Annotated in this window: 33 protein-coding genes (1 of these 33 running past the window's edge); 29 read left to right on the forward strand and 4 right to left on the reverse strand. The window is 68.7% G+C overall.

The genetic code is table 11. The features are described 5' to 3' along the window. Together AC1DTF_RS06220 and AC1DTF_RS06225 are read right to left on the reverse strand one after the other, a co-directional pair. Window positions 1-27,848 (reverse strand): non-ribosomal peptide synthase/polyketide synthase (locus AC1DTF_RS06220; protein ID WP_477473448.1); only part of this gene is annotated, 27,848 nt, incomplete at its 3' end. A 30-nt stretch (window positions 27,849-27,878) separates the two neighbouring features. Then, complete coding sequence (locus tag AC1DTF_RS06225; RefSeq protein ID WP_057167573.1) at window positions 27,879-28,103, reverse strand: MbtH family protein; 225 nt, start codon at window positions 28,101-28,103, stop codon at window positions 27,879-27,881. 554 nt (window positions 28,104-28,657) lie between these two features. Here AC1DTF_RS06225 and AC1DTF_RS06230 point away from each other — a divergent pair. The 9 genes from AC1DTF_RS06230 (at window position 28,658) to AC1DTF_RS06270 (ending at window position 36,944) form a co-directional block, all read left to right on the forward strand. After that, window positions 28,658-29,101 carry a DUF3887 domain-containing protein gene (locus AC1DTF_RS06230; RefSeq protein ID WP_477473449.1) on the forward strand — a complete coding sequence of 148 codons (444 nt, stop codon included), beginning with the start codon at window positions 28,658-28,660 and terminating at the stop codon, window positions 29,099-29,101. Between the two features lie 158 nt (window positions 29,102-29,259). Further along, complete coding sequence (locus AC1DTF_RS06235; protein ID WP_057167575.1) at window positions 29,260-30,363, forward strand: homogentisate 1,2-dioxygenase; 1,104 nt, start codon at window positions 29,260-29,262, stop codon at window positions 30,361-30,363. A gap of 2 nt (window positions 30,364-30,365) precedes the next feature. After that, on the forward strand, window positions 30,366-31,565 hold the full coding sequence (locus AC1DTF_RS06240; RefSeq protein WP_057167576.1) for an alpha/beta hydrolase: 1,200 nt from the start codon (window positions 30,366-30,368) through the stop codon (window positions 31,563-31,565). Between the two features lie 98 nt (window positions 31,566-31,663). Next, window positions 31,664-32,866, forward strand: a complete 1,203-nt coding sequence (locus AC1DTF_RS06245) for a CaiB/BaiF CoA transferase family protein (RefSeq protein ID WP_477473495.1) — start codon at window positions 31,664-31,666, stop codon at window positions 32,864-32,866. Then, complete coding sequence (locus tag AC1DTF_RS06250) at window positions 32,863-33,765, forward strand: hydroxymethylglutaryl-CoA lyase (RefSeq protein WP_477473450.1); 903 nt, start codon at window positions 32,863-32,865, stop codon at window positions 33,763-33,765. The genes AC1DTF_RS06245 and AC1DTF_RS06250 overlap by 4 nt, the downstream gene beginning before the upstream one ends. 1 nt (window position 33,766) lies before the next feature. Continuing rightward, window positions 33,767-34,381 carry a TetR/AcrR family transcriptional regulator gene (locus AC1DTF_RS06255; protein WP_057167578.1) on the forward strand — a complete coding sequence of 205 codons (615 nt, stop codon included), beginning with the start codon at window positions 33,767-33,769 and terminating at the stop codon, window positions 34,379-34,381. A 36-nt stretch (window positions 34,382-34,417) separates the two neighbouring features. Beyond that, a complete protein-coding gene (locus AC1DTF_RS06260) occupies window positions 34,418-35,656 on the forward strand; it encodes an acyl-CoA dehydrogenase family protein (protein ID WP_057167579.1) in 1,239 nt (412 codons plus the stop codon). Beyond that, window positions 35,653-36,609, forward strand: coding sequence for a phosphotransferase family protein (locus AC1DTF_RS06265; protein ID WP_477473451.1), 957 nt, complete (start codon window positions 35,653-35,655; stop codon window positions 36,607-36,609). The genes AC1DTF_RS06260 and AC1DTF_RS06265 overlap by 4 nt, the downstream gene beginning before the upstream one ends. After that, on the forward strand, window positions 36,606-36,944 hold the full coding sequence (locus AC1DTF_RS06270) for a DUF6285 domain-containing protein (RefSeq protein ID WP_477473452.1): 339 nt from the start codon (window positions 36,606-36,608) through the stop codon (window positions 36,942-36,944). Before AC1DTF_RS06265 ends, AC1DTF_RS06270 begins: the two co-directional genes overlap by 4 nt. Before the next feature lie 17 nt (window positions 36,945-36,961). On the opposite strand, the gene AC1DTF_RS06275 is transcribed toward AC1DTF_RS06270, so the two are convergent. Then, entirely contained in the window at window positions 36,962-37,576 is a 615-nt protein-coding gene (locus tag AC1DTF_RS06275) for a class I SAM-dependent methyltransferase (protein ID WP_477473453.1), read from the reverse strand. 86 nt (window positions 37,577-37,662) lie between these two features. Here AC1DTF_RS06275 and AC1DTF_RS06280 point away from each other — a divergent pair, with 86 nt between their 5' ends. The 18 genes from AC1DTF_RS06280 (at window position 37,663) to AC1DTF_RS06365 (ending at window position 55,396) form a co-directional block, all read left to right on the forward strand. Then, on the forward strand, window positions 37,663-38,034 hold the full coding sequence (locus tag AC1DTF_RS06280; RefSeq protein WP_057167583.1) for a nuclear transport factor 2 family protein: 372 nt from the start codon (window positions 37,663-37,665) through the stop codon (window positions 38,032-38,034). Between the two features lie 9 nt (window positions 38,035-38,043). Next, window positions 38,044-38,556, forward strand: coding sequence for a YceI family protein (locus tag AC1DTF_RS06285; protein ID WP_477473454.1), 513 nt, complete (start codon window positions 38,044-38,046; stop codon window positions 38,554-38,556). A gap of 10 nt (window positions 38,557-38,566) precedes the next feature. Further along, window positions 38,567-38,965: an Rv3143 family two-component system response regulator gene (locus tag AC1DTF_RS06290; protein WP_200962143.1), complete on the forward strand. Its 399-nt coding sequence runs from the start codon at window positions 38,567-38,569 to the stop codon at window positions 38,963-38,965. A 184-nt stretch (window positions 38,966-39,149) separates the two neighbouring features. Next, a complete protein-coding gene (locus AC1DTF_RS06295) occupies window positions 39,150-39,524 on the forward strand; it encodes an NADH-quinone oxidoreductase subunit A (protein WP_057167586.1) in 375 nt (124 codons plus the stop codon). After that, complete coding sequence (locus tag AC1DTF_RS06300; protein ID WP_057167587.1) at window positions 39,515-40,072, forward strand: NuoB/complex I 20 kDa subunit family protein; 558 nt, start codon at window positions 39,515-39,517, stop codon at window positions 40,070-40,072. Before AC1DTF_RS06295 ends, AC1DTF_RS06300 begins: the two co-directional genes overlap by 10 nt. A gap of 31 nt (window positions 40,073-40,103) precedes the next feature. Next, the gene (locus tag AC1DTF_RS06305; RefSeq protein WP_057167588.1) at window positions 40,104-40,796 is read left to right on the forward strand and encodes an NADH-quinone oxidoreductase subunit C; all 693 of its coding nucleotides are present in this window, start codon (window positions 40,104-40,106) and stop codon (window positions 40,794-40,796) included. After that, a complete protein-coding gene (gene nuoD / locus AC1DTF_RS06310; protein ID WP_477473455.1) occupies window positions 40,796-42,124 on the forward strand; it encodes an NADH dehydrogenase (quinone) subunit D in 1,329 nt (442 codons plus the stop codon). The genes AC1DTF_RS06305 and nuoD overlap by 1 nt, the downstream gene beginning before the upstream one ends. After that, window positions 42,121-42,966: an NADH-quinone oxidoreductase subunit NuoE gene (nuoE, locus tag AC1DTF_RS06315; RefSeq protein ID WP_477473456.1), complete on the forward strand. Its 846-nt coding sequence runs from the start codon at window positions 42,121-42,123 to the stop codon at window positions 42,964-42,966. The genes nuoD and nuoE overlap by 4 nt, the downstream gene beginning before the upstream one ends. After that, window positions 42,963-44,255 (forward strand): NADH-quinone oxidoreductase subunit NuoF, encoded by a 1,293-nt coding sequence (nuoF, locus tag AC1DTF_RS06320; protein ID WP_477473457.1) that lies wholly within the window; start codon window positions 42,963-42,965, stop codon window positions 44,253-44,255. The genes nuoE and nuoF overlap by 4 nt, the downstream gene beginning before the upstream one ends. Window positions 44,256-44,352: 97 nt before the next feature. Continuing rightward, window positions 44,353-46,725 carry an NADH-quinone oxidoreductase subunit G gene (locus tag AC1DTF_RS06325; RefSeq protein WP_477473458.1) on the forward strand — a complete coding sequence of 791 codons (2,373 nt, stop codon included), beginning with the start codon at window positions 44,353-44,355 and terminating at the stop codon, window positions 46,723-46,725. Window positions 46,726-46,754: 29 nt separating this feature from the next. Further along, entirely contained in the window at window positions 46,755-48,020 is a 1,266-nt protein-coding gene (gene nuoH / locus AC1DTF_RS06330; protein WP_477473459.1) for an NADH-quinone oxidoreductase subunit NuoH, read from the forward strand. Then, window positions 48,004-48,540 carry an NADH-quinone oxidoreductase subunit NuoI gene (gene nuoI, locus AC1DTF_RS06335; RefSeq protein ID WP_057167594.1) on the forward strand — a complete coding sequence of 179 codons (537 nt, stop codon included), beginning with the start codon at window positions 48,004-48,006 and terminating at the stop codon, window positions 48,538-48,540. The genes nuoH and nuoI overlap by 17 nt, the downstream gene beginning before the upstream one ends. Continuing rightward, window positions 48,540-49,304 (forward strand): NADH-quinone oxidoreductase subunit J, encoded by a 765-nt coding sequence (locus AC1DTF_RS06340; RefSeq protein WP_057167595.1) that lies wholly within the window; start codon window positions 48,540-48,542, stop codon window positions 49,302-49,304. The genes nuoI and AC1DTF_RS06340 overlap by 1 nt, the downstream gene beginning before the upstream one ends. Then, window positions 49,301-49,600 carry an NADH-quinone oxidoreductase subunit NuoK gene (gene nuoK / locus AC1DTF_RS06345; RefSeq protein ID WP_057167596.1) on the forward strand — a complete coding sequence of 100 codons (300 nt, stop codon included), beginning with the start codon at window positions 49,301-49,303 and terminating at the stop codon, window positions 49,598-49,600. Before AC1DTF_RS06340 ends, nuoK begins: the two co-directional genes overlap by 4 nt. After that, entirely contained in the window at window positions 49,600-51,480 is a 1,881-nt protein-coding gene (gene nuoL, locus AC1DTF_RS06350) for an NADH-quinone oxidoreductase subunit L (protein ID WP_477473460.1), read from the forward strand. Before nuoK ends, nuoL begins: the two co-directional genes overlap by 1 nt. Next, complete coding sequence (locus tag AC1DTF_RS06355; RefSeq protein ID WP_082614157.1) at window positions 51,477-53,063, forward strand: NADH-quinone oxidoreductase subunit M; 1,587 nt, start codon at window positions 51,477-51,479, stop codon at window positions 53,061-53,063. The genes nuoL and AC1DTF_RS06355 overlap by 4 nt, the downstream gene beginning before the upstream one ends. Then, a complete protein-coding gene (gene nuoN, locus AC1DTF_RS06360) occupies window positions 53,060-54,622 on the forward strand; it encodes an NADH-quinone oxidoreductase subunit NuoN (RefSeq protein ID WP_477473461.1) in 1,563 nt (520 codons plus the stop codon). Before AC1DTF_RS06355 ends, nuoN begins: the two co-directional genes overlap by 4 nt. Before the next feature lie 9 nt (window positions 54,623-54,631). After that, on the forward strand, window positions 54,632-55,396 hold the full coding sequence (locus tag AC1DTF_RS06365) for an enoyl-CoA hydratase (RefSeq protein WP_477473462.1): 765 nt from the start codon (window positions 54,632-54,634) through the stop codon (window positions 55,394-55,396). 73 nt (window positions 55,397-55,469) lie between these two features. Here the strand turns inward: AC1DTF_RS06365 and AC1DTF_RS06370 are convergent, their stop codons facing one another. Then, entirely contained in the window at window positions 55,470-56,066 is a 597-nt protein-coding gene (locus tag AC1DTF_RS06370) for a TetR/AcrR family transcriptional regulator C-terminal ligand-binding domain-containing protein (protein WP_477473463.1), read from the reverse strand. 43 nt (window positions 56,067-56,109) lie between these two features. On the opposite strand from AC1DTF_RS06370, the gene AC1DTF_RS06375 reads away from it, so the two are divergent. Both AC1DTF_RS06375 and AC1DTF_RS06380 read left to right on the forward strand, forming a co-directional pair. Next, window positions 56,110-57,240: a phosphotransferase family protein gene (locus AC1DTF_RS06375; RefSeq protein WP_477473464.1), complete on the forward strand. Its 1,131-nt coding sequence runs from the start codon at window positions 56,110-56,112 to the stop codon at window positions 57,238-57,240. Between the two features lie 12 nt (window positions 57,241-57,252). Continuing rightward, window positions 57,253-57,671, forward strand: the beginning of a protein-coding gene (locus AC1DTF_RS06380; protein WP_477473496.1) for an Rv3169 family protein. 685 nt of this gene lie beyond the right edge of the window; only the first 419 of its 1,104 coding nucleotides appear in the window; the start codon lies at window positions 57,253-57,255; its stop codon lies off the right edge, out of view.

The following is a 57,671-nucleotide window of genomic DNA, read 5'->3' on the forward strand; positions in this document are numbered from 1 at the left end:
ACGTCCCTGCGCCCCTGCGGGTCCTGGGCGGGGCCGAGCAGTGTCGGGGTGTCGAACCCGGCCAGCACCTCGCCCCAGGCGGCGCGGGCGGCGCTGACGTCCCGCGTCGCCAGCCAGTTGACGAAGCTCCGGTACGGCACCGCGGCCGGGAGTCGCTGGCCGTGGTAGGCGGCGAAGATCTCGTGCAGCAGGATCGGCAGCGACCAGCCGTCCATCACGATGTGGTGGTTGGTCAGGATCAGCCGGTGCCGCTGGTCGCCGGTACGGATCAGCGCGACACGCACCGGCGGTTGGTGCGCGAGGTCGCAGACCGCGACACGTTCGGCGGCCCGCAGCCGCCGGATCTCGGCGTCGTCCGCGGTGTCGACGAGCTGCCAGGCGATCTCGGGATCGGCGGGGACGATCTGCACGGGTTCGTCCAGACCGGCTGTGAATCGGGCGGCCAGGTGCGGATGCCGCGCCATGACGGTCCGGACCGCGGCGCGCAGCCGCTCGGCGTCCAGAGCGCCGGTGATGGTCAGATCGAGTTGCACCGCATACAGATCCGCGTCGACGTCGGCGGCATCGGCATGGAACAGCAGGCCCTGCTGCAGCGGCGTCAGGGGCAGGATGTCGGCGATCCGGTGTTGCTCCTGGAGCTCGTCGATCTGGGTCTGGCTCAGGCGTGCGGGTGCGATATCCGACGGTGTGAGCCCACCTCCGCCGTTGCGGACGTGCGCGCAGATGCCCTGCAGCGCCTCGAACCACAGCCGGCTCAACCGGCCGACCTGCTCGTCGTCGAGGATCGAGGGGGCCCACGTCCAGTTGGCATGCAGCTGCGGCCCGTTCGCCCCGTCCACCGTGGCGGCGTTGAGTTCCACGGTGTGCATGAGCGGCATCGGGACCGCGGCACTGGCGGCCGTCGCGTCCGAGGAGCCGTCGGTGGCGATTCGCCACAGTTCGCCGGGCAGTTCCACCCCGCCGCCGAGGCGGCCCAGATAGTTGAAACCGATCGGCGGCTCCGCGCCGTCGAGGTCGACGTCGTCGTTGAGGTAGCGCAACAGTCCGTAGCTCAGCCCGTCGGGGTGTGCCCGCAGCTGTTCCTTGGCATTCTTGAGCAGCGCACCCAGACCGTCGTCACCGGAAACGACCCGCGACCAGGGCAGGTCACCGAGATCGAGGGACACCGGGTACTTGGTGGTGAACCAGCCGACGGTGCGGCTTAAATCGATATCGACGGACAGTTCCTCGTGGCGGCCGTGTCCTTCGACGTCGATGGCGATGGTGGAGTCCCCGACGAATTCCGCTGCGGCCAGCGCGAATCCGAGCAGCAGGATGTCGTGGATGCCGGCGTGGAACGCGGCCGGTGCGTCGCGCAGCAGGGTTTCCACGATGTCCGCGTCATCCAGCGATACCGACAGCCGGCCTGCGGTCTCATAGGTGTCGGCAGCGGTGGGCAGCGCGGCGGGGGCCGACGCGACCCGCCGCCAGGTGTCGGCGTCGGCGAGCACGCCGGCGCTGTGCGCGTGCTCGGCGAGCAGCTCCGACCATCGGGCGAACGAGGTTCCGCTGACCGGCAGGGCGGCGGGCTGCCCGTGGTGGTGCCGGCCCCAGGCAACGTTGAGGTCTTCCAGCAGGATTCGCCACGACACCCCGTCCACGGCGAGGTGGTGCACGATCAGCACCAGCTGGCCGGTGCGGCGCGCCCACAGCGCACGCAGCATCGCCCCGTGCCGCGGGTCGAGCTGCGATCGTGCCGCGAGGACCGCGGCCTCGGACACCTCGTCCACCACGTGCAGGCAGTTCGCGGCGGGCACCGCGCCGGGCTCGGGGACCCGCAGGGCGTCGCCGTCGGCGCGCAGCCGCAGCATGGCGTGCCGGTCCAGCAGTGCCTGCAGCAGCACCACGACATCGGCCTCGGTGGCAGCCGGCGGCGCCTGCAGCACGACGGTCTGGTTGAACTCGTCGGTCGGTCCGTCGACATCGCCCAGCCACCGCATGATCGGGGTCGCGACGACCGGGCCCACACCGGGGTCGGTCACGGCCTCGCCGTCGGCGACGCCGACCACCAGCGCCAGCCGGGCCACCGTCTGCTCGACGAAGATGTCGCGCGGACGGCAGGTCAGCCCGGCCGCCCGGGCGCGGGCCACCGCCTGCATCGACATGATGCTGTCGCCGCCCAACTCGAAGAACGAATCGTCCACCCCGACGCGGTCCAGTCCGAGGACTTCGGCGTAGATGCCGGCCAGCAGTTCCTCGACGGCGGTGCCGGGTGCCCGGTACCGGTCGGGCTGGTCATAGGTGGGCGCGGGCAGTGCCCGCTTGTCCAGTTTGCCGTTGGGTGTCAGCGGCAGCGTGTCGATGGGGATCACCGCGGCCGGCACCATGTACCCGGGCAGCTGGGTGGTCAGCGCGGCCCGGGCCGCACCCGGATCGGTGCAGCCGGTGACGTATCCGACGAGCCGCTTGTCCCCCGGCCGGTCCTCGCGGGCGACGACGACCGCCTGGTCGACCCCGTCGACCGCGGCCAGCGCCGTCTGCACATCGCCGAGTTCGATTCGGAAACCCCGGATCTTGACCTGTTCGTCGGCCCGGCCCAGATACTGCAGCTGTCCGTCGGCACCCCAGCGCACCAGGTCGCCGGTCCGGTACATCCGTTGTCCGGCACCGGCGAACGGGCATGCCACGAAACGGGTTCCGGTCAGCTCACCCCGTTTGACGTAGCCGGCCGCGACACCGGTTCCGGCGATGTACAACTCACCGACCACGCCGATCGGTACGGGGCGCAGCCATTCGTCGAGGACGAAGGACGCCGCGCCGGGCACCGGGGCGCCGATGGGCACCGCGCGCGTCGCCGTCTCCGATGCCGCCCGCAGCGGGGCGCTGACCGTCGCATAGATGGTGCCCTCGGTGGGCCCGTAGGCGTTGATCATCGTGACGCGGGGCGCCCAGCGATCGACGAGTTCGGCCGGGCAGGCCTCACYGGCCACCACCAGTGTCGTGACGTCCAGCCCGTCCGGTGACAACATCAGTGCCGCCGAGGGGGTTTGAGTCAGCACGGTGACGTGTTCGGCCACCAGCAGGGCGTGCAGATCCTCCGGGGAGCGGGCCACCCATTCGGGGACGATGACCAGCCGTCCGCCGCGCAGCAGCGCGCCGAAGATCTCCCACACCGACACGTCGAAGGCCAGCGAATGCCACTGGCTCCACACGCCCACCGGGGCCAGGCCGTCCCCGGCGGCGCCGAGCAGCCCGATGGCATTGCGGTGCGTGACGGCGACGCCCTTGGGCACACCGGTGGTGCCCGAGGTGTAGATCAGGTATGCGATGTCCGCGGCCGACGGACCGGGCAGCGCCGTGGCGGGCTGCGCGAGCAAGGCGGGGTCGTCGAGGTCGAGCACGGTGATGTCCGGTCCGGCCAGATCCGCGGTGGCCAGCACCGCCACCGGAGTGGCATCGCCGAGCACGAAGTCGATCCGGGCAGCAGGCAGCGCCGGGTCGATCGGCAGATAGGCCGCACCGGTCTTGAGTACCGCGAGGATCGCGGTGATCGCCTCGGCCGAGCGGTGGAACAGCAGCGCGACCGTCCGGCCGGGGGCCGCACCGCGGTCGGACAGCTGATGCGCCAACCGATTCGACAGGGCATCGAGTTCGGCGTAGGTCCAGCAGCGGCCCTCGTCGGTGAGCGCGACCGCATCCGGGGTGCGGGCGGCCTGCGCGCTGAACGACTCCGACAACGAGACCGGCGCATCCGGCGCACCGTCGAGTGCCGCGCGGTGCCCGAGTTCGTCGAGGCGCGCGCGCTCGGGCTCGTCGAGCAGGCTCACCGCCGACAGCGGGCGGTCCGGGTCGGCGGTGGCGGCGGTCAGCATGCGCTCCAGCCGCCCGATCAGGGTTTCGACGGTGCCGGCGTCGAACACATCGGTGCGGAACTCCACCTCGCCGCCGATACCGGCGGGCGCTCCGGTGTCGGTCCACCGCTCGGCCAGGGAGAAGGTGAGGTCCATCCGGGCGGACTGCGTGCTCAACGGAACCGGAGCGACATCAACGCCTTTCAGTCCGGGTCCGGCGGCGGCGTCGTTGTGTCCGGCGAAGTTCTGCCAGGCCAGCATGACCTGCACCAGGGGGTGATGGGTGAGGCTGCGGGCCGGGTTGAGGCGCTCGACGAGCACCTCGAACGGGACGTCCTGATTCTCGAAGGCCTCCAGGCTGCGGGTGCGGACCCGCGCCAGCAGATCGGCGAAGCTGGGATCGTCGGAGACGTCGGCGCGCAGCACCATGGTGTTGACGAAGAAGCCGACCAGGTCATCGAGCTTGGTATCGCGCCGACCGGCGATCGGGAATCCCACGGCCACATCGGAACTCGCGGTGACCTTCGCCAGCAGAGCCATCAGAGCGCTCTGCACCACCATGAACGGCGTCGCGTTGTGCTGGCGGGCCACCCGGGCGATCTGCTCCTGCAGGCCGGCGGGCCAGTGCACGCTCACGGTGTCACCGGCCATGTCGGCGATCAGCGGGTAGGGCCGGTCGGTGGGCAGCTCAAGGCGCTCGGGCATCTCGGCAAGCGTTTGCTCCCAGTAGTCCAGCTGCGCCGCGACCCGGCTCTGGCTGTCCTGCAGATCGCCGAATTGGGCGCGCTGCCAGAGGGTGTAGTCGACGTACTGGACCGGCAGCGGCTCCCAGTCCGGGGCGTGGCCGGCGCACCGGTCGGCGTAGGCCAGGCTCAGGTCGGCGACCAGCGGCCGCAGCGACCAGCCGTCCGCGGCGATGTGGTGCAGCACGGTGACCAGGACGTGGTCGTCGGCGCTGATGCGGAACAGCTGGGCGCGCAGCGGGATGTCGACGGACAGGTCGAAGGTCCGGCGGGCCGCCTCCTGCAGCCCCGCATCGAGCCTGCCCGGCGACCACCCGCTCGCATCAACGATGTGCCAACCGAAATCGGCGCGCTCGGCCGGGATCACCACCTGCTGCGGGGTGCCGGCCGGCGCCACGAACAGCGTGCGCAGGCTTTCGTGCCGGGTGACCACATCGGCCAGGGCGGCCTCCAGCGCGTCGACGTCCAGCGGGCCGGTGCAGCGCAGGGCGACGGCCATGTTGTACACCGCCGACGGGCCCTGCACCTGGTCGACGAGCCACAACCTGTTCTGCGCGAACGACAGCGGGATCTCGGTGGGTCGTTGCGCCACCACCAGCGGTTCGCGCCGGACCGCACCGTGATCCACACGCTGCGCCAGCTGCGCGACGGTGGGCGCCTCGAACACCGCCCGGACCGGCAGGTCGATATCGAGGGCGGCGTTGATCTCGGCGATCAGCCGCATGCTGGACAGCGAATCCCCGCCGAGGTCGAAGAACGAGTCCTCCACGCCGACCCGGTCGAGGCCGAGCACGCGGGCGAAGACACCCGCCAGGACCTCCTCGGCGAGGTTGGCCGGTGCCCGCTGCGGGCCYGCCGCGTAATCGGGCTCCGGGAGGGCGCGCACGTCGAGCTTGCCGCTGACGGTGACGGGCAGCGCCTCGATCCGCGCCACCGCGGAGGGCACCATGTAGGCCGGAAGCCGTTGCGCCAGCACCGCGCGGGCCTCGGCGGCGTCCGCGGTGCCGGTGATGTAGCCGACCAGGCGCCGGCGACCGGCATCGTCGGCCCGCACGACCACCACGGCCTGGTCGACCCCGTCGACCGCGGCCAGCGCGGACCGCACCTCGCCGAGTTCGATGCGGTAACCGCGGATCTTCACCTGCTCGTCGGCGCGGCCCAGATACTGCAGCTGCCCGTCGGGGCCCCAGCGAACCAGGTCCCCGGTGCGGTACATCCGTTGCCCCGCGGTCCCGAACGGGCACGGCAGGAACCGTGTCGCGGTGAGGGCAGACCGGTTCCAGTAGCCGACGCTGACCCCGTCACCGGCGACGTACAGTTCGCCGACGGCTCCGGGCCGCACGGGTTGCAGCCCGTCATCGAGCACGAACAGGGCGGCACCGCGTGGCGGCGCACCGATCGGCGGGACCCCGGACCCCGGGTGCAGCGGCGTGCTGGCCGAGGCCCAGATGGTGGTCTCGGTCGGGCCGTACAGGTTGACCATGACCCGGCCGGTCTGCGCCGTCCAGCGGTCCACCAGTTCCGGTGGGCAGGCCTCGGCGCCGATCATCAGCGCCACCGATTCCAGGCCGTCGGTGGGCAGCATCGCTGCGGCCGAAGGTGTCTGGCACAGCACGGTCACGCCTTCACGGACCAGGATGTCGTGGAACTCGGTGGCCGCGCGGGCGGCCTCGTCGGGTACCACCACCAGACGGGCGCCGTGCAGCAGGGCGCCCCAGATCTCCCACACCGAGAAATCGAAAGCATAGGAGTGGAACTGCGACCACACCTGTTCGGAGGTCAGGTCGATACCGATCTGCACGTCGTCGAACAGCTGGGTCAAATTGCGGTGGGCAAGCGCAACGCCTTTGGGCCTGCCGGTGGTCCCGGAGGTGTACATGACATAGGCGATGTCATCGGGGTGCGGTCCGGGCAGCTCGGAGACCTCCGCGAGGTGCGCGGCGTGCACATCGATGATCCGGAGGTCGTGACCGTCGAACCGGTCGGCGAGGCCGGCAGTGGTGACCGCGGCCACCGGCGCGGTGTCGGAGACCATGAACGCGATGCGCGCCGACGGCATCACCGGATCCATCGGCAGGTACGCGGCCCCCGATTTCAGCACGGCCAGGATCGCCACCACGGCCTCGGCGGAGCGCGGAACCAGCAGCGCCACCGTGCGGCCGGGTCCGGCACCGGCTGTCACCAGCCGTTGCGCCAACCGGTCGGAGGCATCGTCCAGTTCGGCGTAGGTGAGCGAGATGTCACCGCACACCACGGCCACCCGATGCGGCGCCCGGGTGACCTGGCCGCGGAACCGGTCGGGGATCGTGGTGGCGGTCAGCGACCGGCTCAGCGCCGCCCGGTTACCCCAGCGGTCCAGCGTGACCTGCTCTTCGATGTCCGCGGCGGTGAGATCCGACAACGGCCGCTCCGGTTCGGTCGTCATCGCGAGCAGCACCCGGGTGAATCGTTCGGTCAGCGCGGTGATGTCCTCKGCGCCGAACACCTCGGTGTCGTACTCGATGCGCAGCGTCAGATCCCGGCCGGGCTGGGCCTGCACGGTGAGGGGGTAATGGCTGGACTCCCGGGTGCTGACGTCGGTGACGCTCAGCTCGTGATCACCGGACAGTGCGGCGGTGTCCACCGGATAGTTCTCGTAGGCGAACATGGTGTCGAAGAGCTGGTCGTGCCCGGTGACCCGGTGAATGTCGTTGAGCGACAGATGCTGCTGGTCGAGGGTGTCGTTGTACGCACCGTGCAGCTGCTCGAGYAGGTCGACGGTGGAGGTGGCCGGGGTGATGCGCGCCCGCACCGGCAGCGTGTTGATGAACAGGCCGATCATGGACTGCACGCCGGGGACCTCGGCGGGCCTACCGGACACCGTGGTGCCGAAGGTGACATCGCGACGGCCGGTGAGCCAGCACAGCACCTGCGCGTACCCGGCCTGCAGCACGGTGTTGACGGTGGTGTGCCGGGCCCGCGCCAAAGCGGCCACCGCGTCGGCGATTCCGTCGGCGAGGGTGACGGTGTCCACCCGGCGCGGCCCGGGGCGGGTCCGGACCGCTGGACCCACCAGGGTGGGCTCGTCGAAGCCGGCGAAGAGTTCACCCCACACGGCACGCGCCGCATCGAGGTCACGGCCGGCCAGCCAGGTGAGGTAGCGGCGGTACGGCGTGGCAGCGGGCAGCCGGTGCCCGTGGTAGCCGGCGAAGATCTCCCCCAGCAGGATCGGCATGGACCAGCCGTCCAGCACGATGTGGTGATTGGTCAGCACGAACCGATGGCGTTCTGCCCCAAGCCGGATCAGCGTGGTGCGGAAGACGGTCTTCTCGGTGAGGTCGCAGACCGCGGCGCGCTCGGCCGCGCAGATCCGGTCGACCTCGACCGGATCCGGGTCGGCGGCGAGATCCACCTGCCGCCAGGCCGCGGTGGGCTGGGCGGGGATGATCTGTATCGGCGGCGACGCGTGGAAGCGTGCGGCGAGGTGTGGGTGGCGCTTGACCACGCCGCGCACCGCGGCCCGCAGCCGCTCCGCGTCGAGCGGGCCGGCCAGTTCGATGGCGACCTGCCCGGCGTACAGATCGTCGGTGCCCTCGGCGGTGGTGGCGTGGAACAACAGACCCTGCTGGACCGGTGTCAGCGGCAGCATGTCGGCGATCCGGTAGCGGTGTTGCAGCTCGTCGATCTGCTGCTGGCTCAGCTGCGCGGGGAAGATATCGGACGGGGTGAGGCCACCCCCGCCGGCCCGCACGTGCGCACAGATCCCGGCCAGGGCCTCGAGCCACAGCCGGCTCAGCCGGGAGACCTGCGTCTCGTCGAGTGCCGAGGGCGCCCAGGTCCATCCGGCGTGCAGCCGGGGACCGTCGGCCCCGTCCACCGTCGCGGCGTTGAGTTCCAGGGTGTGCATGAGCGGCATGGCGATGGCCGAGGCCGATTCGGTGAGCGACCAGTCTTCGCTCGGCCGCCACAGCTCGGAGAGGTCCGACGTGCCCGTCTGCCGCCCCAGATAGTTGAAGCCGATGGTCGGCTCGGGCGCCGTCAGGTGGACCTCATCGTTGAGATAGCGCAGGAGGCCGTAGCTCAGCGCGTCGGGCAGGGCCCGCAACTGTTCCTTGGCGTCCTTGATCACCGCGCCGAGTGCCGTGTCACCGGAGATGATCTGCGCCCAGGACAGCTCCCCCGCGCTCAGTTCGAGGGCCACCGGGGACTTCGTGGTGAACCAGCCGACGGTGCGGGACAGATCGAGATCGGCGGCGAGTTCCTCGTGGCGGCCGTGGCCCTCGACGTCGATGGCGATCGACGTCTGGGCGGTGAACTCCGCCGCGGCCAGGGCGAACCCGATCAGGAGGATGTCCTGGATCCCGGTATGGAACGCTGCCGGTGCGGCGGTCAGCAGGATGTCGGTGGTCTCGGTGTCCAGCTGTGCCGACATCCGGCCGGCGGTGGCGAAGGTGTCGGTGTCCGGACGTAGCGCGGGGAGCACCGAGGGTGTCTGCGCGACCCGCTGCCATGTCTCGGTGTGCGCGACGATCTCCGGCCGGTGCGCATGGTCGGTGAGCACCGCCGCCCACCGCTGGATCGAGGTGCCGCCGGCGGGCAGCTGTACCGGCTCCCCGGTCTGCAGCTGGGACCAGGCGATGTTGATGTCTTCCAGCAGGATTCGCCAGGACGCGGCATCGACCGCCAGGTGATGGATCATCACCGCCAGCTGTCCGGTGCTGGGTACCCACAGTGCGCGCAGCATCGCACCGGTGGCGGGGTCGAGTCCCGACCGGGCGTCGGCGAGTACCTCGTCGGTGAGGGCGCCGGCGTTGTGCAGGCAGTCGCGCGCGTCCACCGTTCCCGGTGGGTCCACCTGCAGGCCGGTGAGCTCACTGACCCGCAGCCGCAGCGCGCCGTGCCGGTCCAGCAGGGTCTGCAGCACCGCCAGCACATCGGCTTCGATGGCGCCCGCCGGCGCCTGCACCAGCATCGTCTGGTTGAACTCGGCGGTCGGTCCGTCAACCTCGTTGAGCCACCGCATGATCGGGGTCGCCGGCATCGGCCCGAAGCCCTCGTCGGCGACGGTATCGGTCTGGGCCGTCTCGACCACCCGGGCCAGCCGGGCCACCGTCTGTTCGACGAAGATGTCCCGGGTCCGGCAGGTCAGTCCGGCGGCCCGGGCCCGCGTCACGACCTGCATCGAGGAGATGCTGTCGCCGCCGAGATCGAAGAACGACTCGTCGACGCCCACCCGGTCGGCGCCGAGCACGTCGGCGTAGATGCCGGCCAGGACTTCCTCGACCGTGTTGCTCGGCGCCGCGTACTCGCCGCTGGTGTACTCGGGGGCCGGCAACGCACGCACATCGAGCTTGCCGTTGGGGGTGAGTGGCAGTTCGGCAACGGTGATCACCGCCGCCGGGATCATGTACCCCGGAAGGGTGTCGGCGAGCCCGGCGCGCACCGCCGCCGGGTCGGCCGTGCCGGTGATGTAACCGACCAGGCGTTTGTCCCCTGGGCGGTCCTCACGGGCGATCACCACCGCCTGGTCCACCCCGGTCCGGCCCGCCAAAGCGGTTTGCACATCGCCCAATTCGATCCGGTAGCCGCGAATCTTCACCTGCTCATCGGCACGACCGAGATAGTCCAGCTGTCCGTCGGCGCGCCACCGCACCAGATCCCCGGTGCGGTACATCCGCGCGCCGGCACCGGCGAACGGGCACGCCACGAACCGCGCGGCACTCAGCCCGCCACGGTTCACATAGCCGGCCGCCACGCCGCCTCCGGCGATGTACAGCTCACCGATCACGCCGGCCGGGACCGGCCGCAGCCAGGCGTCGAGCACGAACAGCGCGGCGCCGCCGGCCGGGGATCCGATCGGCACGACCGCCGTCGGCTCCGGTGTCAGTGGCGCGCTGATGGATGCGTAGATGGTGCCCTCGGTGGGACCGTAGGCGTTGATCACCGTTCTCGGCGCCCAGCGGTCGACCAGTTCGGCCGGGCAGGCCTCGCCGGCCACCACCAGTGTCACCCCGTCGAGACCGTCCGGCGCGAGAGCACCTGCCGCCGAGGGAGTCTGGCTCAGGACGTTCACCTGCTCGTCGAGGAGCAGTGTGCGCAGGTCCTCGGGTGCGCGTGCCACCGATTCGGGGATCACCACCAGTCGTCCGCCCTGCAGCAGTGCACCGAAGATCTCCCAGACCGAGACGTCGAAGGCCAGCGAGTGCCACTGCGACCAGACTCCGGTGCGGGGCAGCCCGGAATCCGGTGCGGTCAGCAGCACTGTCACGTTGCGGTGGCTGACGGCAACGCCTTTGGGCACGCCGGTGGTGCCCGAGGTGTAGATCAGGTACGCCAGATCGTCGGCGGCAGGTGCCGGCAGCGCGGTGTTGGGGTGATCGGCGACGGCGGCGTCGTGCACGTCGATGATGACGCCGTCATAGTCGGTCAGTTGTGCGCTGAGTGCGGCGGTGGTGACGACGGCCACCGGTGCGGCATCGCCTAGTACCACCGTGATCCGGGCCGGCGGCAGCGCCGGGTCGAGCGGCAGATAGGCGGCACCGGATTTGAGCACCGCCAGGATCGTGATGATCGCCTCGGCGGAACGTGGCATCAGAAGGGCCACCGTCCGCCCGGGCCGGGCCCCTTGTGCGGTGAGCAGATTCGCCATCCGGTTGGCGGCGTCGTCCAGTTCGGCGTAGGTCAGCGACCGGCCGTCGGTCCATCCCCCGTCGCTCCGCTCGCCCCGGCAACGCAGCGCCACCGCATCCGGGGCGCGGGTGACCGCGGCGGTGAACAGTTCCGGTATCGACGCGTCCGGGACGGCCCGGGTGAAAACGTCGCGGTGGCTCAGCGCGTCGAGGCGTTCCCGTTCGGCGTCGTCGAGCAGGTCCACCGCCGACAGCGCCAGGGCGGGCGCGGCGGTGGTGGCGGCCAGCACCCGCTCAAGGCGGTCGATCAGGGTCTCGATGGTGGCGGCATCGAACACATCCGTGCGGTATTCGACGGTGCCGCCGATCCCGGCCGGCTCGCCGTCCTCGGTCCACAACTCGCCCAGGGAGAAGGTGAGGTCCATGCGCGCGGTCTTGGTGTCCACCGGCAGCCGTTCGATCTGCAGCCCGCCCAGCGCCAGACCCGAGGTGGTCTGCCGGTGACCGGGCAGGTTCTGCCAGGCGAGCAGCACCTGCACCAGCGGATGATGGCTCAGGTTGCGGGTCGGGTTGAGCCGCTCCACGAGCACGTCGAAGGACACGTCCTGGTTCTCGTAGGCGGCCAGGCTGCGCTGCTGCACCTGCGCCAGCAGGTCGGCGAAGGTGGGGTCGCCGTCGATCTCGACCCGCAGCACCAGGGTGTTGACGAAGAATCCGACCAGGTCGTCGAGTGCGGCGTCGCGGCGGCCCGCGACCGGAACACCGACTGCCACATCGGAGGTCGCGCCGATCTTGCTCAGCAGCAGGGTGAGCGCCGTCTGCACCACCATGAAGCTGGTCGCGTTGTGTTCGCGGGCGATCCGGGCGATGCGGCGCTGCAACTCGGCGGGCCAGGCGACCGTGACGACGGCTCCGCGCTGCCCGGCGACCAGGGGGTAGAGACGGTCGGTGGGCAGCTGCAGCCGCTCGGGCAGGCCGGCCAGCGCGCTCTCCCAGTAGGCCAGTTGCCCGGCGATGGCGCTGTCCGCGGTGTCCAGTTCGCCGAATTGTGCTCGCTGCCAGAGGGTGTAGTCCACGTACTGCACCGGTAGCGGCACCCAGTCCGGGGCCTGCCCGGCGCTGCGGCTTGCGTAGGCCACGCTGAGGTCCCGGGCCAGCGGTGTCATCGACCAGCCGTCGGCGGCGATGTGGTGTACCGCCGCCACCAGTACGTGCACATCGGGTTGTACCCGGAAGAGACTGGCCCGCAGGGGGATCTCGGCGGACAGGTCGAAGGCGTAGCGCGCGGCGGCGCCGACCGCCTCATCCAGCCGGCCTGCCGGCCAGTCGGTGGCATCGGTGAACTGCCAACCACATTCGGCCCGGTCGGCCGGCAGCACCACCTGCTGCGGTATCCCGTCGGGTGCCACCAGCAGGGTGCGCAGGCTCTCGTGCCGGGCGATGACATCGTTCAGCGCGGCGTGCAGCGCATCGATGTCGAGGTCGCCGCGTAGCCGCAGTGTCGTCGCCATGTTGTACACCGCCGACGGGCCCTGCAACTGCTCGAGGAACCACAACCTGTTCTGCGCGAACGACAGCGGGATGACCGCGGGACGTTCGCCGGCCACCAGCGGCTCCAGTCGCCCGGCGTCCTCGCCGATGCGCGGTGCCAGCTCCGCGACGGTGGGCGCCTCGAAGATGGTGCGCACCGCGAGGTTGGCGTGCAGGCTGCTGTTGATGGCGGCGATCAGCCGCATGGCGGTGATGCTGTCACCGCCGAGGTCGAAGAAGGAATCGTCGGAACCGACTCGCTCCACGCCGAGAAGCTGGGCATAGATACCGGCCAGGATCTCTTCGACGGCGCCGGTCGGGGCGCGGTACACCCCGGCGGCGTAATCGGGCGCCGGTAGCGCCCGGGTGTCGAGTTTGCCGTTGGCGGTGAGCGGCAGCGCCGCCAGCACCACGATGGCGGCGGGAACCATATAGCCAGGCAGCCGGGTACTGAGCGCGGTACGCACATCCACCGGGTCCACGGTGCCGGTGAGGTAACCGACCAGGCGCTTGTCCCCGGGACGGTCTTCACGGGCGATGACGACAGCCTGGTCCACCCCGGCGACGTCCGCCAAAGCGGTCTGCACATCGCCCAATTCGATGCGGTAACCGCGGATCTTCACCTGCTCATCGGCGCGGCCCAGGTAATCCAGCTGACCGTCGGCACGCCAGCGCACCAGGTCCCCGGTGCGATACATCCGCTCGCCCGCGCCGGCGAACGGGCACGCCACGAAGTGCGAGCCGGTCAGCGATCCGCGGCCCAGATAACCTGCGCCCAGTCCGGCACCGGCCACATACAGTTCGCCGACCACGCCGACCGGCACCGGTCGCAGCCAGGCGTCCAGCACGAACAGCGCGGCGTGCGGGACCGGTGACCCGATCGGCACATTGCCCGGCTCGGCGCCCAGCGGGGCGCTGATCGTGACGCACATGGTGGTCTCGGTGGGGCCGTAGGCGTTCAGCATGGTTCGCCCCCCGGAGGTCCACTTCTGCACCACCTCCGGTGAGCAGGCCTCGCCGACGGCGACCAGCACGGTCGATTCCAGCCCTTCGGTCGGTAGCACCGCTGCGGCCGAAGGGGTTTGGGTGAGTACGGTGACGCCCTCGGCGACGACCACCGCGTGCAGTTGCTCGACATCCGGGACCACCACGACACGGCCGCCGCGCAGCAGCGGCGCGAAGATCTCCCAGACGGACACGTCGAAGGCCAGCGAGTGCGCGTGGCTCCACACCGACCCCTCGGGCAGCCCGCGGTGCGGTGCGCCGAGCAGCTGGCTGACATTGGCGTGGGTCAGCCCGACGCCCTTCGGCACCCCGGTGGTACCCGAGGTGTAGATCAGGTAGGCGAGGTTGTCGGCGGCCGGCACCGGCAGCGGCGTACTGACACCGCCGTCGGGCATGGCGTCGATGTCGATCACCGCGCCACCGAAACCTGGTAGCAGGCCTACGAATTCGTGGTTGGACACCGCGGCGACCGGTGTTGCGTCGGACAGCACGAACGCGATGCGTTCGGCGGGCCAGGCCGGATCGATCGGCAGGTAGGCCGCCCCGGTCTTGAGAATGGCCAACATCGCGGAGATCGCCTCGGCCGAACGCGACAGCAGCAGCGCCACGGTCTGCCCCGGTCCCGCACCGTGCCGGATCAGCAGGTGCGCCAACCGATTCGAGGCGTCGTCGAGGGCTGCGTAGGTGAGCGACCGGTCGCCGCTGACCGCCACCGCGTCGGGGGTGCGCGCGACGTGGCGGCCGAACAGTTCCGGTATCGAGATCGCGGTGGGAGCGCCGTCGAGCGCGGCCATGTTGCCGAACGCGCGCAGCCGTGACATCTCGTCGTCGTCGAGGACATTCAGCGCCGCCAGCGTCCGGGCGGGATCGGCGGTCATCGCCGTCAGCACCCGGCCCAGGCGGTCGACGAGGGCGGTCACGGTTGCCGCGTCGAACACGTCGGTGCGGAACTCGACGATGCCGCCGATGCCGGCGGGGTCTCCGGTGTCCGTCCAGCGTTCGGCGAGGGAGAACGCCAGATCCATGCGCGCGGTTCGGGTGTCGACCGGCAGCGGGCTGATCTCCAGGTCGCCGAGCACCAGCCCGGCAGCGGTATCGGCGTGCTGCCAGGGCAGGTTCTGCCAGCCCAGCATGACCTGGATCAGCGGGTGATGGGTGAGGCTGCGGGCGGGATTGAGCCGTTCGACCAGCACCTCGAACGGCACGTCCTGATGTTCGTAGGCGGCCAGGCTGCTGGTGCGCACCCGGTCCAGCAGATCGGCGACGGACGGATTGCCTGCGAGATCGACCCGCAGCACCAGGGTGTTGACGAAGAAGCCGACGAGATCGTCGAGGGCGGTGTCGGAGCGTCCCGCGATCGGGAATCCCACGGCCACATCGGAGCTGGCGCTCAGCTTTGACAGCAGCACCGCCAGGGCGGCCTGCACGACCATGAAGCTGGTGGCGTTGTGCGCGGTGGCGACCCGGGCGATCTGCTGCTGCAACTCGGCGGGCCAGTCGACATCGACGGTGGCGCCGCGGTGGTCCGCCACCGCCGGGTACGGGCGGTCCGTAGGCAGATCGAGGTGCTCCGGTATCCCGGTCAGGGCCTCTTCCCAGTACCCCAGCTGCTCGCTGATCGGGCTGTCCGGGTCGCCGAGCTCACCCAGTTCGCCGCGCTGCCACAGGGTGTAATCGACGTACTGCACCGACAGCGGTTCCCACTGTGGCGGTTTCCCGGCGGACCGGCTCGCGTAGGCGGTGCCCAGGTCGGTGACCAAGGGCCGCAGCGACCATCCGTCGGCCGCGATGTGGTGTACCACGGCCACCAGCAGGTGCTCCTCCGCAGCGACACGGAAAAGACCGGCGCGCAGCGGTATCTCGGACGCCAGGTCGAAGGCGTACTGGGCCACCGCACTCACGGCCTCGTCCAGCCGGTCGGCCGTCCAGCCGGTGGCATCGACGGTGTCCCAGCCGATCTCGATGGCGTCGGCCGGGAGAATCACCTGTTGCGGGATGCCCTGCGTCGAGGCGAAGATGGTGCGCAGGCTCTCATGCCGGGCCACCACGTCGGCCATCGCGGCGCGCAGCGCGTCGGTGTCGAGCCGGCCGCGCAGCCGCAGCGCGACGGCGATGTTGTAGATGGGTGACGGGCCCTGTAGCTGGTCGACGATCCACAACCGGTTCTGCGCGAAGGACAATGGGATCGCCGGCGGTCGCTCGACCGGCACCAGGGGCGCCTTACGGGAACCGCCGAGATCGACCCGCAGTGCCAGCTGTGCGACGGTGGGTGCCTCGAAGACCGTGCGGACCGGCAGGTCGGCGCTCAGCGCGGTGTTGACGGCCGTGATGAGCCGCATGGTGGACAGCGAGTCGCCACCCAGGTCGAAGAACGAGTCGTCGACGCCGACCCGCTCCACACCGAGGGTTTCGGCGAAGATGTCGGCGAGGGTCCGCTCGACCGCCCCGGCGGGCGCCCGGTAGCGGGTGGTCTCGTGGTAATCCGGCGCCGGCAGCGCCCGGGTGTCGAGCTTGCCGTTCACCGTGACCGGCATCTCCGGCACGCCGATCACCGTGGACGGGACCATGTAGCCCGGCAGCCGTTCGGCCAGGGCTGCTCGTGCGGTGAGCGGGTCCGCGGAACCGGTGATGTAACCCACCAGCCGTTTGTCGCCGGGGGTGTCTTCGCGGGCGATGACGACGGCTTGTTCCACGCCCTCCACTGCGGCCAGCGCGGATCGCACCTCGCCGAGTTCGATGCGGTAGCCGCGGACCTTCACCTGCTCATCGGCGCGGCCGAAGTAGTCGAGCTGGCCGTCGGCGCGCCAGGAGACCAGGTCGCCGGTGCGATACATCCGGGTGCCCGGTTCGCCGAACGGGCAGGCCATGAAACGGGTTGCGGTCAAGGAGGTCCGGCGCCAGTACCCGGCTCCCACGCCGCGGCCCGCCAGATACAGCTCGCCGACCACCCCGGGCGGCACCGGCCGCAGCCATTCGTCGAGCACGAAGAACGCGGCGCCCGCGGTCGGGGAACCGATCGGCGGCGCACCGGACCCGGCGGCCAGCGGGGTGCTCTTGCAGGCCCACATGGTGGTCTCGGTCGGGCCGTAGACGTTGACCATGACGCGCCCGGGCGCCCATCGGTCCACGAGTTCCGGCGCGCAGGCCTCCGCGCCGATCACCAGTGCCGCATCCACGCCCTCGGTGGGCAGTACCGCTGCCGCCGAGGGGGTCTGGGTCAGCACGGTGACCTGTTCGCTGATCAGCAGGGCGTGGAAGTCCGGCGCGGAACGGGCGATGTCGTCGGGCACCACGACCAGGCGTCCGCCGTGCAGCAGCGCCGCCCAGATCTCCCACACCGAGAAATCGAAGGCATAGGAGTGGAACTGGGTCCAGACCTGTCCCGGTGAGAGTTCGATACCGATGTCGAGTCCGTCGAACAGCTGGACCACGTTGCCGTGTTTGACGGCAACACCTTTGGGAACGCCGGTGGTGCCGGAGGTGTAGATGATGTGCGCGATGTCCTCGGGGGTGGGTCCGTCGGGCACGGGGGTCGCCGTCACGGCGCGGGTGGGGTCGGCGCAGTCGTCGCATTCGATGACCTGGACGCCGGCAACCCGGCCGGCCAGCGCCGAGGTCGTGAGCACGGCGACCGGGCCGGCGTCGTCGAGCATGAAGTCGATGCGGGCCGGCGGCAGAGCGGGATCCATCGGCAGGTAGGCCGCACCGGATTTGAGCACCGCCAGGATCGCCACGATCGCCTCGGCGGACTTCGGGAACAACAGCGCCACACACCGTCCCGGACCCGCGCCCCGGGCGATGAGCAGTTGTGCCAGGCGGTTGGCGGCCTGGTCCAGATCGGTGTAGGTCAGCGATCGTCCACCGTGCACCACCGCGACGGCATCCGGTGTGCGGGCGACCTGCGCGCTGAATCTGGCCGGTACGGTCGACCCGGCGTAGGGCACGCCCAGGACCGTGCGGTTGCCCCACTGATCGAGCCGGGCACGTTCGCCGTCGTCGAGCAGATCCATCGAGGACAGCCGGCGCTGCGGATCGGTGGTGAGTGCCGAGAGCAACCGCTCCAACCGGCCGACCAGGGCGTGCACGCCTGCGGCATCGAAGATGTCGGTGCGGTATTCGACCGTGACGTCCAGACCGTCGGGGTCGCCGTCGGTGGTCCAGCGCTCCCCCAGCGAGAACGCGAGGTCCATGCGGGCGGTCTCGGTGTCCACCTGCAGCGGGGTGACCTGCAGGTCCCCGAGCGCCAGTCCGGCGGCATCGCCGGGCTGCCAGGCGAAGTTCTGCCAGCCCAGCAGCACCTGGACCAGCGGGTGCCGGGTCAGGCTGCGCGCCGGGTTCAGCCGCTCGACGAGCACTTCGAAGGGCACATCCTGATGCTCATAGGCGGCCAGGCTGCGCCCGCGCACCTGTGCCAGCAGGTCGGAAAAGGTGGGGTCGCCCGCCACGTCGACGCGCAGCACCAGCGTATTGACGAAGAAGCCGACCAGTTCGTCGAGCGCGGTATCGCGCCGCCCGGCGATCGGAAAGCCCACCGCCACATCGGTTGTCGCGCTGATCTCGGCCAGCAGCGCGGCGAACGCCGCCTGGATGACCATGAAGCTGGTGGCGTTGTGTTCGCGGGCCACCCGGCGCACCTGTTGCTGCAGATCGACCGGCCACTGCAGGGCCACCCGGGCACCGTGATGATCGGCCACCGGCGGGTACGGACGGTCGGTGGGAAGCTGCAGCTGCTCAGACATCCCGGCCAGGGCGGTCTCCCAGTAGGCCAGCTGCGCGGCGATCGCGCTCTGATCGTCGTCGAACTCACCCAGTTGGGCGCGCTGCCAGAGCGTGTAGTCGACATACTGGACGGGCAGCGGTGCCCATCCCGGCGCCTGGCCCACATACCTGCTGGCGTAGGCCAATCCGAGATCGCGCACCAGCGGAGTGACCGACCAGCCGTCGGCGGCGATGTGGTGTACGACGGCCACCAGGATGTGTTCGCCGTCGCTGAGCCGGAAGAGTGAGGCATGGAACGGGATGTCGGTGGCCAGATCGAAGGTGTGCCGCGCCGCGGCGCCCACCGCGTCGTCGAGCTGATCGGCCGGCCACCGGCCGGCATCGACGGTGTCCCAGCCGATGTCGGCGTCCTCGGCGGGGATGACGACCTGCTGGGCCGTTCCCTGCGGTGCCACGAACCGGGTGCGCAGCGATTCGTGACGGGCCACCACATCGTTGAGTGCCAGCCGCAGCGCGTCGGCGTCCAGGTGCCCGCGCAGCCGCAGGGCCACCGCGAGGTTGTAGATCGGTGACGGTCCCTGTAGTTGGTCGAAGAACCACAACCTGTTCTGCGCGAAGGACAACGGGATGACATCAGGGCGGTCGGCGGCCACCAGGGGTTCCAGCCGCCCGGCGTCGCCGCCGATGCGCGGCGCCAGCTCCGCGACGGTCGGCGCCTCGAAGATGGTGCGCACCGACAGGTCGGCGTCCAGGCTGGTGTTGATGGCGCCGATGAGGCGCATCGCCGACAGCGAATCGCCACCGTGGTCGAAGAACGAGTCGTCGACACCGACCCGCTGCAGGCCCAGCACCTGGGCGTAGATGTCGGTGAGGATCTCCTCGACCGCACCCGAGGGGGCCCGGTATCCGTCGCCGTCGCCGTATTCGGGCGCCGGCAGAGCTTTTCGGTCGAGTTTGCCCGAGGAGGTCAGGGGCATCTCGTCGAGCACCAGGATGTGCGGCGGCACCATGTAGTCGGGCAGCCAGGCGCTCAGCCGTCGGCGGACCGCGCTGATCTTGGTGGCGCTGTGCGGTTCGTTGGCGTGCACCGCGTGCGGTGTCGGCAGGTACACGTCGGTGAGCGCGGGTGCCGCGGTGCCGGTGGGGGCGACAAAGACGGCGTCCATGGTGCCCGGTGCCGCGCCCCAGGTGACGGCGACGTGGTAGCCGGTATCTTCACCGAGGCGGTACAGCGCTTCGGGTGTGAAGCCGGCCGTCTGCGCGGGCTCGGCGGTGACCTGTCCGTCCGCCAGTGACTGTTCGAGCAGGACATCGGAGATCACCCCGGTGCGCGGGATACCGCTGACCCGAACGGCATCGGGGCAGTGCTCCGCCAGCCGTGCGTGCAGCTCGGCGAGACTGGCACATCCCGCGACCCATCCGTGGGTGGGGACGCCGGCCAGGGAGCGCACCGGGCCGGGCCCCTTGTGGATGGTGACGTCGTAGCGGTAGCGGCTCAGTTCGTTGTCGGCGGTGCCACGCTTGACCTGAATGTCGACGCCCGCGGCCGCCGCATGATTGTCGGCCCAGCTGGTGAAGAACTCCGGGGCCAGCAACAGCTCCGGCTCACCCAGTACTGCATGCTGCACGCGCTGGCGGATGACGGCGGCATCCAGACCCGCCGAGGCGTGCCGGGCCAGCGCGATCCCGGTCTGGAAAGCGTTCTGCAGACTGTGGTTCCGGACGTCACCGACGAACAGGGTGCCGCCGGGAGCGAGCAGCTCCATGGCGTTGTCGATGACCTCGGTGAGATAGCCCGCGTTCGGGAAGTACTGGATGACGGAGTTCACCACGATGGTGTCGAAGTGCCCGCGCGGCAGCCCGTCGGTGACATGGGCGGGCCGCGCGAGCAACTGCACCCGGTCACGCCAGGCAATCTCGTTGTCCTGCAGAGATTGTGCGATCGCATCGACGACGACGGCGGAGATGTCGGTCGCGACGTACTGGTCGCAGTGCCCGGCGACCTGGGACAGCAGCAGACCCGACCCCACACCGATCTCCAGTACCCGCCGCGGCTGCAGCGCCAGGATGCGGTCGACAGTGCCGGCCCGCCACTCCCGCATCTCGGCGAGCGGGATCTCCGCTCCGGTGTAGCTGCTGTTCCAGCCCCGGAAGTCCTCGCCGAACCCGGGCGCCTCGATGTCGGCGGCGTAGAGCTCGTCGTAGATGCTCTGCCATTCCTCCACGATCTCGGTGTCGTGCCCGGTGTCGCGGTTGGTGTCGGTGGCGTGCTCGAAGGTGATGTAGGCGACCAACTGCGAGCCCGCGGTGCCGTCATGCACGGTGGCGGCGGCCTGGCTCACCTGCGGGCAGGCCAGCAGCGCGCTCTCGATCTCCCCGAGTTCGATGCGCTGTCCGCGAAGTTTGATCTGGGTGTCGACCCGCCCCTGATAGTCCAGGGTGCCGTCACTGTTCCAGCGGGCCAGATCACCGGTGCGGTAGAGCCGTTCGCCCGCAGCGCCGTGGGGATCGGCGACGAACCGCTCCGCCGTCAGCCGCGCCCGCCCCACATACCCGTGCGCGAGCGCCGGCCCGGCCAGATACAGTTCGCCCACCACACCGGCGGACACCGCACGCAGCTGGGCATCGAGCACCAGTGTCCGCATACCGGGGATCGGGGATCCGATGTTGACGGGCCGGTCGGGCGACAGCGGGGTGCCGGTGGCCCAGATGGTGGCCTCGCTGGGGCCGTAGGCGTTGAACATCCGCCGGCCCGGTGACCAGGCCTGCACCAGTTCGTCGGGGCAGGCTTCACCGCCGGTGATCAATGTGGTCAGGTGCGGCAGGCGGGCCCGGTCCAGGGAGGCCGCCACCGTCGGGGTCAGCAGGGTTGCGCTGACCTGCTGCCGGTGCGCCAGCTCGGTCAGCGCTTCCCCGGCGTACACGTCCTTGGGCGCGACCACCAGGGCGGCACCGGCACCGGTGGCCATCAGGATCTCGAACAGCGACGCATCGAAGGTGGGGGCGGCGACCAGCAGCACCCGGGATTGTGCGGCGAGCCCGTACATATCCCGTTGGGCGGCAGCGAATCCGAGCAGGCCGGCATGGCTGACCGCCACACCCTTGGGTTCACCGGTGGAACCCGAGGTGAAGATGACGTAGGCGGTGCCGTCGGTGTCCAGCGGCGCCAGTCGGTCGTCGTCGGTGATCTCGTCGACGCGCTGCCCGGACAGGTCCAATTCGTCGATGCGCAGCACCGGGCGCGCCCCGGAGCCGGCGACGGTGTCGGTGCCACACGTCAGCACGCAGACGGCGTCCACCGAATCCAGCACGGTGACAATGCGTTCCACCGGGTGGGCGCGGTCGATGGGCACGTAGGTGCCGCCGGCCTTGAGCACGGCCCACCAGGCCGCGACGAGCTCGGCGGTCCGGTCGACCGCCACCCCGACGGCGCGCTCCGGTCCGACACCGGCCCCGATCAGGGTGCGCGTCAGCCGGGTCGACCATTCGTCCAATTCGCGGTAGGTCAGGTTGCGTTCACCGTCGATGACCGCGGGCGCGTCCGGGTCGGCGGCGACCGCCGCGGCGAGCAGCTGTGTCGCGAGGCCGACAGGCGCCTCGGCGCCCGCGCCGGACCACTGGGCCAGCCGTCGCTGCTCGGCCTCATCAAGGGTGTTGATGGACAACACCTTCCGGGTCGGATCGGCGGCCATCTCTGCCAGCAGCCTGCGCATCCGCCCGATCAGCGTCTCGATGCCCTGCGCGGTGAAGACTTCGGTGTCGTATTCGACGTGCAGGTTGAGCTCGGTGCCCGGGATCGCTTCGACGGTCAGCGGGTAGTGGTTGAACTCGCGGTTGGTGAACCCCTCGATCGCCAGGTCATCGGCGCCCAGCGGCGCCCCGGTGTCGACCGGGTAGTTCTCGTAGACGAACAGGCTGTCGAACAGCTGCTCGTGTCCGGTGGCGCGGTGGATCTCACTGAGCGCCAGGTGCTGATGGGACAGGGTGTCGTTGTGCGCGGTATGCAACTGCTCGAGCAGATCCGCGGTGCTGGTGCTCGCGGTGATGTTGGCGCGCACGGGCACGGTGTTGATCAGCAGGCCCACCATCGACTCGGCATCGGCCATCTCGATCTGGCCGAGCCGGGATCGGGCGGTGCCGAAGGCGACATCGTGCCTGCCGGTCAGCGATGTCAGCAGCACGCCCCAGGCGCCCTGCAGCACGGTGCTGACGGTGGTGCGGCAGGACCGGGCCAGTTCGCCGAGAGCCTGTGTGGTCGCGGCGGGTACCTGGAAGGACGCAAAACCGCGCTGCCCGAGGCCCAGTCGGTCCTGGCGCCGGTCCGGTGAGCCCAGCAGCGTGGGGGTGTCGAACCCGGCGAGCGCCTGCTGCCAGGCCGCGCGGGCGGCGTCGAGGTCCCGGTCGGCCAGCCAGGTGAGGAAGCCCCGGTAGGACGCCGCGGCGGGCAGGCGCTGCCCGGCGTAGCCGGCGAAGATCTCGCGCAGCAGGATGGGCATCGACCAACCGTCGAGCAGGATGTGATGGTTGGTGAGGATGAACCGGTGCCGTTTCTCACCGATGCGGATCAGCACGGCACGGAAGGCCGCCTGGTTCGCGAGATCACCGACGGCGACACGTTCCTCCGCGCACAGCCGCTCGATGGTGTCCTCGCCGGCCAGGCCGGTGAGATCGAGGAACTTCCAGGCGATCTCCGGATCCTCGAGCAGGATCTGCACCGGCTCGTCATAGCCCTGGATGAATTGCGCCGCGAGGTGCGGATGCCGGGCGACCACGGCGCGGACCGCGTCGCGCATCCGGTCCGGGTCGAGCGTGCCGGTCAAGGTGAAATCGAGTTGCACCGAGTACATCTCGGCCGACATCTCGGAGTGCGCGCTGCCCGTGTGGAACAGCAGTCCCTGCTGCAGCGGTGTCAACGGCAGGATGTCGGCGATCCGGTACCGGCCCTGCAGCTCATCGATCTGCGGTTGGCTCAGCTTCGCGGGAGCGATGTCGGACGGGGTGAGCCCTCCCCCGCCGCTGCGCACATGCGCGCAGATGCCGGCCAGCGCCTCGAACCACAGGCCGCTCAACCGGGTGATCTGCTCCTGGTCGAGCACCGAGGGGGCCCAGGTCCAGTCGGCCAGCAGTTGGGGCCCGTCCGCGGTCTCCAAGGTGGCGGCGTTGAGTTCGACGGTGTGCACCAGCGGCATCGGCACCGCGGCGGCCGCGCCGGTGAGCGACAGCGCCTCCGGGCCGATGCGCCACACATCGTCGCCGCCGTGGACGGCCGAGTTACCAAGGCGGCCCAGATAGTTGAACCCGATCGACGGATCGGGCCCGTCGAGGTCGATCTCGTCGTTGAGGTAACGCAGCAGGCCGTAGGTCAACGGGTGCGGGAGGGCGCGCAGTTGTTCCTTGGCGTTCTTGATGACTGCGCCGAGCGGTGACGCACCGGCGCACACCTGGGACCAGGGCAGCCCGTCGGCGGACAGGGCCACCGGGTACTTGGTGGTGAACCAGCCGACGGTCCGGGACAGGTCGACGTCCTCGCCGAGTTCTTCGTGCCGGCCGTGACCTTCGACGTCGATGCCGACGGGGGCGCCGGTTCCCAGGAACTCCGAGATCGCCAGCGCGAATCCGATCAGCAGGATGTCCTGCACGCCGGCATGAAACGCGGCGGGCGCGGCGCCGAGCAGGATGCGGGTGTTCTCCGCATCCAGCGTCGCCGACAGCCGTCCGGCGCTGGTGAAGGTGTCGGTCTCGGGTTGCGCGGCGGGCAGCGCGGACGGAACCGCGAGTTGCCGCCAGGTGTCGGCGGCCTCGATGACCGCGGGCTGCTGGGCATGCTCGGCGAGCACCGTGGCCCACCGCTGAAATGACGTGCCATCGGCCACCAGCTCGACGGGCTGCCCGGCGAGCCGCTGGGCCCACGCGATATTGAGGTCTTCCACCAGGATTCGCCAGGAGACGCCATCGACGGCCAGGTGGTGGACGATCAGCACCAGCTGGCTGCTCGTGGGTATCCACAGCGCGCTGAGCATGGCACCGGCGGCCGGATTCAGGTGGGCGCGCGCAGCCCGGACCGCCTCGTCGGTGAGCGCGTCCACGGTGTGCAGGCAGCTTTGCGCATCCGCCGCGCCGGGCTCGGGGATCGCCAAGGTGCCGTCGGCGCCGACGCGCAGCCGCAGCGTGGCGTGCCGGTCGAGCAAGGCCTGCAGCAGGTCCCGCGCATCGTCGGCGGTGGCACCGGACGGGGCCTGCACCACCATGGTCTGGTTGAACTCGTCGGCCCAGTCGCCGGCGCCGCCGAGGTCTGCCAGCCACCGGATGATCGGCGTCGCGGGCACCGGGCCGATGCCCTCGTCGACCGGGCCGGCGTCATCACGGCCCGCGACCACACGGGCCAGCCGCGCCACGGTTTCCTCGACGAAAATGTCGCGCGGCCGACAGGTCAGCCCGGCGGCCCGGGCCTTCGCGGCAACCTGCATGGACATGATGCTGTCGCCGCCCAATTCGAAGAACGAATCGTCGACACCGACCCCGTCCAAACCGAGTACCTCGGCATAGATTCCGGCGAGCAGTTCCTCGGTCGCGGTCTCGGGTGCCCGGTGCAGCCCGCCCGTGTACCCCGGTGCGGGCAGGGCCCGGACGTCCAGCTTGCCGCTGGAGGTCAACGGCAGTTCCGCCAGCACGACCACCGCGGTCGGCACCAGGTAGCCGGGCAGCCGGGCGGCCAGCGTCGCGCGGGCCTGCGCCGGGTCCACGGTGCCGGTGACGTAACCGACGAGTCGTTTGTCGCCGGGGCGGTCCTCCCTGGCGATCACCACCGCCTGCTCGACCCCGTCGACCTCCGCCAAAGCCGTTCGGACCTCGCCGAGTTCGATCCGGTAGCCGCGAATCTTCACCTGGTCATCGGCGCGCCCGACGTAACGCAGCTGACCGTCGGCGCCCCAGTACACGAGGTCGCCGGTCCGGTACATGCGTTGCCCGGCACCCGCGAACGGGCAGGCCACGAACCGCGATCCGGTGAGCTCGGAGCGACCCAGATACCCCATACCCACACCGGCGCCCGCGACGTACAGTTCGCCGACCACACCGGGTGCCACCGGCTGCAACCAACCATCGAGCACGAACACTGCTGATCCGGCCACCGTGGAGCCGATCGGGGCCGCACCGCCGCCGGCAATCAGCGGCGCGCTCACGGCCACGTAGATCGTCGTCTCGGTCGGCCCGTAGGCGTTGATCATCACCCGGCCCGGCGCCCACCGGTCGACCACGTCGGCGGGGCACGCCTCGCCACCCATGACCAGGGCCGTCGACTCCAGCCCCGCGTAGGGCAACATGCCGATGGCGGAGGGTGTTTGGGTGAGGACGTTGACACGCTGGTGGACGAGGTAACGGTTCAACTCGTCGGGTTCGCCGACGACCGATTCGGGCACCACGACCAGCCGGCCGCCGCGCAGCAGCGCGGAGAAGATCTCCCAGACCGAGAAGTCGAAGGAGTAGGAATGCCAGTGCGACCAGGCCTGTTCGGATGGGAGGCCGCCATCCTGGGAGGCGATCAACTGGGTCAGGTTGCGGTGCGTGATGGCCACACCCTTGGGGGTTCCGGTCGTGCCGGAGGTGTAGATGACGTAGGCGATGTCGTCGGGTGCGACCACGGACGTGACCGGCCCCGCTTTGGCGCTGGTTTCGCCGATATCGATGATCTGGCCGTCGAATTCGCCGAGCAGGCCGGCAAGGGCCGCGGTGGTGATGGCGGCCGATGGTGCGGCGTCGGTCAGCATGAATGCGATACGCGCCGCGGGCAGCGACGGGTCGATCGGTAGGTAGGCGGCACCGGCCTTGAGGATCGCCATGATTGCCGTGACCGCTTCGGCCGTCCGCGGCAGCAGCATGGCCACCCGCTGTCCCGGTCCGACGCCGCTGCCGAACAGTCGGTGCGCCAGCTGATCCGACGCCTCGTCGAGTTCAGCGTAGGTCAGCGAGGACTGTACGGCGCTGACGGCGACAGCCTCGGGGCGGTCGGCGACCTGGGCGGCGAACATCGCCGGGATCGAGGTCGTGTCGGCACCGGCCCCGTCGAGAGCCGACCAGTTACCCAGCGCGGCCAGCGCCGCGCGATCGGGTTCGGCCAGCGGGTCGACCGACGACAGTGGGCGCCCCGGGTTCGCGGCCATGCTCGCCAGGACGCGTTCCAGGTGCTCCACGAAATCGGCGACGGGAGTCGTCGAGAACGGTTGGGCGGCGCCGAATGTGCTGAGCAGTAGTTCGTCGCCGGCCCCGGTGAACATGAATCCGGAACCGCGCCCGAGACTGGATGTCAGGGATGCCGTCGCGGTCGCTCCACCGAAGGGCACGGTGAACGCGGACGGTAGGAAATCGAGCACCGGGCGGTCGGCGACCTCTCCCGGAGCGCGTTTGTTGATTTCGCGTTCCAGGGCCTCCACCGGAAATCTCTGGTGTTGCAGGGCTTCCTGAATGCGCGTGTCGACATGCGCGCAGAATTCGGACACCGGCGTGGTCGGAGATACCTGAAGCACCAGCGGAACCACCCCGGCCACCATGCCGGGCAGAGTTTTCGATTCGGGTTCGACGCGACGACTGACCGGGAAATCGAAGACGACCTCATCCCCGTCGGCACACCAACCGCGCAGCATCAGTGCGCAGGCGGCGGTGATCACCGATGACCGTGCCATATGCCACTTCTGGCTCAGTTTCTCGACGCCGGCCAGAATTCCCGGGTCCAGCGGGATTCGTTCCAATGTCTGACCGTGATCGCCGTCATTCGCACTGTGCGAAGGGCCGTGATCAAAACCGCTGCCGTTCGGCAGGTGGCCTTGCCAATATTGCTGATCGTCGGTGTAGGAATCCGAACTCTCATAATTGCTTTCGCATTCAAGGAGTTCGTTCAGGGAACCGAAGACCGTGGGAGTAATGGGAGCGCCCGAGACGGCGGCGGAATATATCGAAGCCATCCGCTGACAGACCAGCACCATGCCCACTCCGTCGATGACGATGTGGTGGCAGCAGACGAATAGATAATTCTTTGTCGCGCCGGCCCGGAATAACACGAATTTGAACAGCTTGTCATCGAGCGGCATGGGGGTGCGTTGTATCGCCACGGCCATCCCGAGCGCTTCCTGCGCGGGATTGTCGGATTTGCGCACATCGATGACCGTCAGTTCGGCTGGGGCGTCGTCGATGCGTTGCTGAAACACCTCGCCGTCGGCTTCGAAGAAGCCGACCCGAAGCGGTTCGGACTCCTCGACCGCCCGGCGGATCGCCCACTTCAGGGCCCTGCGATCGAGCATCCCGTCGATCTCGACGAAGAGACCGAGCTGCCACTCAGCGGCGGACTGCCCCGTCTCCTGCGCCAGCCAGATGTCCAGCTGTGCGCGCGTGATCGGTAACGCTGATTCCCCGAGTTCCATCCCCACCCTCGAATCGCGACGTTCTGGTCATCAGCCTGGTTGTTTGGCGGCCAACCGGTCGCGCAGACTCTTCGGCCGGATGTCGGTCCATTCCCGTTCGATGTACTCCAGACACGCCGCTCGATCGTCCTCGCCGAACACCACTCGCCACCCGTCCGGGACGTCAGCGAATGTCGGCCACAGGCTGTGTTGCTCCTCGTCGTTGACCAACACGACGAAGCGACCCTTCTCGTCATCGAACGGGTTCGTGCTCACACTGCCCTCCAAAGGAATTGACGGATATAACAATTCGCCGGCATTGATCTTGTGGCCGCCACGGCGCCGGCAATCGCCGCGTCGGCCGAATAATTCCCTGGACCCGCCATCGCGTACCGGATCGGCAGCACACTGCCACTTTTCGGGAGCTGGTTCACGTTGCCAGACCTGGCCGTAGCGGAGCGGCTCCTCGGAGATTCCATGAGGAGTGGGGCAGTCAGACCCGCATTGGTCAAAGCAACAACTACTTTCTCCGTCACACAGAGCAACAAACACCGGGCGGTCGCCGGAGCGGATTCCGCTGCCGTGAAATTCGGTTCCACTGTCGCTGTGGCAACCATCCCGATTCGAGCCTACACAATCTCACATTGCCGTCGAATGCAGTCAATGCACAAACCGCACGCCGCAAGATCGTCGCGAACTGGAATTTACCTGTGCGAAAATTACTGTGCCGCAGCAGAATGCGTGCACGCTCAGAGAAGAGCGCAATCCCTCTGCCGACGGTGTTTACGATTCGTTCGAATAAAACGCCGCAGGGGCCTATCCTGACCCCCATGCGCCCAGCAAAGACGCACCAACCTCGACGACCAGGCACCACGCGACCGCTGGCCGGCGTCTCGGCGATCCTCCTCGGAGCGTGCGCCCTCGCACTGGGCACGCCGACGGCGGCGGCGGAGGTGCTGCCGGACCAGGTTGCGCTCGCCACCCTCGACGAGATCGTGCGCGGCGACTACCCGGCCGCCGCAGCCGACTTCAATCCGACAATGCAGTCACTGTTGCCCACACAGGCGTTGCAGCAGTCGTGGGATCTGTATCAGCAGGTGTTCGGCGCCTACCAGTCGCACGGCGTACCCGAGAACATCCAGCGCGGCGACGTGACGGTGGTCAACGTGCCGCTTCAGATGACACGTCGGCCCGGCCAATTCCGACTGTCGGTGCAGCCGGACGGGACGGTGGCGAGTTTGACGTTCCTCAAGGAAGGCGTTCCGGTCCCCTAGATCGGCCCGAGCGTGGGCCCTATGTACGTAACTCGGGCCCGATCGGTACACAGGACCCACGGTCGACTCCATGGCGGCCGGTTTTCGGCTCTTGCACCTCGACAGAACAAAAAGTAAAGTCACTTTCAGTTTTGCTTACAGATCTGCCGAGGAGCGCCATGGAATCCTTCGTTCACCTGCGAAAAGGCAAGACGCCGAGACGCGTGCACGCCGATCTCGACGGCCTCAAGGACGACGAGTTGGGTCGCGGCGGCTTCGTCGGCCGGACCGCGAACATGTACCGGCGCAACGACCCCACCGCCTACCGCACCGTCGGCCCGCTGCGCCCCACCGACGTGCTGTCCTCAGAACTGAAACCCAGCGATGCCACCGATGCGCACGGCGGCCCGCTGCTGATGTTCTCCAACGACGACTGCCTGGTGCTGCTGTCGCGGCGGACCGAGGAGATGCCGTTCTTCGTCCGCTACGTCGACGGCGACCTGCTGATTTTTGTGCACAAGGGCGCCGGGCTGCTGGAGACCGAGTTCGGCCCGGTGCGTTACCGGGAAGGCGACTGGGTCTACATCCCGAAGGCGTGCACGTTCCGTCAGGTGCCCGACTCGGAAAGCACCTGGCTGATGATCCAGGCCACCGATGACTTCCGGGTCCCGCCGGCGGGCATCCTGGGCCGGCACTTCCCGTTCGACCCCGCGCAGGTGACCATCCCGGAACCGGCACCCAGCGAATCCGGCGTTGGCCCGCAAAAAGACGGAGAGTACGAGGTGCGCCTCATTCATGAAGGTGGGCCCACTTCGCTCTTCTATCAACATAATCCGCTCGATGTCGAGGGCTGGCGCGGGGACAACTTCCCGTTCACCTTCAACATCGAGGACTACACGGTCATCACCTCCGAGAGCGTGCACCTTCCGCCGACGGTGCACCTGTTCATGCAGGCCACCGGCGTCTACGTGATGAACTTCCTGCCCAAGCCCGCCGAAAGCGTCCCGGGCACCGAGCGCACCCCGTGGTATCACCGCAACGTCGACTACGACGAGATCGCCTTCTTCCACTCCGGTTCGCTCTATGGCATCCCGATGCCACCCGGACTGGTTTCGCATGCGCCGCAAGGGGTTCACCACGGCGCGCCGGAGAAGGCCCGGGAGCGGGCCCGCCGCAAGTTCGATGACTATGACCGGGTGGACTGGTCGGTGATCGCCATCGACACTCGTCGCCGGCTCATCCCGTCCGCCGAAATCCTCGCCAACGATCTGGGGCAACACTAGAAATGACTGCTGTCGAGACTCCCGTGAAGTTCGAGTACGAGCGCATCCCGTATCTCGTCGCCTACCAGAACACCTCCACCGTCCGCGACGTGTACGGCGGCGTCGCCGAACTCGTGGTGCTGGAGAGCTATCTGCTCAAGCCGAAAGAGAAGCCGAGCGACACCGTCCTGGTGTTCATGCACCCGATCGGCGGGGGCGCCTACCTGCCGATGATCAACGCGCTGGCCCGGGCCGGCCATCACGTCATCTACTGCAACAGTCGGTTCCGCGGCACCGACTCCGCACTGCTCATGGAGAAGGTCGTCGAGGACCTCGGCGAGTGCATCAAGGACGCCAAGAACCGCCTGGGTTACTCCCAGGTGGTGCTGGCCGGCTGGAGCGGCGGCGGGTCGCTGTCGGTCTTCTACCAGCAGCAGGCCCAGCACCCGACGGTGACCTCAAGCCCGTCCGGCGACGGCCCCGACCTCACCACGCTCGGTCTCATCCCGGCCGACGGCATCATGCTGCTGGCCGCCCACATCAGCCGCCACGGCACCATGACCGAGTGGATGGACGCCTCCATCCTCGACGAGAACGACCCGTCCAAGCGGGATCCCGAGCTCGATCTGTACAACCCGGACAACCCGAATCAGCCGCCGTACACACCGGAATTCCTGGACCGCTACCACCAGGCGCAGATCGCCCGGAACCGGCGAATCACCGCGTGGGTCAAGGAAAAGCTCGCCGAGATAAGAGCCAGTGGACGCCCCGGCGCGGATGTTGAAGAGTACGCGTTCGTGGTGCACGGCACCATGGCCGATCCGCGCTGGCTGGATCCGACGGTCGACCCGAACGAACGCACCCCGGGCACCTGCTATCTGGGCGATCCTCAGGTGGTGAACAATTCTCCCGTCGGGCTGGCCCGGTTCTGCACCCTGCGCAGCTGGCTGTCGCAGTGGAGCTACGACGACGCCAACGGCGACGCCGTGAAGGCCGGCCCCGATATCGCGGTGCCCGCGCTGGTGATCGGCAACCTCGCCGACGACGCCTGCACACCGAGTCACACCCGCCGGCTGTTCGAGGCGATCGGGCACCCCGACAAGGAGATGCACGAGATCACCGGCGCCAACCACTACTACTCGGGACCCGACCAGCGCGGCACCCTGCGCCAGGCCGTCGGAGTGTGCACGGACTGGCTGCACCGGCACGGATTCTCGCTATGACGGCTCCCACCGGCGGGCTGGGGGCACCTCCCGCTTGCGGGGGAGAGCGGAGCGACCCGGGGATTGTGACCGGCGGGCAGGAGCGGAGCGACCCGGGGATTGTGACCGGCGCGCTGGACGGCGTCCGGGTCCTCGAACTGGGCACCCTGATCTCGGGCCCGTTCGCCGGGAGGCTGCTCGGCGACATGGGCGCCGAGGTCATCAAGATCGAGCTGCCCGGGACGCCGGATCCGCTGCGCACCTGGGGGCAGGCCGAACTCGACGGGCACCATTTCTTCTGGACGGTGCACGCCCGCAACAAGAAAGCCGCCACGCTCGATCTGCGCACCGACCGCGGCCGCGAGCTGTTCCTGGAACTGGTGGACCGCTCCGACATCATCGTGGAGAACTTCCGGCCCGGCACCCTGGAGAAATGGAACCTGGGCTACGACGTGCTGCGGGCCCGCAACAAGGGCATCATCCTGGTGCGGGTGTCCGGGTACGGCCAGACCGGACCGGATGCCGGTAAGGCCGGTTACGCCTCGGTCGCCGAGGCCGCCAGCGGGTTGCGCCACATGAACGGATTCCCCGGCGGCCCGCCACCGCGGCTGGCCTTGTCGCTGGGTGACAGCCTGGCCGGGATGTTCGCCGCGCAGGGCGCGCTGGCTGCGCTCTACCGCCGCAGCGTCACCGGCGAGGGCCAGATCGTGGACACCGCGTTGACCGAAAGCTGCTTGGCCATCCAGGAATCCACCATCCCCGACTACGACGTCGGCGGCGTGGTCCGTGGGCCGTCGGGTACCCGGCTGGAGGGCATCGCCCCGTCGAACATCTATCAGAGCGCCAATGGCAGCTGGGTGGTGATCGCGGCCAACCAGGACACGGTGTTCCGCCGGCTGTGCGCCGCGATGGGTAAGCCCGAACTGGCCACCGATGACCGGTTCGTCAACCACGTGGCCCGCGGCCGCAACCAGGACGAGATCGACAAGATCATCGGGGACTGGGCGGCCGAACGTGAACCGGCCGACATCATCGCCACGCTGTCGGAGGCCGGCGTGATCAGCGGCCCGATCAACACCGTGGCCGAGGTGGTCAACGACCCGCAGCTACAGGCCCGCGGGATGATCGCCGATCACTGGGATGAACGCATCGAACGTAATGTCAAGGGACCGGGCGTGATCCCGGTGCTCTCGGTGACGCCGGGCAGCGTGCGCAACGGCGGTTCCGCGCGGCCCGGGCAGCACAATGACGAGGTGTACTCGGACCTGCTCGGTCTGAGCGCCGAGGAACTGACGACGCTGCGAGAGCAGGGGGTTTTGTGAGTTTCCCGACGAAGGTTGATATCCGCGAGGTATGCCTGCGCGACGGTCTGCAGATCGAGGCGCCCATCCCGCTGGCCGCCAAGATCGGAATCCTGGAGGCCATCGTGGCCACCGGGGTGCGCGAGGTGGAGGCCACCGCCTTCGTCTCGCCGTCGAAGGTGCCCGCCCTGGCCGATGCCGCCGAACTCGCCGCCGAGCTGTACCGCTTCCCCGACGTGGAGTTCTCGGCGCTGGTGGCCAGCCCCAACGGAGCCAAGCGGGCCATCGCGGCCGGCCTGAACTCGATCGAGTACGTGGTGTCGGCATCCGACGCGCACAGCCGGGCCAACGTCGGCCGCGGGACGACGGAGGCCACGGCGGCCATCGCCGACGTGACCCGAATCGCCCACGACCACGGCGCAGGCGTCGAGGTCATCATCGCCACCGCCTGGGACTGCCCGTTCGACGGCCCGACCGATCCACACCGGGTGATCGAGATCGCCTCGGCGGCAGCCGAACTCGGTGTCGACCGGATTGCCATCGCCGACACCATCGGGACCACCACTCCGCGCCGGGTCACCACCTTGATCGAGCAGGTCCGCCCGGTGATCGGCGAGCTGCCGCTGGGCGCACACTTCCACAACACCCGCGGCGCGGGACTGGCCAGCGCGTACGCGGCGGTGCAATCCGGGGTCACCCGGCTGGATGCCTCCGTCGGCGGTTTGGGTGGCTGCCCGTTCGCCCCGGGCGCCAGCGGCAACATCGCCACCGAGGATCTGGTGTACCTGTTGCGCGACAGTGGTATCGAGGTGGACGTCGACCTCGACGCGGCCATCGCCGCGGCCCGGGTCGCCCAGGATGCCGTCGGGCACGAGTTGCCCAGCGCGCTGCTGCGCGCCGGTGATCGCATCCTGGCCTGATATGACGCCCGCCGCATCGCTGACCGCCAAGGGCCGCCAGACCCGGGAAGCCATCGAGCTGGCCGCCCGGAAATTGTTCGCCGAACGCGGCTTTCACGGCACCACCCTGGCCGATATCACCTCGGCGGCCGGGAAGTCCTCGGCGGTGTTCTACCGGTACTTCGATGACAAGGAAGATCTGCTGGCCTCACTGGCCGAATCGTTCCTGCACGATATCGTCGAGCCGTCCGGAACCCGGGTACCGCTGCCGGAGTCGCCGCAGGACAGCGAGTACTTCACCACGGTGGTGACCGGGTACTGGAACCTGTTCCGGCAGAACATCGGCATCATGATCGCCGTCGCCCAGCTCGGGGCCACCCAGCCGCGTTTCGCGCAGGTGCAGCACGAGTTCCGGCGTTTCGGTATGGACATGGTTGCGGGGTCGGTACGGCGGGCCCGCGAGCAGGGCTACGCGCAGGACCTCGACCCGGAACACATCGCCGCCGCGATCGCGTTGCTGTTCGAGAACTTCACCGTCGTCGTGGTGGGCAACCCCGGCTCCGAGCTGCAGATCAGCGATGCCGACGCCATCAAGACGCTGTCGACGATCTGGAAGAAAACGCTGTACGGCCGCTGAGCCAGACCCAAGCCGATCAACAAACAGGAGATCACCGTGGATTTCGCTTTACCCGAGCATCTTCCAGGCCTGCTGGCCGAGATGGACGCCTTCATCGAGGCCGAGATCAAGCCGCTGGAACGCGAGAACATGCAGTACTTCGACCGGCGCCGCGAGTTCGCCCGGACCGACCTGGACAACGGCGGCGTCCCGACCCGCGCCTGGGAGGACCTGCTCGACGAGATGCGGCGGCGCGCGGATGCCGCCGGGTGGCTGCGCTACGGGTTGCCCGAGGAGTTCGGCGGTCGCGGCGGAACGAACCTGGACATGGCCGTCATCCGGGAGCACTTGGCGCACAAGGGACTCGGACTGCACAACGATCTGCAGGACGAGTCCTCGATCGTCGGGAACTTCCCCCAGGTCATCATGATGAGCCGGTTCGGCACCGAGGCCCAGAAGAAGGACTGGGTGGAGGCGATGCTCACCGGTGAGCGGTCGATGGCGTTCGGGCTCACCGAACCAAATCACGGCAGCGACGCCACCTGGATGGAGACCACCGCCGTGCGCGACGGTGACGACTGGGTGATCAACGGCGCCAAGCGCTGGAACACCGGTGTGCACCGGGCCACCCACGACCTGGTGTTCGCCCGCACCTCGGGCCAGGACGGCGCCGCGGTGGGGATCACCGCGTTCCTGGTGCCCACCGATACCCCGGGTTTCACCGTGCCGTACTACTGGTGGACCTTCAACATGCCCAGCGACCACGGGGAGGTGGAGCTCAAGGATGTCCGGGTGCCCGCCGACGCGGTGCTCGGCGAGGTCGACCACGGCCTGGAGGTCGGCCAGACCTTCCTGCACGAGAACAGGATTCGGCAGGCGGCCAGCAGCCTGGGGGCGGCGCAGTACTGCATAGACCGGGCCGCCCAGTATGCCGGGGACCGGATCGTGTTCGGCAAGCCGCTGTCGGTGAACCAGGCCGTGCAGTGGCCGCTGGCCGAGTTGCAGACCGAGGCCCAGATGGTTCGACTGCTGGTGTACTACGCCGCCTGGCATCTGGATCGCGATCACCACATGGAGGTCTCGGACAAGGTGTCGATGGCCAACTACCGGGCCAACCGGCTGGTGTGCGAGGCCGCGGACCGGGCAATGCAGATCCACGGCGGTGTCGGCTACAGCCGTCATGAACCGTTCGAGCACATCTACCGGCACCACCGCCGGTACCGGATCACCGAGGGCGCCGAGGAGATTCAGATCCGCCGGGTCGCGCAGCGCATGCTGAAGTTCGGCCGCAAGTGACCGATCCCGCGGCGCTCGCCGCTGTCTTGGCTCCCGCGCTGGGCGAGGTCACGGTGACCGATCTGCGGGTGCTCACCGGCGGGGCCAGCCGCGCCACCTGGGCCTTCGATGCGCAGACGGCATCCGGCGCGCGTGCGCTGATCCTGCGTACCGGTCCACCGCATGACGTGCACGCCAGCATGGAGTTGGAGGCCGCCGCCCTGCGCCGCGCCGCCACCACCGGGGCCCCGGTGCCGGAGATCATTGCCGCCGACAATTCGCCTGCCGCGCTGGGCAATCCGTACCTGATCTGCGATTTCATCGGTGGTGAGACCATCGTCCGCAAGATCCAGCGCACCCTCGACGACACGTCTCGGGCGCGCCTGCTGCGTCAATGCGCGCAGGCGCTGGCCGCGATCCATCGGGCCGACCCCGAGGGCATCGGGCTACCGGCCTCCGACCCGCTGCAGGAATGGCGTCACCAGCTCGACGAGATGGGCGACACCACAGCCACATTCGAGTGGGCCTTTCGGTGGCTGGAATTGCATCGCCCGCAGGCGACCCCGCCGGTGCTGGTGCACGGAGACTTCCGGATGGGAAACCTGATCGTCGACGATGACGGGCTGGCGGCGGTGCTGGACTGGGAACTGACCCATATCGGCGAGGCCCTTGATGACCTGGCCTGGTTCTGCATCCGCGCCTGGCGTTTCGGCGCGCCCGGACCGCTCGGCGCGGGCGGACTCGGCAGCATCGAGGATTTCGTGGCCGCCTACGAGGAGGCGGGCGGGTCCGCGGTGGATCGCACCGCCCTGCGCTGGTGGCTGGTCGCGGCCACCCTGCGCTGGGGGGTCATCTGCCGCTACCAGTACGAGCGGCACCGCTCCGGGCTGGCTCGCTCGGTCGAGTTGGCCGCCATCGGGCGACGGGTGTGCGAGACGGAGTACGACCTGCTCAACCTCTTGGAGACCACGTGAGCGACCTGCACTACAAGCCGACCGCCGCCGAACTCGTCGCCGCCGTCGCGGAGTTCCTGGAGGGCGAAGTCCGCGACGAGACATCGGGGGCGGTGAATTTTCACGCCCGCGTCGCCGCGAACGTGTTACGCATCGTGGAACGCGAACTGCTCGACGACACCGTCGACGAGCCCCTGGCCGCGCTGTCCTCGCTCGGTTTCGACGACGAATCCGCGCTGGCGGCCGCCATCCGGGCCGGGGACTTCGACGGGCGCGGCGATGCGGTGTTGCCGACGTTGCGTGCGCTGGTGGCGCACCGGCTCCGCGTCGCGCACCCCGGCTACGAGGAGCTGTGAGTCAGCCGCACGCGTGCTCAGATCCGGCGTACCCGCGCCAGCCAGGCCGGCTCGTCGACCACCGTGCCGGCCGGCAACCCGAGCAGGTCGGCGTGCGCCTCCCCCACCACCCCCCGGTAGGTCGTCGTCTCCAGCGCCTCCAGGTCCCAGCCCTCGGCGAACGCCGACCGGATCGCCTGTTCGCTGACCTGCGGACCGAAGCCGCGGCCCGCGTCGGACAGGGCCAGCAGGTGCAGGTATCCCCCGGGTCGGGTCCCGCGGCGCAGGCTCTCGACGTACCGCGTCCGGTCGGCGTCGTCGAAGATGTGGAACAGCGCGCTGTCCAGAATGGTCTCGTACGGCGTAGCAGCGTCAAGATCGAAAGCGTCGCCGACCTCGAAGTGCGCGTCCACCCCGCGGGCGGCCGCGTTCGCGCGGGCCTGCTGCACCGCGTGCGGCGCGAAGTCGACGCCGAGCACCTGATAGCCGAGCCGGGTCAACAGGATGCTGTGCTCCCCCAGGCCGCATCCGATGTCGAGGATCGGACTACGCAGCACACCCGTTCTCTCCAGCGCGACCACCGTAGGTTGCGGTTCACCGATCACCCAAGGCGCCGTGTGTGTTTCATAGGCGGTATCGAAACGTTCTTTCATGTCCATCAGTGTCCGACCTGAACTCTGGTTGAGGTCAACCCCCGTCCTGGGCGAGCGAAGCGACGGGAAACTATGAAGGAGAAGCAATGACCCTCGACGTGGCGAACCGGTTGTTCGACGCCATCGAACGCGGCGACTACGCCGATATCGAAGCCCTGTGGGCCGATGACGTCGCGGTGTGGCACAGCGGCGACCCGGCCGACAACGACCGCGTCCTGGCCCTGAAGGTGATCCGCTGGTTCCTGCGGATCACCGCGACACGCCGGTACGAGATCCTCGATCGACAGTTCTTCGACGGCGGGTTCGTCCAGCAGCATGTGCTGCACGCCGACGCCACCCATGGTGCTTCCATCCAATTGCGGGTATGCATCGTGATCAAGGTCGGAGCCGACGGCCGCATCACCCGGATCGATGAGTACTTCGACCCGGCCGATATGGCTCCGCTGCTGACGAACTGAGGAGACACCATGGACCCGCTGGACTGGATCGGTACCTGGCGGCTGGATCCCACCCGCACCGAGCTGGCCTTCCACAGCCCCACCTTCTGGGGTTTTGCGCACGTCAAAGGCGTGTTCACCGATATCGAAGGTTCGGCCGAGGCGGTGGCGGACAGCAATGTCACGGGCCGTCTGGCCATCACCGCGGCCTCGGTGAACACCGGTATCAGCCGCCGCGACAAGCACCTGCGGTCCGCGGACTTCTTCGATGTCGAGCGGTTTCCGCTCATCGAGGTGAACGTGGAATCCGCGGAGGTCACCGGGGCTTCCTGGGTCACCCTGAGCATCGTGGTGCGGGTCAAGGGGCGCGAACAGGAACTCGACCTTCCCGTCCACGTCCGCGACGCCGCCGGCGGCGAGGTGCAACTGCAGACCACCACGACGCTCAATCGCCAGACTTTCGGGGTCGACGGCAACCTGCTCGGGATGATGGGCGACGCGGTCACCATCGAAGCCGCCGCGGTTTTCGTCAAGCAGTCGTAGCATCGGCCCTGTGGCCGACACCGACGCCCAGCTCCGGATCCTGGTCTACAGCTCCAACAACCGCACCCGCGATCAGGTGCGCTCGGCGCTCGGCCGGCGCATCCACCCCGATCTGCCCGAACTGAGCTATCTGGACGTCGCGACCGCTCCGGTCGTCGTCGAACAGGTCGCGGCGGGCGGGTTCGATCTGCTGATCCTCGACGGCGAAGCGGCCCCGGCCGGCGGGATGGGGCTGGCCAAACAGCTCAAGGACGAGATCGAGGTCTGCCCGCCGATCCTGGTGCTCACCGGCAGGCCCGACGATGCCTGGCTGGCATCCTGGTCGCGCGCCGAAGCAGCCGTCTCACATCCGATCGACCCGATCCGCCTGGGTGAGGCCGTCGCGCATCTGCTGCGCAACCCTGTGTGAATTTCCAGCACGAAATAGCCTGCGGCCGTTGGTTCTTCACCGCCCTCTCCGATGAGGGCGGGCAGCCGAGCTATTGGACTCGATACTAACGAAAATGCGCCGCCTCAACCGTTAACGCGACTAAGCTGTGTTCTAGCTCACATCGACAGTCCAACGAGAGAGCGGCACAAAGGTTGACACAGGCATGAACGTCTACACACCCATCCTGGTGCTCGGGGCGATCGCTGCCGTGTTCGCGATCGGCTCGGTGGGCATTGCCACCTTCATCGGACCGCGCCGCTACAACCGGGCGAAACTCGAAGCCTACGAATGCGGGATCGAACCGCTGCTGCCCGCCGAGGACGCCAAGCTCGCCACCGGCCAGCGCTTCCCGGTCAAGTACTACCTGACCGCAATGCTGTTCATCATCTTCGATATCGAGATCGTGTTCCTCTACCCGTGGGCGGTGTCCTTCGACTCGCTGGGCCTGTTCGCGGTGGTCGAGATGCTGCTGTTCATGCTGACCGTCTTCGTGGCCTACACCTACGTCTGGCGCCGAGGAGGCCTGTCATGGGACTAGAGGAACAACTGCCCGGCGGCATTCTGCTGTCCACCGTGGAGAAGGTCGCGGGCTATGTCCGGAAGGGCTCGCTGTGGCCCGCCACCTTCGGGCTGGCGTGCTGCGCCATCGAGATGATGGCGACGGCGGGTCCGCGCTTCGACATCTCCCGGTTCGGCATGGAACGGTTCTCCGCCACCCCGCGGCAGGCCGACCTGATGATCGTCGCCGGCCGGGTCAGCCAGAAGATGGCTCCGGTGCTGCGCCAGGTCTATGACCAGATGGCGGAACCGAAATGGGTACTGGCCATGGGGGTCTGCGCATCCTCGGGCGGCATGTTCAACAACTACGCGGTGGTGCAGGGGGTCGACCACGTGGTACCGGTGGACATCTATCTGCCCGGTTGCCCCCCGCGACCCGAGATGCTGCTGAACGCAATCCTGAAGCTGCACGCCAAGATTGCCGAGATGCCGCTCGGCGTCAACCGCGCCGAGGCGGTGGCCGCCGCCGAACAGGCCGCGCTGGCGTCGCCGACCACCCTCGAACTGACCGGATTGTTGCGTTCATGAGCGACGCTTGCGGAGCGAATCGACAGACACCGTGCGAGACCCGAGCCTGCGAGGGGATCGCATGACGGATCGAGAAGTCATCGGCACCCGCCGCGGCATGTTCGGTGTCACCGGCAGCGGGGACACCTCGGGTTACGGCCGGCTCGTCCGCGAGGTCTCGCTGCCGGGCAGTTCACCGCGGCCCTACGGCGGCTACTTCGACGAGGTGGTGGATGCGCTGATCGCCGGGCTGGGAACCGACCGGTTCAGCGCCGCTGTCGAACGTGTGGTGGTGTTCCGCGACGAACTCACCCTCGAGGTCCGCCGTGAGCACCTGCCGCTGGTGGCCCAGTCGCTGCGCGACGATCCCGCGCTGAGATTCGAGCTCTGTCTGGGTGTTTCGGGTGTGCACTATCCGCAGGAGCAGGACCGCGAGTTGCACGCGGTGTACCCGCTCATGTCGATCACGCACAACCGTAGGCTTCGGGTGGAGGTCGCCGCCCCCGATACCGATCCGCACATCCCGTCGCTGTTCCCGGTGTATCCGACCACCGACTGGCACGAGCGCGAGACCTACGACTTCTTCGGGATCATCTTCGACGGGCACCCGTCGCTGACCCGCATCGAGATGCCCGACGACTGGGTGGGGCATCCGCAACGCAAGGACTACCCGTTGGGCGGCATCCCCGTGGAGTACCACGGGGCGCAGATACCGCCGCCCGACGAGCGGAGGTCATACAACTGATGTCAGGCCGTAGCACGCCTTCCACCACCCCACCCGCAAGCGAACCACCCGTCGTCATGGTCGGCGGTCAGGACTGGGATGCGGTGGTGGCCGCCGCGCGCGAACACGCCGGTGAACGCATCGTCGTCAACATGGGCCCGCAGCACCCGTCCACGCACGGCGTGCTGCGGCTGATCCTGGAGATCGAAGGCGAGACCATCACCGAGGCCCGGTGCGGAATCGGCTATCTGCACACCGGGATCGAGAAGAATCTCGAGTACCGCAACTGGACTCAGGGCGTTACCTTCGTGACCCGGATGGACTACCTGTCCCCGTTCTTCAACGAGACCGCCTACTGCCTCGGCGTGGAAAAGCTGCTCGGCGTCACCGACGACATCCCCGAACGCGCCGGCATCATCCGGGTGATGCTGATGGAGCTCAACCGCATCTCCAGCCACCTGGTCGCACTGGCCACCGGCGGTATGGAACTGGGCGCAATGTCGGCCATGTTCTTCGGGTTCCGCGAGCGCGAGGCCATCCTCAGCATGTTCGAGACCATCACCGGTCTGCGGATGAACCACGCCTTCATCCGGCCCGGCGGGCTGGCCTCGGATCTACCCGACGAGGCCCTGCCCCAGTTGCGCGAACTGCTCAAGACGCTGCCGGAGGGCCTGCGCGACCTGGAAAAGCTGCTGCGGGAAAACTACATCTGGAAGGCCCGCACCCAGGGCATCGGATACCTGGACCTGACCGGATGCATGGCGCTGGGCATCACCGGACCGGTACTGCGTTCCACCGGGCTGCCGCACGACCTGCGCCGCGCCCAACCGTACTGCGGGTACGAGACCTACGACTTCGAGGTGTGCACCGACGACGGCTGTGATGCTTACGGGCGCTATCTGATTCGCGTCGACGAGATGAAGGAGTCGCTGAAGATCGTCGAACAGTGCGTCGCCCGGTTGAAGCCCGGTCCGGTGATGCTGACCGACAAGAAGCTGGCCTGGCCGGCCGATCTCAAGATCGGCCCGGACGGTCTGGGCAACTCCCCCGAGCACATCGCGAAGATCATGGGATCCTCGATGGAGGCCCTCATCCATCACTTCAAGCTGGTCACCGAGGGCATCCGGGTGCCGGCCGGGCAGGTATACGTCGCCGTCGAGTCACCGCGCGGCGAACTCGGCGTGCACATGGTCAGCGACGGCGGCACCCGCCCGTACCGCGTGCACTACCGCGATCCGTCATTCACCAATCTGCAGGCGGTGGCCGCCATGTGTGAGGGCGGCATGGTCGCCGACGCGATCTCCGCGGTGGCATCGATCGATCCGGTGATGGGAGGGGTGGACAGGTGACTCTGGTCGAACTGCAGCTGGGGCAACGCCCGGACGAATCCGGGCCCCCGATCAGCGCGGGGCCGCAACGCTATTCGGACGAGGTGACCGAACGTCTCTCCGACGACGCCCGCCAGATCATCGCACGCTATCCGGTCGCCCGGTCGGCACTGCTGCCGCTGCTGCACTTGGTGCAGGCCCAGGACGGCTACCTGACGCCGGCCGGAATCGGTTTCTGCGCTGCACAACTCGGCCTCACCCCCGCCGAGGTCACCGCCGTCGCCACGTTCTACTCGATGTACCGACGCACCCCCACCGGTGACTACCTCGTCGGGGTCTGCACCAACACGTTGTGCGCGGTCATGGGCGGCGACGCCATCCTGGAGGTGCTGCAGGATCACCTCGGCATCCACGCCGGGCAGAGTACCGCGGACGGTTCGGTCACGCTGGAACACATCGAATGCAACGCCGCGTGCGACTACGCCCCGGTGGTGATGGTCAACTGGGAGTTCTTCGACAACCAGACCCCGTCGTCGGCGCGCGATCTCGTCGATGATCTCCGGTCCGGCGCACCGGTCACGCCGACGCGCGGCGCGCCGATGTGCACCTTCAAGCAGACGGCCCGCATCCTCGCCGGCTTTCCCGATCAACGACCCGGCGCGAATGACGCGCAACCCGGCGATGCCACGCTCGCGGGCCTGGCGGTCGCCCACGAGCGGGGCATGGCCGCTCCCGCGACCGCAGAAAACGGCTCCACGGCAAGCGGTCCCGATGACGAGCGGATCGCCGAGGAAACGGCGCGCAACGAACCGGCTCCCGCGCCGTCGGCCGACCTGCCGCCGAAGAACGGGGACCGACCGTGACGCTCGCACCCGTTTTGAGCAAGCACTGGGATCAGCCGTCGTCCTGGACCCTGGACGCCTACCGCCGCCAGGGGGGTTACCGGGCGCTGACGAAGGCGCTCGACATGGCGCCCGACGACGTGATCGCCCTGGTCAAGGAGTCCGGACTACGCGGCCGGGGCGGGGCGGGTTTCCCGAYCGGACAGAAGTGGTCGTTCATCCCGCAGGGCACCGAGGGCGCCGGCGCCAAACCGCACTACCTGGTGATCAATGCCGACGAGTCGGAACCCGGTACGTGCAAGGACATCCCGCTGATGATGGCGTCACCGCATGTGCTCATCGAGGGCGCGATCATCGCGGCCTACGCGATCCGGGCCCGGTATGCGTTCATCTACGTGCGCGGCGAGGTGGTGCCGGTGCTGCGGCGCCTGCAGGCCGCGGTCGCCGAAGCCTACGATGCGGGCTATCTGGGATCCGGTGTCGACCTCGTCGTACACGCCGGCGCAGGCGCCTACATCTGCGGCGAGGAAACCGCACTGCTCGACTCCCTGGAGGGCCGCCGCGGCCAGCCCCGGTTGCGGCCACCGTTCCCCGCCGTCGCCGGCCTCTACGCCTGCCCCACCGTGGTGAACAACGTCGAATCCATTGCCAGCGTGCCCGCTGTCGTCGCCCGCGGTGTGGACTGGTTCAAGTCCATGGGCTCGGACAAATCGCCCGGCTTCACGCTGTACTCGCTGTCGGGTCACGTCACCCGCCCCGGCCAGTACGAGGCCCCATTGGGCATCACGCTGCGCGAACTGCTCGACTACGCCGGCGGCGTGCGGGCCGGCCACCAGCTGAAGTTCTGGACGCCGGGTGGGTCGTCGACCCCGCTGCTGACCCCTGAACACCTGGATGTGCCACTGGATTACGAGGGGGTGGCCGGCGTGGGATCGATGCTGGGCACCAAGGCGCTGCAGATCTTCGACGAGACCACCTGCGTGGTGCGCGCGGTGCGGCGGTGGACGCAGTTCTACGCCCACGAGTCCTGCGGCAAATGCACCCCGTGCCGGGAGGGCACCTACTGGCTGGCCCAGATCTACCAGCGCCTCGAAGATGGGGCCGGCACGCCCGAGGACATCGACAAGCTGCTCGACATCTCCGATGCCGTTCTCGGCAAGTCGTTCTGCGCACTCGGGGACGGTGCGGCCAGCCCGATCATCTCGTCCATCAAGTACTTCCGCGACGAATACCTGGCCCACCTGGGTGGCGGGTGTCCGTTCGACCCCTACGCGTCGACGCTGTTCGCCGTGGAAGGAGCGGGCGCATGAGGGTCACTATGTTCCGGCGAGCAGACACAAAAGGCACCAAATCGGGCCTAGTTCGGGGCCATTTGCGTCTGCTCGCGCGAGAAACGGGGGTACGCGCATGACGATCGCCGATCCGGCCAAGGAGACCACCCCCGTCGAGATGGTGGAGTTGTCCATCGACGGGCACCAGGTCAGCGTGCCGAAAGGCACCCTGCTGATCCGCGCCGCCGAACTGATGGGCATCCAGATCCCCCGGTTCTGCGACCACCCGCTGCTCGACCCGGTCGGCGCTTGCCGACAGTGCCTCGTCGAGGTCGAGGGGCAACGCAAGCCGCTGGCGTCGTGCACCGCCGCGGTCACCCCGGACATGGTGGTGCGCACCCAGCTGACCTCCGAGATCGCCGACAAGGCCCAGCACGGTGTGATGGAACTCCTGTTGATCAACCATCCCCTGGACTGCCCGGTCTGCGACAAGGGCGGCGAATGCCCGCTGCAGAACCAGGCGATGTCCAACGGCCGCAGCGACTCCCGCTTCACCGACGTCAAGCGCACCTTCCCCAAGCCGATCAACCTGTCCGCCCAGGTGCTGCTGGACCGCGAACGCTGCGTGCTGTGCGCGCGGTGTACCCGGTTCTCCAACCAGATCGCCGGCGACCCGTTCATCGAACTCCTGGAACGTGGCGCGCTGCAACAGGTCGGCATCGCCTCCGGGGAGGCGTTCGACTCCTACTTCTCCGGCAACACCGTGCAGATCTGCCCGGTCGGCGCCCTCACCGGGACCGCCTACCGCTTCCGGGCGCGGCCCTTCGACCTGGTGTCCTCACCGAGTGTGTGCGAACACTGCGCGTCGGGCTGCGCGCAACGCACCGACCACCGCCGCGGAAAGGTGTTGCGGCGACTGGCCGGAGACGACCCCGAGGTCAACGAGGAGTGGAACTGCGACAAGGGCCGCTGGGCGTTCACCTATGGCCGCCAAGGTGACCGCATCACCACTCCCCTGGTCCGCGACCCCGATGGCAGCCAGCGACCGGCGTCCTGGTCGGAGGCGGTGGCGATCGCGGTACGCGGCCTGACCGCCGCGGCCGGACGGGCCGGTGTCCTGGTCGGCGGCCGCGCCACCATGGAGGACGCCTACGGTTACGCCAAGTTTGCCCGGATCATGCTGCACACCAACGACATCGACTTCCGCAGCAGGGCCCATTCGGCGGAGGAGGCCCAGTTCCTGGCACACGCCGTCGCCGGATTGCCGCAGTCGGTCAGCTACGCCGACATCGAGTCCGCGCCCGCCGTGCTGCTGGCCGGTTTCGAACCCGAAGAGGAATCACCGATCGTTTTCCTGCGGCTGCGCAAGGCCTTCCGCAAACGCGGTCTGCCGGTGCTGTCGGTGGGTCCGTTCGCGACCCGGGGGCTGGACAAGATGGGCGGCCGGCACATTCCGGCCGCGCCGGGCGGTGAGGCCGCCGCGCTGGACGGCCTGACGGACGACCTGCCGCCCGACGCGCTCATCCTCGTCGGTGAACGCCTGGCCGGCTCCCCCGGCGCCTTCTCCGCGGCGATCCGGCTGGCCGCGGCGACGGGAGCCAGACTGGGCTGGATACCGCGCCGGGCCGGTGAGCGCGGCGCGTTGGAAGCCGGTGCCGCACCGCATCTGCTGCCCGGCGGCCGCCCCGTCGAGGATGCCGCTGCCCGCGGTGAGGTGGCGCGCGCCTGGAACGTGGAAGAACTGCCCGCCCGGCCCGGCCGCGACACCGGCGCGATCCTGGCCGCGGCCGCCGCCGGCGATATCCAGGCACTGCTCATCGGTGGCGTCGAGGTCGACGATCTGCCCGACCCCGAAGCGGCCGTTGCCGCGCTGGAGGCAGCACCGTTCGTCGTCAGCTTGGAGTTACGGCACAGCGCCGTCACCGAGCGCGCCGACGTGGTGTTCCCGGTCGCGCCGGTCGCCGAGAAGGCGGGCACCTTTGTGAACTGGGAGGGCCGCCATCGTCCGTTCGGCGCCGCGCTGCCGCCGGTCGCCACCGCCGATATGCGGGTGCTGGCCGCCCTCGCCGATGAGGTCGGGGTGGATCTGCGGCTGACCGACGCGGCCACCGTGCGCGCCGATATCGAACGGCTCGGCAGCTGGCAGGGCCCGCGTCCCGCCGCGCCGACCGTGCCCGCGGCCGAGCCGCCGCAACCCGGGCCCGGTGAGGCCGTGCTGACCGGCTGGCGGATGCTGCTCGACGACGGACGCCTGCAGGACGGCGAACCGCACCTGGCCGGCACCGCGCGTCCCGCGGTGGTCCGGCTGTCCGAGGCGACGGCCTCCGAGATCGGTTGCGCCGACGGCGCTGCGGTGCGCGTCAGCACCGACCGCGGTGAGCTGAGCCTGCCGGTGGCGGTCACCGAGATGCCCGACCGGGTGGTGTGGGTGCCGCTGAATTCCGCCGGGTCGGTGTACCGGGTCCTGGGCGCAACGAACGGCGACACGGTCCGGATCGAGCCGGTATGACGCAGGCGAGAAGCGAAGCGGGATCGCCCATGAACATGCCGAATCTCAGCTCATTCGGCCACGACCCGTGGTGGCTGATGCTCGTCAAGTGTCTGCTGATCTTCGTGTTCCTGCTGCTCACCGTGCTGGTGGCCATCCTCGCCGAACGGAAGATCCTGGGCCGCATGCAGATGCGGTTCGGCCCCAACCGGGTCGGCCCGTTCGGGTTGTTGCAGAGCCTGGCCGACGGCGTCAAACTCGCCCTCAAAGAGGGCCTCATCCCGACCGGTGTCGACAAACCGATCTATCTGATGGCGCCGGTGATCGCCGTCATCCCGGCGATCATGGCGTTCGCCGTCATCCCGATGGGCGGCCTGGTGTCGGTCTTCGGCCACACCACCGCACTGCAACTCACCGACCTGCCGGTCGCCGTGCTCTACGTGCTGGCGGTCACCTCGGTCGGGGTGTACGGAATCGTGTTGGCGGGGTGGGCTTCCGGATCGACCTACCCACTGCTGGGCGGTCTGCGCTCCAGCGCCCAGGTGGTCTCCTACGAGATCGCGATGGCGCTGTCCTTCGTCGCCGTGTTCCTCTACGCCGGCACCATGTCCACCTCCGGCATCGTCGCCGCCCAGCACAGCACCTGGTTCGTGTTCCTGCTGCTGCCCTCGTTCCTGGTGTACGTGACCTCCATGGTCGGCGAAACCAACCGGGCACCGTTCGACCTGCCGGAGGCCGAGGGCGAACTCGTCGGCGGATTCCACACCGAATACTCCTCGCTGAAGTTCGCGATGTTCATGCTCGCCGAGTACGTCAACATGACGACGGTGTCGGCCCTGGCCACCACGATGTTCCTCGGCGGCTGGCAGGCCCCGTTCCCGTTCAACATGATCGACGGCGCCAACTCGGGATGGTGGCCGCTGCTGTGGTTCGTCGGGAAGGTGTGGGCCTTCCTCTTCCTGTTCATGTGGCTGCGCGCCACCCTGCCCCGGCTGCGCTACGACCAGTTCATGGCGCTGGGCTGGAAGCTGCTCATCCCGGTGTCGCTCGGCTGGATCGTCGTCGTCGCCATCACCCGGACGCTGCGCGGGCAGGGCTCGCCGATCTGGGTGGCCATGGTGATCAGTCTCGGCGCCGTGGTCGCGGTGGTGCTGATCCTGATGATCCGCCGTTCGTTGCGACGCAACGCCATCCCGACCTTCAGCCTGCCCACGGATCCGGGCGCGGTCAGCGTCTACCCGATCCCGCCGATACCGAATATTCCGCGTCCGCTGCGCGAGGAACCGAAGGAGCATCAAGATGTCCAAAACCGGTGATGCGCTGGCGGGGTTCGGCGTCACGTTCAAGGCGATGTTCAAGAAGCCGATCACCGAGCAGTACCCCGAGGAGCCCGGCCCCGTCGCGGCGCGCTACCACGGCAGACATCAGCTCAACCGGTATGCCGACGGGCTGGAGAAGTGCATCGGCTGCGAGCTGTGCGCCTGGGCCTGCCCCGCGGACGCCATCTTCGTCGAAGGTGCGGACAACACCGAGCAGCAACGGTTCTCACCGGGCGAGCGCTACGGGCAGGTGTACCAGATCAACTATCTGCGCTGCATCGGCTGCGGGCTGTGCATCGAGGCCTGCCCGACCCGGGCGCTCACCATGACCAACGACTACGAGATGGCCGATGACAACCGGGCGGACCTCATCTACGGCAAGGACAAGTTGCTCGCCCCACTGGCCGCCGACATGACCCCGCCCCCGCACGCGATGGCGCCGGGCAGCACCGATGAGGACTACTACCGCGGCAACATCAACGCCATCGGACTGATCCAGCAGCCGGAGACGGCCTGATGACCCTGGACGTGCTGGCGGCCGCGATAGACGGCGAGGTACTGACCCGCACCTCGACCACCGAGGCGCTGCTGTTCTGGATCCTGGGCGCGGTGATCGTGGGCAGCGCCCTCGGCGTGGTCACGGCGACCAAGGCGGTCTACTCGGCGATCTTCCTGGCCATCACGATGATCAACCTGGCGGTGCTCTACATCGCACAGGACGCGGTGTTCCTGGGTGTGGTGCAGGTCGTCGTCTACACCGGTGCGGTGATGATGCTGTTCCTGTTCGTGCTGATGCTCATCGGTGTCGACTCCTCGGAGTCACTGGTGGAAACGATCCGCGGTCAACGGATCTCGGCGATCGTGGTGGGTGTGGGGTTCGGGGTTCTGCTGATCGGCGCGATCGGCAATGCCTCGGTCACCGGATTCGCCGGCCTCGACCAGGCCAACGGAGGCGGCAACGTCGAGGGCCTGGCGGTGCTGATCTTCACCCGTTACGTGTGGGCGTTCGAGTTGACCAGCGCGCTGCTGATCACGGCGACGCTGGGCGCGATGGTACTGGCCCACCGGGAGCGCTTCGACCGCCGCAAGACCCAGCGCGAGATGGCCGCCGAACGTTTCGCCCCCGGCGGGCATCCGACCCCGATGCCCAATCCCGGTGTGTACGCCCGGCACAACGCGGTCGACGTGCCTGCACGGCTGCCCGACGGGACCGGCGCACGCACCTCGGTCAGCTCGGTGCTGGTGCCCCGCGGCCGCGTGAGAACCGAGGATGACGAATGAACCCGGCGAACTACCTGTTCCTGTCGGCCCTGCTGTTCACCATCGGGGCTGCCGGAGTGCTGCTGCGCCGCAACGCCATCATCATGTTCATGTGCGTCGAGCTGATGCTCAACGCCGCGAACCTGGCGTTCGTGACGTTCTCCCGCATGCACGGTCACCTCGACGGCCAGGTGGTCGCCTTCTTCACCATGGTGGTGGCCGCCTGTGAGGTGGTGGTCGGGCTGGCCATCATCATGGCGATCTTCCGGGCGCGCCGGTCGGCGTCGGTGGACGGCGCCAGTCTGCTGAGGCATTAGTGGGCAACCTCAGTTGGCTACTGATCGCCCTGCCACTGGCCGGGGCGGCGCTGCTACTGCTCGGCGGCCGGGCCACCGATGCGTGGGGGCACCTGCTCGGGCTGGCCGCCGCCGCAGCGTCCTTCGTGGTCGCGGTGGTGCTGTTCACCCAGCTGCTGGGCCGCCCCGCCGAGGACCGGACGCTGCACCAGACGCTGTTCTCCTGGGTGCCTGCCGGTGAGTTGCGCGTCGACTTCGGGTTACAGGTCGACCAGCTGTCCATCTGCTTCGTGCTGCTGATCACCGGCGTCGGATCGCTGATCCACCTGTACTCGATCGGCTACATGGCCCACGACGCCGAGCGCCGACGATTCTTCGCCTACCTGAACCTGTTCCTGGCGGCCATGCTGCTGCTCGTGCTGGCCGACAACTATCTGGGCCTGTACATGGGCTGGGAGGGCGTCGGCCTGGCGTCCTATCTGCTGATCGGGTTCTGGTCGCACAAACCGAGCGCGGCCACCGCGGCCAAGAAGGCGTTCGTGGTCAACCGGGTCGGCGATATCGGGTTGGCGGTCGCCCTGATGGTGATGTTCACCGCCACCGGAACCGTCTCGTATACCGGCGTATTCGCGGCCGCCCCGGAGCTGTCCGGCGGGACACTGAACGCCATCGGGTTGCTGTTGCTGCTGGCCGCATGCGGTAAGTCCGCGCAGGTGCCGCTGCAGTCCTGGCTGGGCGACGCCATGGAGGGCCCGACGCCGGTCTCCGCGCTGATCCACGCGGCCACCATGGTCACCGCCGGCGTGTACCTCATCGTGCGGTCCGGGCCGGTGTTCAACCTGGCGCCCGAAGCGCAGACCGCAGTCGCCGTCGTCGGCGCCGTCACCCTGCTGTTCGGTGCGGTCATCGGCTGCGCCAAGGACGACATCAAGAAGGCCCTCGCCGCGTCGACGATGAGCCAGATCGGCTACATGGTGCTCGCCGCCGGGCTGGGACCCGCCGGGTACGCCATCGCGATCATGCACCTGCTCACCCACGGCTTCTTCAAGGCCGGGCTGTTCCTGGGCGCCGGCTCGGTGATGCACGGGATGAACGACGAAACCGACATGCGCCGCTACGGCGGGCTGCGGTCGGTCATGCCGATCACCTTCGTGACCTTCGGCCTCGGCTATCTCGCGATCATCGGGGTGCCGCCGTTCTCCGGCTTCTTCTCCAAGGACGCGATCATCGAAACCGCCTTCGCCGCAGGCGGAGTCAAGGGTCTGCTGTTGGGCGGTGCGACCCTGCTCGGTGCGGGGATCACCGCGTTCTACATGACGCGGGTGATGCTCTTGACGTTCTTTGGTGAGCGCCGTTGGAAACCGAACACGCACCCACACGAATCCCCCGCGGTCATGACCGCCCCGATGTTGGTGCTGGCCGTCGGATCCGTCGGGGCCGGCGCGCTGCTGGCCGTCGGTGGCACGCTGGCGCACTGGCTGGAACCGGTGGTCGGCGCCCACGAGGCCCACCACGTCGTCCCGGTCTGGGTGATGACCACCATCACCCTGTCGGTGGTCGCGATCGGCATCGGCGTCGCCTACCGCATGTACGCCACCCGGCCCGTCCCCGAGATCGCGCCGGCCGGGTCCGCGCTGACCTCGGCCGCCCGCCGCGACCTCTACGGCGACGCCTTCAACGAACGGGTGTTGATGCGTCCCGGCGCGCAGTTCACCGCGGGGTTGGTCGAACTCGACGATGACGCGGTCGAGGGTGTCACGCGGGGACTGGCCTCCGGTGTGGCGGGTGCCTCGCAGCGGATGCGGCAGTGGCAGAACGGGTTCGCCCGGTCCTATGCGTTGTCCATGCTGGCCGGCACCGTCCTGGTCATCGGCGCGATTCTGGTGGTGAGGGTCTGGTGAACGGGATCGGCGTGCTGACCGCGCTGTGGGTGGTGCCGATGGTCGGTGCCGTGGCGGTGATCCTGCTGCCGTCCAAAGCTCTCGCCAAATATGCGGCGCTGGGGGTCTCGCTGCTGGTTCTCGTGCTGGCCGCCGTGCTGGCCGTCCAGTTCGATCCGGCCGGGGCGCAGTTCCAGTTCGTCGAGGACTATCCGTGGATCCCGACCTTCGGCACCGGTTACATCCTGGGCCTGGACGGAATCGCGCTGGCGTTGGTGGTGCTGACGGCGGTGCTGGTGCCGCTGCTGATCGTGGCCGGCTGGAACGACGCCGAGGCGAGCGCAGCGACGGGAAACCGGTTCGGTGACAGCAGCTTCGGCAACCGGTCCACACAGAGCTACCTGGCGCTGACGCTGGCCGTCGAGGCCATGGTGCTGATCTCACTGATGGCGCTCGACGTGCTGCTGTTCTACGTGTTCTTCGAGGCGATGCTCATCCCGATGTACTTCCTCATCGGCGGGTTCGGTGGCGCCGGACGGTCCAAGGCGGCGGTGAAGTTCCTGCTGTACAACTTGTTCGGCGGGCTCATCATGCTGGCCGCCGTCATCGGCCTCTACGTGGTGACCGCGAGCAGCGACGCTTTCGATTCGGGCACCTTCGACTTCCGGGCCATCGCCGCGGCCGTCGCCAACGGCGAACTGAACATCGACCCGGCGCTGCTGAACGCGCTGTTCCTCGGTTTCATGTTCGCGTTCGCGGTGAAGGCGCCGCTGTGGCCGTTCCACCGCTGGCTGCCCGATGCCGCGGTCGAATCCACCCCGGCGACCGCGGTGTTGATGATGGCCGTCGTCGACAAGGTCGGCACCTTCGGGATGCTGCGCTACTGCCTGCAACTGTTTCCCGACGCCGCGAAATACTTCCAGCCGCTGATCATCACGCTGGCCGTCATCGGGATCGTCTACGGCGCGGTCGTCGCGATCGGCCAGACCGATGTGATGCGGCTGATCGCCTACACCTCGATATCGCATTTCGGTTTCATCATCCTGGGCATCTTCGCGATGACCAGCCAGGGCCAGGCCGGCTCGACGCTGTACATGGTGAACCACGGCATCTCCACCGCCGCGCTGTTCCTGATCGCCGGATTCCTGGTGTCGCGCAGAGGTACCCGGCTCATCGCCGACTTCGGCGGCGTACAGCGCGTCGCCCCGGTGCTGGCGGGTACCTTCCTGGTCGCCGGCCTGGCCACCCTGTCGCTGCCCGGGCTGGCGCCGTTCATCAGCGAATTCCTGGTCCTGATCGGTACGTTCACCCGGTTCCCGGTGCTCGCGGTGGTCGCGGCCAGCGCACTCGTGCTGTCGGCGATCTACATCCTGTGGGCCTATCAGCGGATGATGACCGGACCGGTCACCGCCGGCAACGAATCGGTCCGGGACCTGATACCGCGGGAACTGATCGTGGTGGCCCCGCTGATCGCCCTGCTGCTGGTGCTCGGGGTGTATCCCAAACCGGCGCTCGATGTCATCAACCCGGCCGTCACGCACACGCTGACCACCATCGACGTCCAGGACCCGGTACCCGCCACGGCGGAAGGACCGGCGAAATGACCATCGAGGCACCGTCCATCGAATACGGCCAGCTCTCACCGTTTCTCATCGTGCTGGGCGTCGCCGTCCTCGGCGTGCTCGTGGAGGCGTTCCTGCCGCGCCGCGCCCGCTACGCCACCCAACTGGCACTGGCCCTGGGCGGTCAGCTGGCCGCGCTGGGCGCCGTCGTCTGGGTGCACACCGAACTCGGCGACTCGCCCGGCAATACCGCGGCGGTGGGCTCCCTCGTCGTCGACCGGCCCGCGTTGTTCCTGCAGGGGCTGCTGCTGCTGATCGGGCTCCTCGGTGTGTTGCTGATCGCCGAGCGGCGGATCGGCGCCGGCGGTGAGGCCGGGCTGGACGCGTTCACCCCGCAGGCCGCCGCGGTGCCGGGCAGTCTGGCCGAGAAGGTGGCCGTCAAAGCCGTTGTCGCGCAGACCGAGATCTTCCCGCTGACGATGTTCGCGCTCGGCGGCATGATGCTGTTCCCGGCCGCCGACGATCTGTTGACCATGTTCGTCGCCCTGGAGGTGCTCTCGCTGCCGCTGTACCTGATGTGCGGTCTGGCCCGGCGGCGCCGGCTGGTGTCGCAGGAAGCCGCACTCAAGTACTTCCTGCTCGGTGCGTTCTCCTCGGCGTTCTTCCTGTACGGAATCGCGATGCTGTACGGGTATYCCGGCGGCTTCGGCCTCGATGACATCGCCACCGCCGTGCAGGCCGACCGGGACAACACCACCCTGGCGCTGGTCGGGGTGGGGCTCGTCGCCGTCGGCATCCTGTTCAAAGTCGGTGCGGTGCCGTTCCATTCCTGGATCCCCGACGTCTATCAGGGCGCCCCCACCCCGGTCACCGCGTTCATGGCGGCCGCCACCAAGATCGCCGCGTTCGGCGCCATGCTGCGCATCTTCTATGTCGCGCTGCCCGGACTCGCCGATGACTGGCAGCCGATGCTGTGGGTGATCGCGATCGTCACCATGGTGGTCGGCACCATCACCGCGGTGTCCCAGAGCGATGTCAAACGGATGCTGGCCTATTCGGCGGTGGCGCACACCGGGTTCATCCTCACCGGCGTCATCGCGCTGAACGGCGCCGGGGTCGCGGCGACGCTGTTCTACCTGTTCGCCTACGGCTTCAGCACCCTGGGTGCCTTCGCGCTGGCCGGTCTGGTGCGCAGCGCCGACGGCGAGGAGGAAACCACGCTGACCCGGTGGGCCGGCCTGGGCCGGCGCTATCCGGTGGTGGGCGTGGTGTTTTCGCTATACCTGCTGGCCTTCGCCGGTATYCCGCTGACCAGTGGCTTCGTCAGCAAGTTCGCGGTGTTCAAGGCGGCCGCCGAGGGCGGAGCGGGACCGCTGGTGGTCATCGGCGTCATCGCCAGCGCGGTGGCCGCGTATTTCTATGTGCGGGTGATCGTGCTGATGTTCTTCACCGACCCGCCCGAGGATGCCCCCGTCGTCGTGGTGCCCAGCCTGCTCACCACGGGTGCGGTCACCGTCACCGCCGCCGTCACGTTCGCGCTCGGGGCGCTGCCACAACCGCTGCTGGATCTGGTGAACCAGGCGCAAAAGTTCGTGGGCTAGGTTCGGACGATGAGCGATGTTCTCACCGCCGACCATGGTGCCGTGCGGGTCCTGACCCTGAACCGTCCGCAGGCCCGCAACGCGCTGAGCCACGAGCTGATCAGGACGCTGTACGCGGCGTTGAAGGCGGCCGACGCCGACGAGGCGGTGCTCGCGGTCGTGCTCACCGGCACCGATCCGGCGTTCTGCGCCGGCGTGGACCTCAAGGAAGCGGCCCGCGACGGGCTCAAGTACTTCGAGGAGTTCCGCTCCCAAAGCTGCATCACCGCGGTCCGGGAGATGCGCACCCCGATCATCGGCGCCATCAACGGCGCCACCTTCACCGGCGGGCTGGWGATCGCGCTGGGCTGCGACTTCCTGGTCGCCTCCGAACGCGCGGTGTTCGCCGACACCCACGCCCGGGTGAACATCCTGCCCGGCGGCGGGATGACCGCGCGCCTGCCTCAGGTGGTCGGCCTGGCGATGGCCCGCCGGATGTCGATGACCGGTGAGGTCATCGACGCGGCCCGCGCCGAACGGATCGGCCTGGTCACCGAGGTCGTCGCGCACGATCGGTTACTGGAGCGCGCCCTGGAACTGGCCGCGGCCATCGCCGAGGTGCCGGGCCCGACGATGTTGGGGCTCAAGGAGATCTACACCGAGGGCGCGGCGGCGGTCATCGACCCGGCGCTGGCGGCCGAGGCGCGTATCGCCTTCGCCCAGCACCGCGAGTTCGGGGACCTCGGTGACCGGTTCCGCGCGGTGTCCGAGCGCAACAAGAGCCAGATCACCTAGTCGCCGAAACTGTATTCCGGCAGGCCTCCACTCGCACGTCCCCTTCTGGAACGCAGCTTCGGCGGAAAGCGACTCAGCGCACCACGCCGTGCACCAGGATCGCGGTGGTCTGGTCGACCCACTGCTCGTGCAGGTCCTGTCCAGGTGTCAGCAGCATCCGCAGCAGGGTGGCGCCACCGACCAGTTCGATGAGCCGACCCGGGTCGACCTCCGGTTTCACCTCGCCGCGCTCCACGGCGCGCTCCAGCCGTAGCCGCACCACCTCGAACAACCCGGTGAACCGGCCCATCACCCGGTCGTTGAGGTCGGGGTCGGCGGCCATGTCGGCGATCACCCCGGGCAGCGCCGCCCGCACCACCGGGCTGGTGAACACCGCACCGGCGGCCGCGATCATCTCCCGCACATCGGTGGCGATATCGCCCTCGGGCAGGCCCAGCGCGGTGGGGGCGGTGGGAAACGCCGCCTCGTGCACCAGCTCCGCTTTGCTGGACCAGCGGCGGTACAGCGCGGTCTTCGTGGTGCCGGCCCGCTCGGCCACCGCGGCCATGGTCAGGTTCGAATATCCGATCTGCACAAGAAGATCCGATGTGGCCGCGAGGATGGCAGCATCGATGCGAGGGTCCCGGGGACGTCCGGCGCCCTTGTCAACCGGTGGTATCTCTGCTTTCATAACGCTACCCACCGTATCGTAATTCGGGCCGGAAGGAACAACCGTGGCCAACGAACCGGCTGTCGAGGACGTCAGCCGCCTCCAGCATTCCAGCCGCGACACCCTCGCTCTACCCGAGCAGCTGTCGCGGTGGCTGGCCTCGGTGCTGCCCGAACGGCAGGCGCCCGAGGTCACCATCGAGAACGGTGTCGACGCCAACGGGATGTCCTCGGAGACCATCCTGCTCACCGCGCGGTGGGGCGACGACGAGCAGCGCCTGGTCGCTCGGGTGGCGCCCACCGCCACCGATGTGCCGGTGTTCTCCTCCTACCGGCTGGACCACCAGTTCGAGCTGATGCGCCTGGTCGAGGAACTCACCGAGGTGCCGGTGCCGCGGGTCCGCTGGATAGACACCACCGGCGACGTGCTGGGCACACCGTTCTTCCTGATGGACCGCGTCGACGGCGAGGTGCCGCCGGATGTGATGCCCTACACCTTCGGCGGGAACTGGTTCGCCGACGCCACACCCGAGCGCCGGCGCGAACTGCAGGACACCACGGTGGAGGTGCTGGCCAAGCTGCACGCCATTCCCGATGCAGCACAACAGTTTTCCTTCCTGGCCGAGGTCGACCCACCCGGCGACACCCCGCTGCGCCGACATTTCGGCTGGCTCAAGGAGTGGTACGAGTTCGCAGTGCCCGATATCGGCCGCTCACCGCTGGTCGAGCAGGCGCTGAAGTGGCTCGAAGAGCACTTCCCCACCGATGTCGCGGCATCCACCCCGGTGCTGACCTGGGGCGACTCCCGCGTCGGCAACGTGCTGTACCGGGACTTCCGGCCGGTCGCGGTGCTCGACTGGGAGATGGCGACGGTCGGCCCGCGCGAGCTGGACGTCTCGTGGATCATCTTCGCCCACATGGTGTTCCAGGAGCTCGCCGGTCTGGCCGGGCTGCCCGGCCTGCCGGACGTGTTGCGCGAAGAGGATGTGCGCGCCACCTATGAACGACTGACCGGTGCCACCCTGGGCGATCTGCACTGGTTCTACATCTACTCAGCGGTGATCTGGTGCTGCGTGTTCATGCGCACCACCGCCCGCCGCGTGCACTTCGGGGAAATGGAACAGCCCGAAGATGTCGAGACCACCTTCTACCACGCATCCCTGTTACGGCGGTTGCTGCAAGATGAGGAGTCATAAGTGCTCGGACCGATGGATGAGTTTCCGGTACACCAGGTTCCGCAGCCCATTGCGTGGCCGGGGTCCTCGGACCGGAACTTCTATGACCGTTCCTACTTCAATGCCCACGACCGCACCGGCGACATCTTCGTCATCACCGGGCTGGGCTACTACCCCAACCTCGGGGTGAAGGACGCCTTCCTGCTTGTACGCCGCGGAGACGTCCAGACCGCGGTGCACCTGTCCGATGCGCTCGATCAGGACCGGCTGAACCAGCACGTCAACGGCTACCGGATCGACGTCACCGATCCACTGCACAGTCTGCGGATCACCCTGGAGGAGACCGACGGTATCGCCGCCGACCTCACCTGGAACGGCCTGTTCGACGTGGTGCAGGAGCAGCGACACCTGATGCGCCAGGGCACCCGGGTCACCTTGGACGCTCAGCGTTT

It is taken from the genome of Mycobacterium sp. P4_H6 (genome assembly GCF_056400845.1).

Coding starts and splice junctions, on each gene's coding strand:
- AC1DTF_RS06230 (WP_477473449.1), top strand. CDS start 28,658: ATGCGCCCAGCAAAGACGCACCAACCTCGACGACCAGGCACCACGCGA.
- AC1DTF_RS06235 (WP_057167575.1), top strand. CDS start 29,260: ATGGAATCCTTCGTTCACCTGCGAAAAGGCAAGACGCCGAGACGCGTG.
- AC1DTF_RS06240 (WP_057167576.1), top strand. CDS start 30,366: ATGACTGCTGTCGAGACTCCCGTGAAGTTCGAGTACGAGCGCATCCCG.
- AC1DTF_RS06255 (WP_057167578.1), top strand. CDS start 33,767: ATGACGCCCGCCGCATCGCTGACCGCCAAGGGCCGCCAGACCCGGGAA.
- AC1DTF_RS06275 (WP_477473453.1), bottom strand. CDS start 37,576: ATGAAAGAACGTTTCGATACCGCCTATGAAACACACACGGCGCCTTGG.
- AC1DTF_RS06280 (WP_057167583.1), top strand. CDS start 37,663: ATGACCCTCGACGTGGCGAACCGGTTGTTCGACGCCATCGAACGCGGC.
- AC1DTF_RS06285 (WP_477473454.1), top strand. CDS start 38,044: ATGGACCCGCTGGACTGGATCGGTACCTGGCGGCTGGATCCCACCCGC.
- AC1DTF_RS06295 (WP_057167586.1), top strand. CDS start 39,150: ATGAACGTCTACACACCCATCCTGGTGCTCGGGGCGATCGCTGCCGTG.
- AC1DTF_RS06300 (WP_057167587.1), top strand. CDS start 39,515: ATGGGACTAGAGGAACAACTGCCCGGCGGCATTCTGCTGTCCACCGTG.
- nuoD (WP_477473455.1), top strand. CDS start 40,796: ATGTCAGGCCGTAGCACGCCTTCCACCACCCCACCCGCAAGCGAACCA.
- AC1DTF_RS06325 (WP_477473458.1), top strand. CDS start 44,353: ATGACGATCGCCGATCCGGCCAAGGAGACCACCCCCGTCGAGATGGTG.
- nuoH (WP_477473459.1), top strand. CDS start 46,755: ATGAACATGCCGAATCTCAGCTCATTCGGCCACGACCCGTGGTGGCTG.
- nuoI (WP_057167594.1), top strand. CDS start 48,004: ATGTCCAAAACCGGTGATGCGCTGGCGGGGTTCGGCGTCACGTTCAAG.
- AC1DTF_RS06340 (WP_057167595.1), top strand. CDS start 48,540: ATGACCCTGGACGTGCTGGCGGCCGCGATAGACGGCGAGGTACTGACC.
- nuoK (WP_057167596.1), top strand. CDS start 49,301: ATGAACCCGGCGAACTACCTGTTCCTGTCGGCCCTGCTGTTCACCATC.
- AC1DTF_RS06370 (WP_477473463.1), bottom strand. CDS start 56,066: ATGAAAGCAGAGATACCACCGGTTGACAAGGGCGCCGGACGTCCCCGG.